Genomic DNA, 54,425 nt, shown 5'->3' with positions numbered 1-54,425 from the left:
AAGCCGCGGTCGAGGCCGGTCAGGAGGAAGATCGCGCCGACGCCCCGCTGCTGTGGATCTGGGCTGCGGGGACATGCGCGGAGGCCGCCGGGCTGGTCGCGCGCAGGGTGGCCGCGCGGATGCCCGATATCCGCATCGCGATGACGGTGCGCGGCGCGGAAGATCCGCCGGACGGCCTGCCCGAAGAGGTCTATTTCCGGCCCACGCCCGAGGATCGTCCCGCGTCCGTCCGTCTGGTGCTGGATGCGTGGCGCCCCGATCTCGTGCTCATCATGGACGACACGCTGCCCGCAGCGCTGATCGCGGAGACGCAGAAACGCGGCATCGCCAGCGTTCTGGCCGATGCGAAACTCGGCGGTCAGGATGGGCTGCGCCTCGATGACGTCTCGCTCACGCTGCTGGGCCGGATCGACCGCATCTACCTGCGCGACGAGGCGAGCCTCGAACGGGTGGGCGACCGGCTGAACGGGCCGGTCATCGTGGTCAATGACGGAGCGCTCGGCGAGCCGCCGCAGCCGCTTTACGGCTCCGAGGCAGAGCGCGCCTCGATGGCCGAGTCGATGGGCGCGCGCCCGGTCTGGCTGGCCGCTGCCGTGCCCGAGGCCGAGGTCGGCCCGGTGACGGCCGCGCATCGCTACGCCCAGCGCCACACGCATCGGCTGCTGCTTCTGCTTGCGCCGGACGACGAATCCCAAGGCGAGGCCCTTGCCGCTCAGCTGACCGCCGAGGGCTGGTCGGTCGCGCGCCGGTCGCTCGAGGGCGAACCGGAACTGACGACCGAGATTTTCATTGCCGACGACGCGATGGAATACGGGCTTTGGTATCGGCTGGCCGCGCTCAGCTATATGGGCGGCACCTTGTCGGGGACGGCGCAGGCACCACGCTCCCCGGTAGAGGCGGCGGCGCTTGGCTCGGCGATCCTGCACGGCCCGAAACTTGCGCCTTTCCGCGAAGATTACCTGCGGCTCGAGGCGGCGAAAGCCTGCCGCGGCGTCGTGGTGCCAGAGGATCTGCCCGAAGTGGTCGCGGACCTGATCGCGCCGGAACGCTCTGCGCAGCTGGCCCATAACGCCTGGGCGGTGACTTCGGGCGGCGCGGGCGCGGTGGAGACCATCGCCCGCGACCTGGCCGAGATCCTGTCGGGCACCCAGCCCGCACGGGTGGCGTGATGGGCGCGCCCGGCTTCTGGTTCAACGCCCCCGCCGCGCCGGGCCTGCGGGCGCGTCTGCTGTCGCCGCTCGGCGCGATTTACGCGGCGATGACGAAGCGGCGTGTGGCGCAGCCGGGGCTGCGGCTCGACGTGCCGGTGATCTCGGTCGGCAACATCAACGCGGGCGGGACCGGCAAGACGCCGACGGTGATCTGGCTGGTGCAGCGGCTGGCCGCGCGCGGTGTGACCGCCCATGTGGTCACGCGCGGCTATGGCGGATCGCTTGAAGGGCCGGTGCAGGTCGATGAGCGCAGTCACCGCGCCGAGGAAACCGGGGACGAGCCGCTGCTGCTGTCCGCCTTCGCGCCGGTCTGGGTCGCACGCGACCGGGCCGCCGGGGCGCAGGCGGCGGTCGCGGCCGGAGCGCAGGTAATCGTACTCGACGATGCCCATCAGAACCCTGCCTTGCACAAAGACCTCTCCATCGTGGTGGTCGACGCGCATAAGGGCTTCGGCAACGGGCGCTGCCTGCCTGCCGGGCCGCTGCGCGAACCGATCGAGGCCGGAATGACCCGCGCAGACTTTCTGCTGTCGATCGGGCCGGAAGCTGCGCAGGCTGAATTCGCTAATTTCTGGAGTTCCAGAATTTCGAAACCGCATCTGACGGGACAGCTCGCTCCGCTTCAGACGGGCATGGATTGGGAGGGCCTTCCCGTCCTCGCCTTCGCAGGCATCGGCCATCCCGAGAAGTTCTTCGCCACCCTGCGCGATCTCGGAGCGGAGCTGCTGCGCGGCGAGGCGCTGGAAGATCACCAGCCATTCACGACCCGCCTATTGCAGCGCATCGAGGCGGAGGCCGACGCGCTCGGCGCGCAGATGGTGACGACCGAGAAAGACGCGGTCCGGCTGCCGGAAAGCTTCCGCCCGAAGGTGCTCGCCCTGCCGGTGCGGCTCGAGATCGACGACCCCACAGCGCTCGACGCAGCGCTCGACCGGCTCGGGATATGAAAAAGGCCGGCCCCGCAGGACCGGCCTTCTCAACATCTGCCGCCGAGCTCAGTTGGCTTTCTGCGCCAGCTCGTCGTCGAGGATTTTCTTGAAGTCGTCCCAAACCATGTTGGAATGCTTCTCGCCGTCGATGATGAAGGTCGGCGTCGCGTCGATCTTGTCGTCGCCCGCGTTCTTCTGGAAGGTCGCGACCATCCGCTCGGCGCGCTTCTCGTCGTTCATGCAGGCGGTGACCTGATCGTTGCTCAGCCCGGCCTGCAGGCCGATCTTGCGCAGGTTGTCCGCGATGGTCTGCGGTTTGCCGTCGCCGATCCAGTCCTTCTGCTTGTTATAGATCATGTCCGCGATCGCGTAATATTTCGGATCGCCACCGCATTGCGCGATCAGACCGGCCCAGACGCCGTATTTGTCGAAATAGACTTCGCGCTGGATGAACTTCACCTTGCCGGTGTCGATGTAGTTCTTCTTGAGCTGCGGGTACTCGACCTTGTGCCATTCGGCGCAGTGCGGGCAGGTGTAGGAGGCATATTCGATCACGGTGACCGGCGCGTCTTCCTGACCCAGAATCACGTCGGGCAGGGTCTCGACGTCTTTGTTCGCCGTGGCTTCCTGCGCTTGGGCCGCAGTGATCAGGCTCGCCTCGCTGTGTTGGCTGGCATACCAGCCGCCCGTCGCGAGGAGCCCCATGACAGCCGCGCCGCCGAGGATCGAAAGAGTTTTGCTCATCTATCTGCCTTTCTTGTGTGCAGCCCGCTCTGCGGACTTCGCTAGAACGTTTCTTGCCAGTTCTTCCAGTGCCGATTTGAGATCGGCATCGCCACAATCGGCCACCTGCGCTTTCGCCGCTTCGGCGACGTGGGGGTCCGGCTTGCGGGGTTCGGGTTTCGGTTTCGGTGCGAATTGCGCCTGACCTTCGGCAAAGCCGGTCGGCGCGGTCTGCGTCAGCGAGATGCGCGAGATCGCGTTATAGCCGTAGCAGGCATTCACCTTGTCGCGGATTTGCGGCAACTGCATCTGCAGCATCGGCGCCGCCGCCCCGGTCGTAAGTAGGGTAAGGGTCGCGCCGAAGCCGCCTTTCGTGTAGCCGATCTTCACCGGGCGGCATTGCGCGGCCGTCTCAGGCCCGACCACTTCCGCCCAATGGGTCAGCAGGCGCGAGACCGCAAAACCACGCGCTTCACCCGCGGCGCGGATACGGTTGCGCAGCAGCCCGCCCGCGGCTTCAAAGCCACGCATCCGCCGGGCAGGCGTCTTTTGCGGGTCGCTTTTCTTCATTCGTGGGCGGTTCCTCTTGATCCATCCCATTCTAGGAAGCACATCGGGCCGGGCCAACCGGTCGGCAAGAGGGGAGCATAAACATTGCGTGACGGTAAAGGGGCAATCGGCGAAACCCTGCTCACTTGGTACGATAGCCATGCCCGCGTCATGCCATGGCGCGTATCGCCTATGGATCGTGCAGAGGGGGAACGGCCCGATCCCTATCGCGTCTGGCTCTCCGAGGTGATGCTGCAGCAGACCACGGTCGCCGCCGTGCGCGACTATTTCCGCCGCTTCACCGAGCGCTGGCCCGATGTCGGCGCATTGGCGGCGGCCGAGGATGGCGACGTGATGGCCGAATGGGCCGGGCTGGGCTATTACGCCCGCGCCCGCAACCTGCTGAAATGCGCGCGTGTCGTGGCGGGTGAACTGGACGGGCGCTTCCCCGAAACGGCGGCAGAGCTGCAAAAGCTGCCCGGCATCGGCCCCTACACCTCCGCCGCGATCGCCGCCATCGCCTATGACGAGCCCGTCGCCGTGGTCGACGGCAACGTCGAGCGCGTCGTCTCGCGCCTCTTCTCGGTCGACACGCCGCTGCCCGGCGCGAAGACGGAGCTGACCGAATTGACGGCGCAGATCACGCCAGAGGATCGGCCCGGAGATTTCGCGCAGGCGATGATGGATCTGGGCGCGACGATCTGCACGCCGCGCAATCCGGCCTGCGGGATATGCCCGCTCATTGATGCCTGCACCGCCCGCGCCGCCGGCATTGCCGAGACGCTGCCACGCAAGGCTCCAAAAAAGGAAAAGCCCACCCGCCGTGGCTTCGCCTATGTCGCGATGAACGGCGAGGGCGACGTGCTGCTGGAGCGCCGCCCCGACAAGGGGCTTCTGGGCGGCACGCTGGGTTTTCCCGGCTCGGATTGGTCCGAGACGCCGACACCCGCCCCGCCGATGCAGGCCGACTGGATGCTCTCCCCGGTCGAGGTGCGCCACACCTTCACCCATTTCCACCTGATCCTGCAGGTCCACGTCACCCGCACGGAGGCCCGCGCCATGACCCCGCGCGCCGATTTCCGGCCCGGCGATCTGCCCACGCTGATGCGCAAGGTCTGGGATGCCGCCCAAAGCGCCGAATGGCCGCAACCCGAGTGATTGTATCGGGTTAGCGTTCGGCTAGTATGACCGCGCCCGCATCGCTCACGAGGCTCCGATGTCCAGCCGCGACGAAATCCGCCGCCCCTCTCACGCCCTGCCCTTCTGGCTGTCGCTCGGCACCGTGCCGCTGGCGGGGATCGAGGCGTGGTTCGGCGGTTGGACCCTGATCCTGCTGCCCGCCTATGCGTGGTGGCTGACGACCGTGCTCGACCAGCTGCTGGGGCGCAACGAGGATCAGCCCGACACCGAGACGCCCGAGGCGGATCTTTTCTGGTATCGCGCGATCACGCTGATCTGGTTCCCGATTCAGGCGGCCGTGATCTTCGGCACGATCTGGTGGGTGACCCATACGAGCCATCTGAACGGCTTCGAGATCGTCGCCCTGATGTTCGGCGTGGGCGTGATCTCGGGCACGATCGGCATCGTCTACGCCCACGAATTGCTGCACCAGAAGAGCAAGCTGGAACGCTGGCTGGGCGATCTGCTGCTGGCGAGCGTCCTCTACTCCCATTTCCGGACCGAGCATCTGCTGGTCCATCACCTCTGGGTCGGCACGCCGCGCGATGCGGTCTCGGCGCGCTATAACGAAGGGTTTCACCGCTTCTTCTGGCGCGTGATTTTCGAGTGCCCCCGCTCCGCCTGGAAGGCCGAGAAACTGAAGCTGCGCCGCGCGGGCCGCCCGGTCTGGCACCGTTCCAACCCGTTCTGGCGCTATGGCGCATTGCAGGCGCTGGCTCTGATCGTGGCGGCGCTACTGGGTGGCTGGATGGGGCTCGGCCTGTTCCTGCTGCAGGCGCTCTTCGCGGTCTGGCAGTTGGAGCTGACTAACTATGTCGAGCATTATGGCCTGACGCGGCGCTACAAGGGCGAGGGGCGCTATGAGCATGTCCTGCCCCGCCATAGCTGGAACGCCGATCACACCGCCTCGAACTGGCTGCTGATCAATCTGCAGCGCCATTCGGATCACCATTACAAACCCGACCGCCGCTTCCCGCTTCTGCAGACCTACGATGCCGAGGAAGCCCCGCAGCTGCCCTTCGGCTATCCCGGCATGACGGCGCTGGCGATGATCCCGCCGCTCTGGCGGCGCCGGATGAACCCGCGCGTGCGGGCGTGGCGGCGGAAATACTACCCGGATGTCGAGGACTGGACGCCTTATAACAAGGGCACGACGCCGCTGCCGCGCGGCTCTTTCTGAGAGGCACGGGGGCTTCGCGCCCCCGGACCCCCGCGGGATATTTGGATCGAGAAGAAGAGGCTCCTTCCTCTTGGCAAAAATATCCCCGCCGGAGGCTCCCGCAGATGCCGCCAGCACAGGCGTCAGGTCACGACGCGCATCGTCAGGTTGATCCGCCCGCCCTTCGGCATCAGCGGCGAGGTGCCGGGCTTCACGCGGTCGATCCCGTGATAGAGCAGCCGCGCCTCGCCCCCCATCACCATCACATCGCCAGAGCGCAGCCAGATGCTTTCGGTCTTGCCACCGCGCGTCTTGTTCCCGATGCGAAACAGCCCGTCATCGCCCAGCGAGACCGAGACCACGGGCTGATCGAAATCCTGCTCGTCGCGGTCCTGATGCATCCCCATCTTCGCGCCTTCGCCGTAGAAGTTGATGAGACAGCATTCGGGGGCGCGGGGCGTGCCCGCGACCGCCTCCCAGATATCGAGGATCGGCTGCGGGATTTCGGGCCAGGGCTGACCGTCGGGATGCGTCTCGGAATAGCGGTAGCCGCGCCGGTCGGAGATCCAGCCAAACCGCCCGGCCGACGTCATGCGCACCGACATCGGCTTGCCGTAGGGGGTCATCGGCGAGAACAGCGGCGCCTGCGCCACGACACCGCGCAGCGTCTCGATCAGCGCCTTCTGTTCGTCGAGGTCCAGCCAGCCGGGATAATGCCGGAAGCCGCGAATCTCCTGCGGATCGGGCCGAGATGTTGCGTGTTTCCGGTTTTCTGTCATTTTCTCACCCTCTTCCTCGGGGGAGCCTTCTTGCAGCCCGATTTTCCCCTCCTTATATACGCTTCGAAGCCGACGGCGGCTCACACCGCTAGATAGCAGAGCATGAAACCGAAACCCAAGGGATAGGGGCCGGGGGCCTGAATGGACCCGTTCCCCGTCATATCGCCAAGAGAGGTAACATCATGGGTAAAGTCATTGGTATCGACCTCGGGACTACGAACTCCTGCGTCGCCATCATGGATGGCGCACAGCCCCGAGTGATTGAAAACTCCGAAGGGGCGCGCACCACCCCCTCGATCGTCGCCTATACGGACGACGAACGTCTGGTCGGCCAGCCGGCGAAACGTCAGGCGGTCACCAACCCCTCGAACACCGTTTTCGCTGTTAAGCGTCTGATCGGTCGCCGCACCACCGATGCGGAAGTCGAGAAGGACAAGAAACTCGTTCCCTATTCCATCGTCGACGGCGGCAATGGCGACGCATGGGTCGAAGTGAAGGGCGACAAGTACTCCCCCGCACAGGTTTCGGCCGTGATTCTTCAGAAGATGAAGGAAACCGCCGAGAGCTATCTGGGTGAGGAAGTCACGCAGGCCGTCATTACCGTGCCCGCCTACTTCAACGACGCTCAGCGTCAGGCCACGAAAGACGCCGGCAAGATCGCCGGTCTCGAGGTGCTGCGCATCATCAACGAGCCGACCGCGGCTGCGCTGGCCTATGGCCTCGACAAGAAAGAATCGAAAACCATCGCGGTCTATGACCTTGGCGGCGGTACCTTCGACATCACCATCCTCGAGATCGACGACGGTCTCTTCGAAGTGAAATCGACCAACGGCGACACGTTCCTCGGCGGTGAAGACTTCGACATGCGCATCGTCAACTACCTCGCTGACGAGTTCAAAAAAGAGCATGGCGTCGACCTGACCAAGGACAAGATGGCGCTGCAGCGTCTGAAGGAAGCTGCCGAGAAAGCGAAAATCGAGCTGTCGAGCTCGAGCCAGACCGAGATCAACCAGCCCTTCATCTCGATGGGCAAGGACGGCACGCCGCTGCACATGGTCATGAAACTGACCCGTGCGAAGCTGGAAAGCCTCGTGAGCGACCTGATCAAGGCCTCGCTGAAGCCCTGCGCCGCCGCGCTCAAGGATGCGGGCGTCTCCAAGGACGAAATCGACGAAGTCGTCCTCGTCGGCGGTATGACCCGTATGCCGAAAGTCGTGGAAGAAGTGACCGGCTTCTTCGGCAAAGAGCCCCATAAGGGTGTGAACCCGGATGAGGTCGTGGCGCTCGGTGCGGCCATTCAGGCCGGCGTTCTGCAAGGTGACGTGAAAGACGTCGTCCTGCTCGACGTGACCCCGCTGTCGCTCGGCATCGAGACGCTGGGTGGCGTGTTCACCCGCCTGATCGATCGCAACACGACGATCCCGACGAAGAAGAGCCAGGTGTTCTCCACCGCGGAAGACAACCAGAACGCAGTGACGATCCGGGTCTTCCAGGGTGAGCGCGAGATGGCTGCCGACAACAAGATGCTCGGCATGTTCAACCTCGAGGACATCCCGCCGGCCCCGCGCGGCATGCCGCAGATCGAAGTGACCTTCGACATCGACGCCAACGGCATCGTGTCCGTTTCGGCGAAGGACAAGGGCACCGGCAAGGAGCAGAAGATCACGATCCAGGCGTCCGGCGGTCTGACCGACGACGAGATCGAGAAAATGGTTCAGGACGCCGAGGCGAATGCCGACGCGGACAAGTCCCGCAAGGAACTGGTCGAAACCAAGAACCAGGGCGAATCGCTCCTGCACTCGACCCGCAAGTCGCTCGAAGATCACGGCGACAAGGTCGATGCCTCGACCGTCGAAGCGATCGAACTGGCGGCCAACGCGCTTGAGGAAGCCCTCAAGACCGAGGAAGTCGGCAAGATCAAAGGCGCGATCCAGAACCTGACGGATGCGGCGATGAAACTCGGCGAGGCCATCTACAAGGCCGAGCAGGAGAAAGCCGGTCAGGGCGAGAGCTCCAACGACGAAGACAGCCCGCGCGATGTCGATGAAGATATCGTCGACGCTGACTTCGAAGATCTGGGCGAGGACGAGCGCAAGTAATTGCGCATGGAATGTCGGGCGGGCCTGCCTTTTCTAAGGGCGGGCCCGCCTGCGTTCCGCCAAGGGGGTAACCAATGGCAAAACGCGACTATTACGACGTTCTGGGAACTGCCAAAGGCGCCTCGGCCGAAGAGATCAAGAAAGCCTATCGCAAGAAGGCGAAAGAGCTTCATCCCGATCGCAATTCCGACAATCCCGATGCCGAGGCCCAGTTCAAGGAAGTGAACGAGGCTTATGACGTCCTCAAGGACGCCGAGAAGAAAGCCGCTTATGACCGGTTCGGTCATGCGGCGTTCGAAGGCGGCATGGGCGGCGGGCGTCCGGGCGGCGGCTATGGCGGCGCGGGCGGTCAGGGCGACTTCGCCTCGGCCTTCTCCGACGTCTTCGAAGACTTGTTCGGTGATTTCATGGGCGGCGGCAGAGCCGGTCCCGGCGGCGGGCGTTCGCGCGCACAGCGGGGCTCCGATCTGCGCTACAACATGCGCGTCACGCTCGAAGAGGCGTATCGCGGCACCCACAAGACGATCAACGTGCCAAGCTCGGCCGCCTGTACCGAGTGTAACGGCTCCGGTGCGGAAGGCGGCTCCGAGCCGCAGACCTGTCCGACCTGTTCGGGTCTGGGCAAGGTGCGCGCGCAGAACGGCTTCTTCACGGTCGAGCGGACCTGCCCGACCTGTGGTGGCCAGGGTCAGGTGGTGAAGAACCCCTGCAAGGTCTGCCATGGTGCAGGCCGCGTGGAGGTCGATCGCCAGCTTCAGGTCAACATCCCTCCGGGGGTCGAGACCGGCACCCGCATCCGTCACGCCGGCGAAGGCGAGGCGGGGCTGCGCGGTGGTCCGTCGGGCGATCTCTATATCTTCATCGAGGTCCAGCCGCACGCGATCTTCGAACGCGAAGGCACCGATCTGCATTGCCGCGTGCCGGTGAGCATGGCGACCGCAGCCCTTGGCGGCGAGGTCGAGGTCCCGACGATAGATGGCGGCCGAAGCCGTGTGAAAATCCCGGCCGGCAGCCAATCGGGGCGGCAGATGCGCCTGCGTGGCAAGGGTATGCCCGCGCTGCGCGGCGGCGGGTCTGGCGACATGTTCATCGAACTGGCCGTCGAAACCCCGGTGAACCTGACCGCAAGGCAGAAGGAAATCCTCAAGGAGTTCCAGGGGATCGAGGCCGAGAACAACCCGGAAGGCGCGAGTTTCTTCAAGAAAGTCAAAAGCTTCTGGGATGGCATGACCCAGTGATCATTTCGAAAAGGCGCCTTCGGGCGCCTTTTTTCTTGTCCGGCTCGCAACCGATTAAGGCTTTCTTCAATCCGAATCGTTCATGGTCTGTTTCATGGACCAGATGCCCCGTCATATGCAGGAGCCTCCGCTGCCGTTGTTCAACGGCGGCACCGCGATCCGTCCGCCGCCGGGCGCGTCGAAGCCGTCCTATCTGTTCGATCATCGGCAACGGCTGCGCACACGGTTCATGGAAGGCGGCGCGCAGGCCCTGCCCGATTATGAACTGCTCGAACTGGTGCTGTTTCGCGCGATCCCCCGGCAGGACGTCAAACCCCTCGCCCGTCGCCTGATCGAAACCTTCGGCGATTTCGGGCGGGTGGTCTCTGCCCCGCCTCACCGCCTGCGCCAAGTGACCGGCGTGGGCGAGGCCGTGGTGATCGAGCTGAAGCTGGTGGAGGCTTCGGCGCAAAGGCTCGCACGCTCGAAGGTGATGCATCGCCCGGTGCTCAGCTCGTGGCAGGCGCTCGTCGACTACTGTCACATGGCGATGTCCCATGCCGAGACGGAGCAGTTTCGCCTGCTGCTGCTGGACCGGAAGAACGCGCTGATTGCGGATGAAGAACAGGGCCGCGGCACGGTGGATCATGTTCCCGTCTATCCGCGCGAGGTGATGAAGCGCGCGCTGGAGGCCAATGCCTCGGCGCTGATTCTGGTGCATAACCACCCCTCGGGCGACCCGACCCCGTCAGAGGCGGATATCGCCCTCACGCGGCAGATCGACGAGGCGGCGAAGCTCTTCGGCATCGTGCTGCACGATCACCTGATCCTCGGTAAGGACTGCGAGATCAGCCTGCGGTCGGAGGGTTACTTCTGAGCGGTCAGGCCCTGGGACTCGAACCCATCAAGCGGAAGAACCACCGTGCCGCCATCGGACGGACAGGCGGGCAGATCGAGGGTGATCGGCATCGCTGCGGTCCCGGTGCCATGCATCCGCATCAACCGGCCGCCGACCGACTTGCCGCAATCTTCGGAGGACAGCGTCGCCTCGAGTTGCAGCTTGAGCGCGGTAAGCGTCTTCGGCGCGGTGTAGATTTCGATGCGCTTGCCATCTGCGGAGGTAAAGCTTTGCATATAGCCGCCCAGCGAAGTGTCCGGCGTGCGCGGCTTGGTCACGTCGAGATGGCCCGCATCGTCGAACTGCGCGCCGTTCTCATAGGCGTTCAGATGCAACGGACTTTGTCCATCGGTCACCCAGATCGCGCGGTTGATCTTATCGAGCCCCGACGCCGCGGCTTCGACCTGCGCAATCGTCGATCCACCGGCGCTGACTTCCAGCGAGGTCATGGGCGCGAGCAACGGCAGGATAGCCGAGAAAGCCCCCGCCTTGTCGGTCTGCCCGGCGATCGAGAGCGACGCGTCGCGGATCGCCAGTTTCGTATCGGGGTGGCACGGCGCGCTCAGCTCAAGCTTGGTCAGCCCATCGCCTGCGGGGGTGACCGACAGGATGGCGTGCCCGCAATCGGCAGCGCCGGTTTTCAACGGCATCGGTTGCGGAAGCGAAGAGGTGAACCGGTCGCCCGATGTGCGCACCGTCGCAGGCACGATGCCGACACCGGGATCCGTCGCGAAATGATAGACAGGCGGATTGCGAAGAACGGTTTTCGAAATGAGCTGAACCCGCGGTTCCTCGCGCGGCTCGACCCGGTTTCCCCAACTGTCGCGAGCGACCGAGCTCGCGACCAAAGACGCGCCAAGTTGCGGACGCGGACCCACGCTTTGCATCACATGACCCGTCGCGGCAGCGAGCAGGAACGTCGCTCCGATCATGGATATCTTGCGAATGGTGCGCATCGCCGCCTCGGACTGGGGTCTGTGTTAGAAAACTGCTTAAGCAATTCCTAATGACCGAAAGCGGCGAAGCTGCGGCGCGATTTGGGAAATCATGCACCCCATGCATGCTTGGGGTGGGGTGGACCTGCCAAGAGAGTCAATGACTCCAACAAGATATGGAAAAGGCGGCCGAAGCCGCCTCACCTTTGCCACATTCGCGTCAGAGTTGTGTCAAACTAATTGCCCGTGGCAATGCTTGAACTTCTTGCCCGACCCGCAGGGGCAAGGATCGTTGCGTGACGGATCGCCCCAGGTCGCCGGGTTGGTCTCGTCGAAGCCCGGCAGCGGTTCGCCCGCCACCTCGACCTCGGGCGCCGCCTCGGCCGGGGCTTCCGCCGACGCCTCGGCGGGTGCGGGCTGCTGCTGTTGCGCCTGCATCATCTGCGCCTGCTCTTCTTCGGTGAGCGGACGGATGCGGGCCAGCTGCTGCGTCACTTCCGAGCGCAGGCTGTCGAGCATGATCTCGAACAGCTGGAAGCCCTCGGTCTTGAATTCCGACAGCGGATCGCGCTGCGCATAGCCGCGGAAACCGATGGTCTGGCGCAGCTGATCGAGCGTGACCAGATGCTCGCGCCATTTCGCGTCGATGATCTGCAGCAGGACCTGCTTTTCGATCATCTGCATCGTGTCTGCGCCGAAGGCCTCGGCCTTCTCGGCCATCAGCGTATCGGTCGCTTCCTCGAGACGCTCGGTGACGACTTCCTGATCGACGCCCTCTTCCTCGGCCCATTCCGCAAGCGGCACGTCGAGGTTCAGCTGTTCGATCACCTCTTGGTGCATGCCTTCGACATCCCATTGATCGGCATAGGATTTCGGCGGCATGAAGCGGTCCACGAGGTCCTCGATCACCTGAACGCGCATGTCGCGGGTGATCTCGCCGACCTCTTCGGTTTCCATGATTTCGCGACGCTGCGAGAAGACCGCTTTCCGCTGGTCGTTCATCACGTCATCGAATTTCAGAAGCTGCTTACGGATGTCGAAGTTGCGCCCCTCGACCTTCGCCTGCGCGCGCTCGAGCGACTTGTTCACCCACGGGTGGACGATCGCCTCGCCCTCTTTCATGCCCAGCTTGGAGAGAACCGAATCGAGCTTGTCGGAGCCGAAGATCCGCATCAGGTCGTCTTCCAGCGAGAGGAAGAACAGCGAGCGGCCCGGGTCGCCCTGACGGCCCGAACGACCGCGCAGCTGGTTGTCGATGCGGCGGCTTTCGTGGCGCTCGGTCGCGAGAACGAACAGGCCGCCCGCTTCCAGAACCTTCGCCTTTTCCTCGGCGGTCGCCGCGTCGATCCGCTTGCGGACCTCTTCGGGATCGGCGTCGGGATTCGCGGCGAGTTCTTCCTGAACGCGCATCTCGATATTGCCGCCGAGCTGAATGTCGGTCCCGCGGCCAGCCATGTTGGTCGCGATGGTCACGGCGCCCAGACGGCCGGCCTCGGCGACGATGGTCGCTTCCTGCTCGTGCTGGCGGGCGTTCAGGACGTTGTGCTTGATGCCGGCCTTCTTGAGCATATCCGAGAGCATCTCGGACTTCTCGATCGAGGTGGTGCCGACGAGCATCGGCTGGCCCTTCTCGTTGGCTTTCTTGATCGCCTCGACCACGGCGTCGTATTTTTCCTGCGCGGTGCGGTAGACGCGGTCATGTTCGTCTTTCCGCGCGATCGGACGGTTGGTCGGAATCTCGACCACGCCCAGCGAATAGATCTCGGCGAATTCCTCGGCCTCGGTAGCCGCGGTGCCGGTCATGCCGCCGAGCTTGTCGTAGAGGCGGAAGTAGTTCTGGAAGGTGACCGAGGCCAGCGTCACGTTCTCGGGCTGAATGTCGACGCCTTCCTTGGCTTCGATCGCCTGATGCAGGCCTTCCGAGAGGCGACGGCCCTTCATCATGCGGCCGGTGAATTCGTCGATCAGCACGACCTCGCCCGATTGCACGACGTAGTTCTGATCCTTGAAGAACAGCTTGTGGGCGCGCAGGGCCTGGTTGACGTGGTGCACGATGGTCGTGCTTTCCGGATCGTAGAGCGACTGACCCTCGGGGAGCACGCCCGCCTCCAGCAGGAGGTTCTCGAGGAAGTCGTTGCCCTCTTCGGTGAAGGTCGCGGTGCGGGCCTTCTCGTCGATGGTGTAATGCTCTTCGCTCAGGCTCGGGATGAACTTGTCGAGCGTGATATACAGCTCCGAGCGGTCGTCGGACGGGCCCGAAATGATCAGCGGCGTGCGTGCCTCGTCGATCAGAATCGAGTCGACCTCGTCGATGATCGCGTAGAAATGGCCGCGCTGCATCATCTGGTCGACCGAGGTTTTCATGTTGTCGCGCAGATAATCGAAGCCAAGCTCGTTATTCGTCGAATAGGTGATGTCGGCGGCGTAGGCCTGTTTCTTCTCGGGCTCGGCCTGGAAGGGCACGACGACGCCGGTGGTCAGACCCAGCGCGCCATAGACCTTGCTCATCCATTCCGCGTCACGCCGCGCGAGATAGTCGTTCACGGTGACGACATGCACGCCTTTGCCGGCGAGAGCGTTCAGATAGGCCGGGAAGGTCGCGACGAGGGTTTTCCCTTCGCCCGTCTTCATCTCGGCGATATTGCCCTGATGCAGGAAGATGCCGCCGACGAGCTGCACGTCGAAAGCCCGCAGGCCGAGTGCACGCTTCGCGGCTTCGCGACAGTTGGCGAAGGCTTCGGGCAGGATCTTGTCGAGGCTCTCGCCGTCTTCCTGCACGCGGCGCTGGAAGTCGCGCGTCTTCTCGATGATCTGTTCGTCGGAGAGGGCTGCGAACTGCTCCTCCAGCGCGTTGATCTTGGCCACCAGCGGGCGCACCGATTTCACCTTACGATCATTCGACGTGCCGAAGACCTTCTTCGCGAGTGTTCCGATGCCGAGCATGTAATCTCCGAGGGTAGCTGACCAGATCGTTATTCCCTGTGCCTTGTCGCATAGGGTTTGCTTGCCTAGAAGAGCTAGCGAAACAAGGCCGAAATGGCTCTTACAGGCCCTAGGCGATGTAAGGGGCGGCTGCCAGACTGTCAACGCCGCCGAAAGACGCGGCAGAAAGGAAGTGGCAAGGATGCCGAATCTGACGAAACTGTTCGCGAGCGTCGCGATCTGCGCAATGACTGCCGGGATCGCACAGGCCGATGACGCGAAAGCGCCTGCCGCCGCTGCGGATGCCGCGAAATCGGAAGCCGCCGCCAAGCCGCGCACCGACCTGAGCGCCGACACCGTGGTCGCCACCGTGAACGGTCAGGATATCACGCTGGGCATGATGCAAACGGTACGCGACGGCCTTCCCGCGCAATACCAGCAGCTGCCCGATGACAAGCTGTTCCAAGGCGTCCTGGAGCAGCTGATTCAGCAGACCGCGCTTGCCCAGCTCGAAGAAAAGCGCATCACCCAGCGCGACAAGATCGCTCTCGAAGTGCAGAAACGCGCGTATCTCTCCGGTGCGATGCTGAACTACACCGCTGACAAGGCCGTGACCGACGACGCCGTGCAGAAGGCCTATGACGCGAAATACGCCAAGGCCAAGCCGACCAAGGAATATCACGCGGCCCATATCATCGTTAAAACCAAGGCAGAGGCCGAGAAGATCAAGAAAGAGATCGACAACGGCGGCGACTTCGCGGAACTGGCGAAGAAGAACTCGACCGATGGTGCGGCGGCGAATGGCGGCGATCTGGGCTGGTTCAAGCTCGACGCGATGGTCAAGCCCTTCGCGGATGAGGTCGCAGGCATGAAGGACGGCGAAGTCGCCGGTCCGATCCAGACCCAGTACGGCTGGCATGTCGTGAAGCTGCTCGGCACGAAGATGGTCGACGCGCCGAAACTGGCCGATGTGCGCAAGAAGCTGGTTGGCGATATTCGCCAAGAGGCTGTCCAAAAACGCGTAAAGGCTGTTGTGGGCGAAGCCAAAATCGACAAGATGACCGACGGGATTGATCCGAGCGTTCTGAAAGATCAGTCCATCTTGGGTAGCAACTGATCGATCAAAAGGCGGGCGCGATGGCGAAGAAAAAGTTGAAGGACACCAAGGAGCTGAAGGCCAAGGTCAAGAAGCTCCGCGCCAAGGTCAAGGCGCTGAAGTCCGACCTTTCCGCCGCGCCCGCCCCTGCCGCTTCTGCGGCGCAGACAGAGGCGAAATCGGTGACGATTTCGCCGCTCGCCCCCGCGAAATTTCCCGATCTTCCGGAAATCGCGGGGGTCGAATTCGCCTCCGCCGCGGCGGGGGTCAAATATGCCGGACGCACCGATGTGATGCTCGCGCGGATCGCGCCGGGATCGTCGGTCGCTGGCGTTTTCACCACCTCGTCCACCCGCGCGGCCTGCGTTCTCGACTGTCAGGAAAAGCTCGCGATGCGCGCGCCTGCCGAGACGGGTGCCGCGATCATCGTCAACTCGGGCAACGCCAACGCCTTCACCGGGAAAAGCGGTCAGGAGAGCGTCGACAAGGTGACCGGTGCGGTGGCTCAGGCGCTCGACATGCCGATCAGCCGCGTGTTTTCGTCCTCCACCGGCGTCATTGGCGAGCCGCTTCCCCATGACAAGATCGTCGCGGTGATCGACAGCCTGACGCAGCGCCTCTCCCCTGCCGGGATCGAGGATGCCGCGCGCGCGATCATGACGACCGACACCTATCCCAAAGGCGCCTTTGCCGAAGTTCAGGGCGAAGGCGGCAAGATCAAGATCGCCGGGATCGCGAAGGGCTCGGGGATGATCGCGCCGAATATGGCGACGATGCTGGTCTATATCTTCACCGATGCGAAAATCACGCCGGCGCGGCTGCAGAAGATGCTGTCGCGGCAGGTCGATGACACGTTCAACGCGATCACCGTGGACAGCGACACCTCGACCTCGGATGCGCTGATCGTCGCGGCGACCGGGAAATCCGACGCTGCCGAGATCGCCGATCTGCGCTCGGAGCCTGCGAAGGCGTTCGAAGCCGGGCTGCGCGAGGTGATGATGGATCTCGCGCATCAGGTCGTCAAAGACGGCGAAGGGGCCACCAAATTCGTCGAGATCCGCGTGACGCGGGCACGCTCGAACGAGGACGCGCATAAGATCGCGATGTCGATCGCGAACTCGCCGCTGGTGAAGACCGCGATTGCGGGCGAGGACGCGAATTGGGGGCGCGTGGTCGCGGCTGTCGGTAAATCCGGAGCCGAGGCCGATCGCGACAAGCTGAAGATTTCCTTCGGGGACATGGTCGTGGCCGAGAAGGGCTGGCGGGTGCCGGATTACTCCGAGGAGGCCGCGAGCGCCTATATGAAGAATGATGAACTCGTGATCGGCGTCGATCTCGGGCTTGGTCGCGCCTCGAAATCGGTCTGGACCTGCGATCTGACCCACCGCTACATCGACATTAACGCGGATTATCGTTCGTGAAGATGGTTCTGGTCTCCGCCGTCGCCCTGATCGACGCCGACGGGCGCGTGCTTCTGGCACAGCGCCCCGAGGGCAAGTCGATGGCAGGCCTGTGGGAGTTTCCCGGTGGCAAGGTCGAGGCGGGCGAAACGCCCGAGGCCGCGCTGATCCGCGAGTTGGACGAGGAGCTTGGCATCCAGACCCATCAGAGCTGCCTCGCGCCGCTGACCTTCGCCAGCCACGCCTATGACGACTTTCACCTGCTGATGCCGCTGTTCGCCTGCCGGAAGTGGGAGGGGATCGTCAGCCCGCAAGAGGGGCAGACCCTCGCCTGGGCGCGGGCGCGCGACTTGCGCGACTACGAGATGCCGCCGGCAGACATCCCCCTGATCCCGATCCTGCGCGATTGGCTCTAACTGGGGTTGGTCTCTGGCTGGGGTTGCCGCGCGATTAACCTTCGTGACCTTTTCTCCCAACTCTCGCGTCTTACGCGATGGGCAGACCGTTTCCATTTGCCGTTCCTTAACGCCTTGCGCTTCTAATGAGCGCTCAAGGGAGGAACCTCATGCTCAGAACCATTCAGATCGGCAGCAGCGTCTTCGTTCAGGGAGCTTACGAACGGACGCTGGATTGCGGGCGTATCCTCGTACGTGTCGGCGATGCGCTCTTTGCCGGGCATCCCGTCAATCGCTGACGCAGCCGAATGACAGCCACAGATGCAAAACGGGGGCCCGAAGGCCCCCGTTTCTATATTCGTAACTCGGTCCCGAAGGATCAGAGCGTCCGCTCGACCTCTTCGCGCTCGAAGATCTCGATGACATCGCCGGGGCGGATATCGTCGTATCTCTCGAAGGCCATGCCGCACTCCTGACCGGAGGGCACTTCCTTGACCTCGTCCTTGAAGCGCTTGAGCGTCTTCAGCGTGCCTTCGTGGATCACCACGTTGTCGCGCAGCAGGCGGACGCCAGCCGAACGACGGGCCACGCCCTCGGTGACGATACAACCCGCGACCTTGCCGACGCCGGTGACCTTGAACACTTCCTTGATCTCGGCGTAGCCGATGAAGTGCTCGCGGATCTCGGCCGACAGGAGGCCCGAAGCGGCGGCTTTGATGTCGTCCACCAGATCGTAGATGATCGAGTAGTAGCGGATCTCGACGCCCTTCTGGTTCGCAGCGTTGCGCGCAGGCGCATTGGCACGAACGTTGAAGCCGATGACCGGTGCGTTGGACGCCTCGGCCAGCGTGATGTCGGATTCGGTAATTGCACCGACGCCCGAATGCAGCACGCGCACGCGCACCTCTTCGTTGCCGACCTTCTCGAGCGCCTGAACGATCGCTTCCGCCGAGCCCTGCACGTCGGCCTTCACCAGCACGGGCAGTTCTGTGACGCTTTCGTCGGCCTTGGCCTTCGCCATCAGCTGTTCCAGCGTCGTCGCGGCGCCGGCAGCGGCGCGTTTGTCCTTGGCGGCCTGCTCGCGGTATTCGGCGATCTCGCGGGCCTGCGCCTCGGTCTCGACGACGTTGAGAACGTCGCCAGCCTCGGGCGTGCCGTTGATGCCGAGCACCTCGACCGGAACCGACGGACCGGCCTCATCGACGCGGTCGCCCTTGTCGTTGATCAGCGCGCGGACCTTACCCCACTGCTCGCCGACGACGAAGATGTCGCCTTTGCGCAGCGTGCCGTTCTGCACCAGAACCGTCGCGACCGGACCACGGCCCACGTCGAGCTTGGCTTCGATCACCGCACCTTGCGCGGCGCGATCGGGGTTCGCCTTGAGTTCGAGCAGTTCGGCCTGAAGCGCGATGGCTTCGAGCAGCTGATCGAGACCCTTGCCGGTCTTGGCCGACGCTTCCACATCCTGCACGTCACCCGACATCTCTTCGACGACGACTTCGTGCTGCAGAAGCTCGGTGCGGACCTTCTGGGCGTTCGCATCGGGCTTGTCGCATTTGTTGATCGCAACGATCATCGGAACGCCAGCAGCCTTCGAGTGATTGATCGCTTCGATGGTCTGCGGCATCACCGAGTCATCGGCCGCCACGACGAGCACCACGATATCGGTGACATTGGCACCGCGTGCGCGCATCGAGGTAAAGGCCGCGTGGCCGGGCGTGTCCAGGAAGGACAGGGTCGCCCCGCTCTCGGTCTGCACCTGATAGGCGCCGATATGCTGCGTGATCCCGCCAGCCTCGCCGGAGACGACGTTCGCCTTGCGGATCGCGTCGAGCAGCGAGGTCTTGCCGTGGTCGACGTGACCCATGATCGTGACGATCGGCGGACGCGGCTGAAGATCTTCTTCCTTGTCGTCGACCTGATCGATGACCTGTTCGACATCCGCATCCGAGACGCGCACGGAGCGGTGACCGAATTCCTCGATCACGAGTTCCGCGGTATCGGCGTCGAGCGTCTGGTTCGCGGTGACCATCATGCCCATCTTCATGAGCGTTTTGACCACATCCGCTGCGCGCTCCGCCATACGGTTGGCGAGTTCCGACACGATGATCGTCTCGGGAAGCTGCACTTCGCGCGACTGCTTTTCAGCACGCTGCGAGCCGCCCATCGCCTTCTGACGGGCCTTCTCCTGCTTGCGCTTCATCGCAGCAAGCGAGCGCTGGCGGCCTTCGCCACCCGAAAGCGCATCGCTCAGCGAGAGCTTGCCCGAACGGCGGTTGCCGCGGTCATTGCCCTTGTTGTTGCGATCGTTGCGCGTGTCACGCTCACGATCCGTCTTACGCGGACCCGAAGCGGACACACCCTTGGTCTCGGCGCGGGCGGCAGCAACCTCCACGGCAGCCTGATCGACCGGTGCATCTTTCTTCGGTCCGCCCTTGCGGATCTCTTCTTTCTTCTTGTCGCGAAGTTCGGCCTCGCGCTTTTTGCGCTCGTCCTCTTCAGCCTTGGCCTTCAGGGCCGCTTCGCGTTCACGCTCCTCGCGCTCCTTGGCCTCAGCCTCGGCGCGACGACGCTCGCGCTCTTCTTCGCGGGCTTTTTCCTCGGCCTCGCGGGCGGCGGCCTCTTCGACCTCACGCGCCTTCGCGGCCTGAAGCGCCTTCAGGCGACGCTCCATCTCGGCGTCGGAAATCCCGGCGGGGCGCTTCGACGGATCGCCAAGGGAAGGCTTGTTGCCCCCTCCCTTACCAGCGCCTGCCGCCGGTTTGTTCAGCACCCGCTTCTTGCCTTTCGTCTCGACCACGACGTTCTTCGTGCGCCCGTGCGAGAAGCTTTGCTTCACCTGCCCGGGGCGCCCGCCGCCCAGTCCGAGAGTCTTTTTGCCGTCCGTATCGCTCATGCCGTCTTCGTATCCTTCATGGCGGTCTTGCCGCCGTCCTGCTTGCGTACGCCCGCAAGCCTCGATGCGTCTTCAATTACGCGCCGGGTGAGGCCACCGGCTGCAAGCGCGCCGTGTATCGCACGATCGCGGCCGAATGCCAAACCCAATTCCTGAGAGGTGAGGCAGCCGAACCAGCGCCCGCCTTCGGGCGTCCAAAGCTTACCCTTGCCCCTGTCCGAGCCGTCGCTTGCCTGTAGCAGCACTTTCGCGCGCCCCTCGGCCAGCCAGCCCTTGACCTTTTCGAAGCCGACAACCGCTTTGCCGGCCTTCCGCTCCAGAGAAATAAGCTCCACAACGCGAGAGGCAAGGGCCTGTTCCACCAATTCCACCAGATTTTCTGGGGTTTTGGCCGCCTGCTTCGCTGCGCGGGCGAACAATCCCTTTTTCATCGCCGTCTCGATGACGCCGCGTTCGGAGGTGACCCAGATTCCGCGGCCGGGCAGTTTGCCTGCCACGTCCGGGTAGATCATCCCATCGGGTCCGAGCACGAAGCGGACAAGCCCCGCCTTCGGCTGAACATCGCCGGTGACGATGCAGCGCCGTTCGGGGTCGTCGTTGGTTTTCGGCTTTCCGCCGCGACTCATCTAAGCTCCTCTCCGGTCGGGACCGAGGCTTACGCCTCGGCCTCCTCCTCGGTTTCCTCTTCGCCTTCGTCTTCCGCGTCGCTTTCCAGCTCGGACGGGTCGACCCAGCCCAGCTGAATACGTGCGGTCATGATCAGGTTCTGCGCCTCTTCGAGGCTCACGTCGAATTTCTCTAGCAGACCGTCATCCTTAACGCGCTGACCGTCGACCGTGGTCCAGCCACCGGCCAGTTCCCAGTCGGCGCAGGTCGCGAAATCTTCCAGCGTCTTGACGTCGTCTTTCGCGAGCGCCTCGATCATCTGCGGGGTCAGGCCTTCGAAGTCGAACAGCGACTGCTCGACGCCCATTTCCTTCGCCGCTTCCAGCGCCTTGCGGTTCTGCTCTTCGATCACGTCGCGGGCACGGGCCTGCAGTTCGCCTGCGGTGTCCTCGTCCACGCCTTCGATCGACAGAAGTTCGTCCATCTCGACATAGGCCACTTCCTCAAGCGAGGTGAAGCCTTCCGCCACGAGGAGCTGCGCGAAGAACTCGTCGAGGTCCAGCGCGTCGACGAACAGCTTGGTGCGCTCGGCGAACTCGGCCTGACGGCGCGCCGATTCCTCGGCTTCGGTCAGGATGTCGATGTCGAGACCGGTCAGCTGCGAGGCCAGACGCACGTTCTGACCGCGACGACCGATGGCGAGCGACAGTTGCTCGTCGGGGACCACGACTTCGATCTTCTGCGCTTCCTCGTCGATCACCACTTTCGACACTTCGGCCGGCTGCAGCGCGTTCACGAGGAAGGTCGCCTGATCTTCGTTCCACGGAATGATGTCGATCTTCTCGCCCTGAAGCTCGCCGACAACGGCCTGCACGCGCGAACCGCGCATACCGACACAGGCGCCGACCGGGTCGATCGAGTTGTCATAGGAAATGACGCCGATCTTCGCGCGCGAACCGGGATCGCGGGCCACGGCCTTGATCTCGATGATGCCGTCGTAGATTTCCGGCACTTCCATCTTGAACAGCTCGGCCATGAATTCCGGCGCGGTGCGGCTGAGGAAGATCTGCGGGCCACGGGTCTCGCGGCGCACGTCTTTCACATAGGCACGGATGCGGTCATTCGGGCGATAGCTCTCGCGGCCGATCTTCTCGTTGCGGCGCAGGATCGCTTCGCCACGGCCCACATCGACGATGATGTTGCCGTATTCCTCGCGCTTGACGGTGCCGTTGATGATCGTGCCGACGCGGTCCTTGAACTCTTCGTACTGGCGATCACGCTCGGCTTCGCGGACCTTCTGCAGGATGACCTGCTTGGCCGATTGCGCGGCGATGCGGCCCAGATCGACCGGCGGCACCTCGTCGACGATCTGATCGCCGACCGAGGGGTTTTCGAGATACTGCTTCGCCTGCTCGACGGTCAGCTCGGCCTGATAGTTCTCCAGCTCTTCGTCTTCGACGACGGTGCGGACGCGGGTGAAGGTCGCCTTGCCGGTCTTGCGATCGATCGAGACACGGATGTCCATCTCCGCGCCGTAACGCGACTTCGCTGCGCGCGCGAGGCTCTCTTCCATCGCCTGGATCACCAGATCCGGGTCGATCATCTTTTCGCGCGCCACCGCCTCGGCGGTCTGCAGAAGCTCAAGCTGGTTGGCTGCCGTGATGGCCATCTCAGTTCTCCTCCTCGGGGGAATCGTCAATCTCGTCAAATTCAGCTTCGTCGACGCTTTCGGTCGCCTTCTTCTGGCGCAGCATCTCGTCGATCAGCTCATCGGTCAGCACCAGCTTCGCATCCGCGAGCCAGTCGAACTGGAGGCCGATCACGACGTCTTCGCCGCTCTCGTCCAGCTCGATCAGGACTTCCGACCCTTCGGTGCCGCGCAGGATACCCTTGAAGCGCTTGCGCCCGTCGATCTGCTCGGAGGTCTCGATCTTCGCCTCGTAGCCTTCCCAGATGTCGAAATCCTTGAAGCGCGTCAGCGGACGGTCGATGCCGGGCGACGACACTTCCAGCGTATATTTGTCCTCGATCGGGTCTTCCACATCGAGAGCCGCGGACACGGCGGTCGAGATCGCGGCGCAATCGTCCACGACGATACCGCCATCGGGACGGTCTGCCATGATCTGAAGCGTGGCCGTCTTGCCGCCCTGCAGCCGCAGCCGCACGAGTTCGAAGCCCAGCCCCTCGATCACGGGGGTCACGATCTCGGCCAGACGCCGGTCGATGGCGGTCTTGGCGATCAGGTCGGTCATGTCTCTCTTTCCGATCCTACAAAAACAAAAAACGGGCCGTTGCGGCCCGTCACACGTTTCCGGTGGGCGTCAGGTTTGGACCCCGGCGCGCCGCTGTTGATGGCGATATAGTCCTGTATCGCAGATTCCGCAAGGGGAATCAGCCGCGCGCGCCTGCCCCGGGATTGTCGCGCCAGACCCGGAAGTTCAGCGCGCCCGCCAATGTCAGCCAAACGAGATAGGGAAAGACCAGCAATCCGGCCAACATATCGAGCCGCAGGAAGGCCAGCATCATCGCCGCGACGGCGACCCAGAGGCAGATCAGGACAAGCAGCCCGAGCCACAGCCGATGCGCCCCGAAGAAGACCGGCGTCCAGAGCGTGTTCAGCGCGATCTGCACCGCGAAGAGGGCGAGCGCGATCTGGCTGCCCGCCTCGGGGACGATGCGCGCCGCAGCATAGGCGACCGAGACGTAGAGATAGGTCCAGGCGACCGGGAAAACCCAGTTGGGCGGCGTGAAGCCGGGCTTCTTCAACCCGACATACCACTCGCCCGGCTTGAAGATGATGCCCGTCGCAGCGGCGGCCACGGAGGCCACGAGAAACAGCAGGAAATAGGTAAGCGTCATGGCGGCCTCGATCGAAATCTTTCGCTAGATCAGGATCTAAGCTCATCCATCGCGCGGACAAGCCCGGCGGTGATCCCCGGCTCGGAAAGCGCATGCCCCGCCATCGGCACCAGCTGCAGCTTCGCCATCGCCCAGCCCTGCGCCAGCCGATAGGCCGAGGTCGGTGGGCAGATCATATCGAGCCGCCCCTGCACGATGGTCGTCGGGATATGCTCGATCTTGTGACGGTCGCGCAGGATCTGTTCGTCCTCTTCGAGGAAGGCCGCGTTCTGGAAATAGTGGTTCTCGAGCCGGGCGAAGGCGCGCGCGTAATCGGGCGAGGCTTCGCCGGGCGGGCCGTCATAGCGCACCGAGGCCAGCGCGTTTTCCCACATCGCCCAGTGCCGCGCATAGCGCGCCTCGGCCATGTAGTCGCCCGAGAACAGCCGCTTGTGATAGGCCCCGATCAGATCGTGCTGCTCGTCTTCCGGAATCGGACGCCGGAAATTCGCCCAGAGGTCGGGATAGAAATTCCCCGCACCGCCGCCATAGAACCAGTTGAGCTCGGCCTGCGTCGCAAGGAAGACGCCACGCAGAATCAGATTCGTCGCCCGGTCGGGATGCGCCTGCGCGTAAAGCAGCGCCAGCGTCGCCCCCCAGCTCCCCCCGAAGACCATCCAGCTGTCGATACCGAGGGTCCGGCGGATCTGCTCCATATCCGCGATCAGATGCCACGTCGTGTTATCCGCGACGCTGGCATGCGGGCGCGACAGCCCGCAGCCGCGCTGATCGAACAGGATGACCCGGTAATGCTGCGGATCGAAGAATCGCCGCATCGTGGGCGAACAGCCGCCCCCCGGCCCACCATGGCACACCACGACCGGCTGCCCCTCGGGATGACCCGATTGCTCGACGTAAAGGATATGGCCATCGCCCACGTCGATCCGGCGCTGATCGAAGGGCTCGATCGGCGGATAAAGATGGGCGCCCGATGCGCGCTTTTGCCCTGCAGTTCTGTCCATGTCTGGACTATATAGAGCAAAAGGCGCGCCCGCCATGGGCTGCCCTAAAATCAATGCGAGGAGAGCAATGGCAGATCCGGCAAACAGCATCGACCCGTCCGAAGTCGCCAAATTCGAGGCGATGGCCGCCGAATGGTGGGACCCGAACGGCAAGTTCAAACCGCTGCATATGCTCAACCCGTGCCGGCTCGATTACATCACCACGCAGATCGCCACGCAGTTCGGCCGCGACCTGAAAGCGCCGCGCCCGTTCGAAGGGCTGCGCCTGCTGGATATCGGTTGCGGCGGCGGGCTTCTGTCCGAACCGATGGCGCGACTTGGCGCCACGGTCGTGGGCGCGGATGCGGCGGAAGGGAATATCCCCGTGGCGCGGCTGCATGCCGAACAGTCGGGGCTCGAGATCGACTACCGCCACTGCGCGGCGGAAGATCTGGCCACGAACGGCGAGCAGTTCGATGTCGTCCTCGCGCTGGAGATCATCGAACATGTCGCCGACCCGCAGGGCTTCGTGAACACGATCCAGAGTCTGATGAAACCGGGCGGGCTGATGATCTGCTCGACGCTGAACCGCAATCCGAAAAGCTACATGGTCGCGATCATCGGGGCCGAGCGGGTGATGCGCTGGCTGCCCGTGGGCACGCATGAATGGTCGAAATTCGTCACGCCCGATGAGCTTTACGAGCTGTCGCGCAACGCAGGCCTCGACCCGGTCGACCGCCGCGGCATGGTGTTCAATCCGCTGAGCTGGACCTGGTCGCTCTCGGCGCGCGATCTTTCGGTGAATTACGCCATCGCAGCGGTGAAGCGGTAAGGGGCGCTGCCCCTCTGCCTTCGGCATTCACCCCGGGATATTTCCGCCAACACGAAGAGAGGCGATTTTCGCCTTGGGTCAAATATCCCGGGGGAATCTCCACAGGAGATGGGGGCAGCGCCCCCTCTTACTTTTTCTTCGGACGGAAGGCTTTGATCCGGGCCGGGTCGGTCTCGATATAGCCCGCGCCGATCAGGTCGAGGCAATAGGGCACGGCGGCGAAAACCGCATCGAGGCAGGTCGCGATGGCCGAGGGCTTGCCCGGCACCATGATGATCAGCGATTTGCCCGCGATCCCCGCCGACTGGCGCGACAGGATGGCGGTCGGCACTTCGAGAAGCGACGCGCGGCGCATTTCTTCGCCGAAGCCCGCCAGCTCCTTCTCGATCACGTCGAAGCAGCCCTCGGGCGTCTCGTCGCGGGGCGCGGGGCCGGTGCCGCCGGTGATCAGGATCAGATCGGCTTCGGCCGCGACCAGTTCGCGGAGTTTCGCCGCGACCGACTCGCGCCCATCGGGAATGATGTGGCGTTCGATCTCGAGCGGCGAGGTGACCACGCCGCGCAGATAATCCTCGCAGCCCGGACCGCCCTTGTCCTCGTATTCGCCGCGCGACGCGCGATCGGAGACGGTGACGATGGCGGCCTTGGGCTGCGAATAGCTCATTTCTTCACGCGCGCGTTGCGGGTCGCGATCAGCTTCAGGCGCAGCGCGTTGAGCTGGATGAAGCCCGCCGCGTCTTTCTGATCGTAGGCACCTGCGTCTTCCTCGAAGGTCACATGGGCCTCGGAATAGAGCGAGTAATCCGACCAGCGCGCCACGGTGCGGGCCGCGCCCTTGAAGAGCATCAGCTTCACCGTGCCGGTGACGTATTCCTGCGTCTTGTCGATCAGCGCCTGCAGCGCCTCGCGCTCGGGCGAGAACCAGAAGCCGTTATAGATCAGCTCGGCATAGCGCGGCATGATCGAGTCCTTCAGGTGGCCCGCGCCGCTATCGAGCGTGATCTGCTCGATGCCACGGTGAGCCTCCAGCAGGATCGTGCCGCCGGGGGTCTCGTAGACGCCGCGCGACTTCATGCCGACGAAGCGGTTCTCGACGAAATCGAGACGACCGATGCCGTGGGTCTTGCCGTATTCGTTGAGCTTGGTGAGGATCGTCGCCGGGCTCATCGCCTCGCCGTTGATCGAGACTGCGTCGCCCTTCTCGAACCCGATCTCGATATATTCGGGCTCGTTCGGAGCCTGCGTGATCGGATCGTCGGTGCGCTGGTAGACGTAATCGGGCGCCATGTCGGCCGGATCTTCCAGCACCTTGCCCTCGGACGAGGTGTGCAGAAGGTTCGCATCGACCGAGAACGGCGCTTCGCCGCGCTTGTCCTTGGCGATCGGGATCTGGTTCGCCTCGGCGAATTCCAGCAGCTTGGTACGCGAGGACAGGTCCCATTCCCGCCACGGCGCGATCACCTTGATCGACGGGTCGAGCGCATAGGCGGACAGCTCGAAGCGGACCTGATCGTTGCCTTTGCCGGTCGCGCCATGCGCCACCGCATCGGCGCCGTGCTGATGCGCGATCTCGACGAGATGCTTGGAGATCAGCGGGCGCGCGATCGAGGTGCCCAGCAGATACAGCCCCTCATAGACCGCATTGGCGCGGAACATCGGGAAGACGAAATCGCGGACGAATTCCTCGCGCGCGTCGAGAATGTGGATATTCTCCGGCTTGATGCCGAGCATCTCGGCCTTGCGGCGCGCCGGTTCCAGCTCCTCACCCTGACCGAGATCGGCGGTGTAGGTGATGACCTCGCAGCCGTATTCGGTCTGCAGCCATTTCAGGATGATCGAGGTATCGAGGCCGCCCGAATAGGCAAGCACGACTTTCTTGGGCGCGGACATGCGGCATCTCCCGGTTTTCTTGTTCCGCGACGGAATAGAAGCTTTTTTTCCAATGAACAAGGGCCGCCCCGAAGGACGGCCCTTTCGAAAGCGCTCTGCGCGAGATCAGCTCTCGGTGGACGGGTCCACGAGCGGATCGGTCGTGGTGTCCCCGCTCGAGGCGAGATCGCCATCGACGGTCGTCCCGTCGCCGGTCGTTCCGTCACCGCTCGCCACATCGCCCTCCGCAGGTGCCTCTGCCGTCGCGGTTTCCGGCGGGGGCAGATCGAGCAGCTCGTGCAGATAAGCGAGCGCCTCGGGCGAAAGTTCGCGCCCGTTCGATGCGGCGAGAAGCGCGTCGTTTTCTTCCGTAGCGGCATTGGCGATCTCTGCTTCCATATCGGTGACCGCCTGCTGGGCAGCGGCCAGATCGGCCTCATAGGTCGTCGCTGCAGCCTTCTCGTCCTCCAGCGTCGTGACCGCTTCGTCATAGCCCTCGGCTTCGGGATCGAGCGCGTCGATATCGGCTTGGATCGCGTCCACGCTGCGGACATCCTGCGCTTCCAGCGCCGCGACAGCGTCCTGCGCGTCCGTCAGGTTCTGCTGGGCCTCAGCCGCGGCCAGCACCGTGTCGCGATAGGTCGCGATCCGGCCCACCTGGCTGTTCGGCGAAGCGTTGGCGAGCGCGGTCGCGCTGGCATGGGCCGCGTTCAGGCCCTTCAGCTCGGAAGCCAAGGCGCCGTGATTGCGCAGTTCACCCTCGCTCACGCTCGGTTTGCCGTTCGGGCGCGGCGACTCGTTCACCGCGAATTCGGTCGGAGTGGTCGAGCGCGTCTTGGTCGCGGTGGTCCCGCGCGACGCCGTTTTCACAGTGGCACGGTTGGTGTGCTGCTTCTTCTGCAGCTTGCCGGAGAAGAGATTGTCGAGGAATTTCGCAGGGCCGCCGCCATGGGTTGCCGCTTTGCCGGAATTGCCCGGGCTCGTCGGACGCCCGGCCGATGCGGATTTGCCTGCCGCGCCGGACTTGCCGCCCGCGTTGCCGCCGCCATGGCCACCGCCATTACCGCCGCCGTTGCCACCACCGTTTCCACCGCCATTGCCGCCGCCGTTGCCGTTCTTGGCAAATGCGGCATCCGCGCCGGTGAAATGGCTGGTCGCCACCGGGGCGACGACGAAGCTTGCCGCGACAAGGGCGACGATCGAAGTTTTTCTCAGGCTCATACGGCCCTCCTCTTTTAATGCTCGCGACATGGCTTCAGCACGATTAGTCCCGAAAGTGGGCAGAAAAACGGCAGACTTTGCAAAATGCGCAGAGTTTCGCTCAATGCGCCGCCCCATCGGCGCGGACTTGCTCTTTTTCGCCCCTATCACACGGAGAATTCAACGAAGGCGCGCCGAACGTGCTTTGACTGCGGTGAGTTCCAACCCCAACGGTGAATTATTAAATGACATTCTTTGGGGGCAAAGTGATGAATGTATTGGGAGTTTTCGGACACTCGTTTCGGCAGGTCTTTGGAAATTGGGGGCAGACCCTTCGGATCTCGGCGCTTCTTCTCTTGATCACGATCATCGGGCAGCAATGGCTTATCGAGAGCGTGATGCAGGCCGGAGCATCGCAACACCAGAGTGTCGAAAATTCACTGTTCATTTTGGTTTTCAACACATTCATCCTGCCGATCCCGATGATCATCGCGGCAGTGAACTGGCACAGGTTCATCCTTCTCGGCGAGCGCGTCGGCTGGCTGCCGCGGATTCATCTGCGCCGGGACGTCAGCTATTTCTGGCGTGGCATAGTGATCACGCTCTGTGCCATGGCGATCATGGTTCTGGGAGCCGCGATTGTTTTTCTTTTCGCCCTCGCGGCGCAGGAAATCATTCCGAACCAGGCCGCTGAAAGCGTTCTACTTGCCGTGGTGGGGCTGGCATTCTTGATTGCCCTGTATGCCTTCATGCTCCGTCTCGGAGTATCCCTGCCCGGGGCCGCGATCGGCGGCGCCACGATCCGCGACAGTTGGCGCGCGACTCGCGGCCAGTGGCGTGGCTTCACCTTACTCACTCTGCTGGCATGTCTCGTGGTACTCCCTTTCGTTGCGGTGAACATGCTTTCGATGCTGGCGCCACATGATCTCGCGGATGATATGGTCGTGGTCGCGCTCAAGCTGCTTTTCGCTGTGCCCACCGTGATGCTGCTGCTGTCGATCCTAACGACGCTCTACGGTCATTTTGTCGAGCAACGCGCCCTCGTCTGAGCTTGCCAAAGCGGGCGGCGCGCGTCACATCTGGCGGTATGAGTGAGTTCGCCCTTTCCGCCCAAGCCGCCACCCGCGCGCTGCGTACGCTCTTCGAGCCGACGCCGCTGCAACTCAATGCCCATCTGTCGAAACGTTTCGACGCCGAGGTCTGGCTCAAGCGCGAGGACCTGACGCCGGTGCGCTCCTACAAGATCCGCGGCGCCTTCACCGCGATGCGCAAATTGCGCGAGCGCGATCCGTCGGCGGCGCATTTCGTTTGCGCGAGCGCTGGCAACCACGCGCAGGGCGTGGCCTTCGCCTGTCGGCATTTCGGGGTGAAGGGGACGATCTTCATGCCGGTGACCACGCCGCAGCAGAAGATCGACAAGACAAAGACCTTTGGCGGCGATGCGGTCGAGATCGTTCTCACGGGCGATTATTTCGACGACACGCTGGCTTCGGCGCAGGAGTTTTGCCGCGAGGCCGGGGCGCATTTCCTCGCGCCTTTCGACGATCCGGATGTGATCGAGGGGCAGGCATCGGTCGGGGTGGAGATCCTCGACCAGTTGGGCGGCGCGCCGGATATGGTCATCCTACCCGTGGGCGGCGGCGGTTTGGCCGCGGGCGTCACCGGCTATCTGCGCGCGACCGCCCCCGACACGGAATTTCGCTTCGTCGAGCCTTTGGGCGGCGCGAGCCTGACCGCTGCGGTCAAGGCGCATGAGCCCGTGACGATCTCGCAGGTGAACAGTTTCGTCGATGGAGCCGCGGTTGCCCGGATCGGCGCGCGCCCCTTCGCGGAGCTTGGTTGGGTCACGCCCGAGCAGGTTCATCTCGCACCGGAGGATCGCATCTGTATCACGATGCTTGAGATGCTGAACGTCGAGGGCGTCGTGCTGGAGCCCGCCGGCGCGATGTCGATCGACATCCTGCCCGAACTGGCAGAGACGATCCGCGGCAAACGCGTAGTCTGCGTGACTTCGGGCGGCAATTTCGATTTCGAGCGGCTGCCGGAAGTGCGCGAACGCGCCCAGCGCTATTCCGGCTTGAAGAAGTATTTCATCCTCCGCCTGCCGCAGCGCCCCGGCGCCCTGAAGGATTTCCTTCAGATGCTTGGCCCTGACGACGATATCGCACGCTTCGAGTATCTGAAGAAATCGGCGCGGAATTTCGGCTCGGTCCTGATCGGGATCGAAACGAAACGCGCCGAGAACTTCACAGAACTCTTCGCGAAGCTCGACGCCGAGGGCTTCGTCTGGCGCGACATCACCGAAGACGAAACCTTGGCTGAGTTTCTTATCTGAGGCCTTCAGTTCGATAGAACGGCCTCCAGACGGACGAAACAAACCGGTCCTTCACCGCTTTTAGACTGTGGAGCCTTTTCTACTTCCTCGGCTCCTGCGCTCACGGCCCGCGATAGGCACGCCCGTTACCAAAGTATGGCCGCACCCGCGCCCAACGGGTGCAACTTCGTGCAGTATCTTCTCGGCGCAGCTCAATCTGCTCCGCACCTCGCCCTATGCCGCCGGAGTGAACTCCGATAGCCGCCCCATGAACTGCGTCTTGGACAGGCTATAAGTCTCGCGGATCGCGCCCAGATCGACCTCCACGGCGCGTCCGGCAGCGGCCATTCGTTCTCCCTGCTGACAGGCTCCGCCGAAATCGCGGAACCCGAGATTCCAGGCGGACCCTTTCAAGAAGTGCAAATCCTCTTCGACCCGGTCGGGACGTCCGCCAAGCCCCATCACCACGGCCTCGACCTCGTCGAGAAACAGGTCCACGACCTCGGCAAAGCCATCGGCGCCAATTTCCGAGCGCAATTCCTGCACCCGTTCCCAATCAATCATTACGCCCTCCAGGCCACTCGATCCGACTCCACCCGAGACTGACCGTAGCGCCGCACCCTTTCGATTTTCTTAACGTCTGATCCGGAGTGGTTTTCACCGAATCTTAGGGAGTTTGCGGTTTCGTGAGGGAAGAGGTTTCGGATGATGCAGATGGTGCAAAGACAAGAGGCCCCCGCAGATGCGGGCCGACGACCGTTGGCGGGCGCTGCGCGGCACGTTCTCGTCGTGGACGACAGCCGCATGCAGCGCCGCATCCTCTCGGCGCAGCTGTCCCGCTCCGGCTATCAGGTGAGCGAGGCTGAAAGCGCAGAAGAGGCGATCGCGATCTGTGCCCAATGCGAGCCCGATATCGTGATCTCGGACTGGATGATGGCGGGGATGAGCGGCCCTGAATTCTGCCGCGTCTTTCGGGGCCTACCGCGGCGAAGCTACGGGTATTTCATCCTTCTGACCTCCAAGGCCGAAAAGACGGACGTCACGCGCGGATTGGAAAGCGGCGCCGATGATTTCCTGTCGAAACCGGTCAATGGCGCGGAGCTTCGGGCGCGCCTGAGCGCGGGCGCCCGCATCCTGACCATGCAGGAAGAGTTGAGCGAGAAGAACCGCCTGTTACGCGAGGCGCAGGAGGTGATCGACCGCGACCTGCAAGAGGCGCGGAAACTGCAGCAAAGCCTCGTGCGGACACGACACGCGCGGTTCGAGGCGGCGGATGTCTCGCTGCTCTTGCGCCCCGCAGGCCATGTCGGCGGCGACCTCGTCGGGTTCTTTCCGATCAATGAACGCCGGGTGGGCCTATACGGCATCGACGTCTCGGGGCATGGCATCACCTCGGCCCTGATGATGGCGCGGATCGCGGGCTATTTCTCTGGCACCACCCCCAGCCAGAACCTCGCGATTTACCGCAACGCACAGGGCGAATTGCGCGGACGACGCCCGGCGGAGCTCGCGCAGCGCCTCAACGATCTCGTGCTGAGCGAGATGAGTACCGAGAGCTATTTCACCCTTATCTATGCCGATGTCGACCTGCGCACCGGAAAGGCGGAATTGGTTCAGGCGGGCCACCCCTACCCGGTCCTGCAACGGCGCAACGGCACGGTGGAGTTTTTCGGCGAGGGCGGGCTGCCGATCGGCCTGATCGAGGGCGCAGAATACGAGACGCTTACGGTTCAACTGACCCCGGGCGACCGGCTGGTTCTGGTCTCGGATGGGATTACCGAAGCCAGCGACCGCAGCGGCGAGATGATCGATCAAACCCGGCTGGCCCGGATGCTTCGCAAGTTTTCCCAGATGCCGGGGCCCGGGCTTCTGGATGCGCTCTATTGGGCCACCGAGGAATTCGCGGAGGGCGAGATCGGGGACGATGTCTCGGCTGGCGTTCTGGAATTTCACGGCCCCGGCAGCACCGAGCGACGTTCGGAGCTTGGCTCAGACAGCAGAGACCACCGCCCCGGAGAGACTTGAGAGGAGAACGCACCAGCTCAGCTACATCAGAGGCGAACGAAACGCCCGCGCCTTTTCAGCGACGGACGAACCGTTCGAAAAACGCGCGCTCGCCTTCATTCGCGAGCAGTTCGAGCGCTTCTTCGGGATCGGCCCAATGCGCCGTATGATGCGGCTCCGGCGGCAGACCGCGCTTCAGCACCGGGCGCGCGAGCCAGACGGAGCAGAGCTTTTCCGCCCAGAACTCATACTCGGGCATATAGGTGAATCGCCGATAGGCCCCGAGACGGCGCAGCCCCGTAATCGCCCAGCCGGTTTCCTCGAAGACCTCGCGATGCAGCGCCTCGATCGGCCCCTCGCCCGGATCGATCCCGCCGCCGGGCAATTGAAACTCCGGTATGGGATGCGCCTGATGGGTCAGCAGCACCCGCCCGTCGCGGATCAGGATCGCATAGGCACCGGGGCGCAAACGATACTGCTGACCGGATTTCACCCGCTCTCCGAACCTCGCGATCATGTGCTCTCCCTTGGGTCTGCGGTTGCCGCGCCTATATTGGGGCTGTATGGCAGGCTCCGCGCTGCCCGAAAACCCCTCTGAGCCCCTCAGGAGCACCATGTCCAAGCTATCCCAAATCGCATGGGACGATACAGTTCTGCCGTTTCAGCTCGACCGCTCTGACATCCGCGGCCGGGTTGCCCGCCTCGACGGCGTGCTCGACACCGTCCTGTCGCAACATGATTACCCCCGCGCGGTCGAAATGCTGGTGGCCGAAGCCGCCCTTCTGACCGCGCTGATCGGCCAGACCGTCAAGCTGCGCTGGAAACTGTCGCTGCAAATCCGCGGCAACGGCCCGATCCGCATCATCGCCACCGATTACTACGCCCCCGAGAAGGAGGGCGCGCCGGCCCGCATCCGGGCATGGGCAAGCTTCGATGACGAGAAGCTCGATCCCAAGGCCGACCCGTTCGAACAGATCGGGCAAGGCTATTTCGCGATCCTGATCGACCAGGGCAAAGGCACGACCCCCTATCAGGGCATCACGCCGCTGTCCGAAGGCTCGCTGCGCGCCTGCGCCGAGGCCTATTTCGCGCAGTCCGAACAGCTGCCCACGCGGTTCTCGCTGTCCTTCGGGCGCTCGATCCTGCCGGGTCAGGGCGAAAGCTGGCGTGCGGGCGGCGTGATGCTGCAGCATATGCCGCCGGCCTCGCCCTTCGCCGCCCAGGAAGGCTCGGGCGATCAGGGCCTGCTGACCGCCGACGACATTCTCGACGGCGAGGAAGGCGAGAACTGGGCGCGCGCCAATATCCTGCTCGACACGGTCGAGGATATGGAGCTGATCGGCCCGACCGTGCAGCCGACCGAGTTGCTGGTGCGCCTGTTCCACGAAGAGCGGCCGCGCGTCTTCGATCCGCAGCGGGTGGAGTTCGGCTGCACCTGTTCGGCAGATCGCGTGCGTCAGTCGCTCTCGATCTACTCGGCGCGCGACATTGCGCATATGACCACCGATGAGGGCACGGTCACCGCGGACTGCCAGTTCTGCGGCGCGCATTACATTTTCGATCCGCTGACGCTCGGCTTCGAAGCGCAGAAGAACCCCGACGGATCGCTGCGCGAAGCGGGGGACGAGGGATCGAATGAGTGATCCTCTCGCCCCGGTTCTCGACGCCTTGGCGCGACCGGGGCGGCCCTCTTCGGATTACGATCTGAACCCGGAAGTGATCCTGCCCGAGGACCGCAAGCTGCGGCCCGCGGGCGTTCTCGTCGCCTTCGACACGTTCGGGCCGGAGCCGCGCCTGCATCTGACGAAGCGCAGCTCGCATCTGCGCCATCACCCCGGCCAGATCGCCTTTCCCGGCGGCAAGGTCGATCCCGATGACGAAGGTCCGGTCGGCGCGGCGCTGCGCGAGGCGCAGGAAGAGATCGGCCTGCCCCACGCCCATGTCGAGGTGCTGGGCACGCTCGATCCGCATGAGACCGTGACTTCCTTTCTGGTGACGCCGGTGCTGGCGCGTATCCACACGCCTTTCGAGGTGATCCCCGAGGCGGGCGAGGTGGCCGAGGCGTTCACCGTGCCGCTCTCGCATATCACGCCCGGGAATTTCCGCGTCGAATCGCGCCGCTGGCGCGGCTCCCGGCGCAGCTATTTCGTGGCGCCCTACGGGCCCTATTACATCTGGGGCGCCACCGCGCGTATATTGCGCTCATTGGCGGACCGGATGGCGGAATGAGACTGACCGGAGACTGGATCGAGGCAGAGCCGACCCAACGCGTGCTGAAGATGCTCGAAGAGGGCGGGCATCAGGCGCTTCTGGTGGGCGGCTGCGTGCGCAACAGCGCCTTGGGCGCGCCGGTCAACGATATCGACATCGCCAGCGATGCACGCCCCGAGCGGGTGATCGAACTTGCGAAGGCGGCCGGGTTGAAGCCGGTGCCGACCGGGGTCGATCACGGCACGGTCACGGTCGTCGCGGAGGGGCATCCGCATGAGGTCACCACCTTCCGCCGCGATGTGGAGACGCATGGGCGGCACGCCACCGTCGCATTTTCCGACGATATCGCGGAGGATGCGGCGCGGCGCGATTTCACGATGAACGCGCTCTATGCCCGCTCGGACGGCACGGTTCTCGATCCGCTCGGCACGGGGCTGGAGGATCTGGCGGCGCATCACGTGCGCTTCGTCGGCGACGCCGAAGAGCGGATCCGCGAGGACTACCTGCGCATCCTGCGCTTCTTCCGCTTTACCGCCTGGTACGGGCACGATCTCGACCCTGAAGGGTTGGCCGCCTGCGCCGAGAATATCGCCGGAATAGAGACGCTTTCGCGCGAACGCCTCGGTGGCGAGATGCGCAAATTGCTGGCCGCGCCCGATCCGGTTCACGCGGTGGCGGCGATGGCGCAATGCGGGGTTCTCACGGCCGTGCTGCCCGGCGCGGATGCGACCGCGCTCGGACCGCTCGTCCATCTCGAAGATCGCCCCGCCGATCCGATCCGCAGGTTGGCGGCGATTGGCGGCGAAGACGTGGCCGAGCGGCTGCGCCTGTCGAAGAAGGACACAAGGCAGCTTGAGGCCTTGCGCGCCTCGCTGTCCGACGGTGATGACGCGGCGGTCCTTGGCTATCGGCTCGGGGCCGAGACCGGGGCCGATGCGCTTCTTCTGCGTCATGCGCTGATGGGGCAGGAAATGCCGGACGGCTGGCAAAACAGGGTCTATTTCGGCGCAAAACAGCAATTTCCGGTGCAAGCGCAGGACCTGATGCCCCGCTATGAAGGCAAGACGCTGGGAGATATGCTGAAGACGCTCGAGGCGCGCTGGATCGCCTCCGGATTCACGCTGACGCGCGAGGATCTGCTCGCCGCGCTTTGATCCGCGCCGCAACCGCCTATATCGGGAGAGGAAAGAGAGACTCATGTTCGATCCCTTCTCCCCCGCCGAAGGCGCCCCGCCGCGCCAGCTCGGTGCCTTCTTCCGCTGGTGCCTCAAGGGCAGCTGGGGCGCGATTGCCGTGGCCAGCTTTGGGACGACCATCGCCGGCGTGATGGAGGTGGTCTCGGCCTGGCTTCTGGGTCAGGTGATCGACGCGGCGCTGAACAGCGAACGCGCCGCGGTGATCGGGGCCAATCTCGGGCTTCTCGTTCTGTTCGTCGCGTTCTTCCTGCTGATCCGCCCCCTGACTTTCGGCATCAGCTCCGCCACCAACAACCTGCTGATCAGCCCCAACGTCATGCCCTTGGTGCTCTCGCGGCTGCATCGCTGGACGATGGGCCAGTCGGTCACCTTCTTCGACAACGACTTCGCCGGGCGCATCGCGCAAAAGCAAATGCAGACCGCGCGCGCCGTCACCGATACGGTCACCGAGATCATCAATACCGGCCTCTTCGCGCTGGCCTCGATCATCGGCTCGCTGATCGTTCTGGCCCAGATCGACCGCTGGGGGGCGGTGGGCCTCGTGTTCTGGACCTTCGGGCTCTACCTGATCGTGCGCGCCTTCCTGCCCCATATCCGCGGACGCTCGCGCGAGCGGGCTTCGGCGCGGGCGATGGTGACGGGGCAGGTCGTCGACACGGTCACCAATATCAAGACGGTGAAGCTGTTCGCCCATGCCGAGCACGAGGATCGTGCGGCGCTGGAGGCAATGCAGAAGTTCCGCGAGAAGACCTATTCCTTCGGCATGATCCAAAGCCTCTATCGGGTGGTGCAGATGGCCTATGCCGGGCTCGTTCCGGTGATGCTGGTGGGCGGCGCGATCTGGCTCTGGTCGCAGGGCGAGGCGACCGCGGGGGCCATCGCCACCTCGGGCGCCATCGCGATCCGGCTGTCGCAGATGTCGGGCTGGGTGAGTCAGGCGCTGATGTCGGTCTGGACCCATATCGGCGAGGCCGAGGACGGGATGCGGACGCTTGCCCATATGCATGACCTGACCGACGCGCCCGACGCACGCACGCTGCGCAACGTCGAAGGCGAGATCCAGTTCGACAATGTCGATTTCGCCTATGGACGCCGCAGCGGCGGAATTGCGGATATCAATCTGACCATCGCGGATGGCGAGCGGATCGGGATCGTCGGAGCCTCGGGCGCGGGGAAATCGACGCTCGTGGCGCTGCTGCTGAGGCTCTACGACCCCGAAAAAGGGTCTATTCTGATCGACGGGCAGGATATTCGCGAGGTCACGCAGGAAAGCCTGCGCCGCAACATCGCGATGGTCACGCAGGAGACCGCGATGTTCAATCGCTCGGCGCGGGAGAACATCCTTTACGGCAAGCCCGACGCCACGGACGAGGAGATGATCGCGGCGGCCAAGCAGGCTGAAGCCGACGACTTCATCCGCGGCCTCGCCGATCACGAAGGCAATTGCGGCTATGACGCCAAGCTGGGCGAGCGCGGAGTGAAGCTGTCGGGCGGGCAGCGCCAGCGGATCGCCCTTGCCCGCGCCTTCCTGAAAAACGCGCCGATCCTTGTGCTGGACGAGGCGACCTCGGCGCTCGACTCGGAAGTCGAGGCGCAGATCCAAACCGCGCTTCACCGGGTCATGGCGGGCAAGACCGTGCTGGCGATCGCCCACCGCCTCAGCACCATCGCCGAGATGGACCGGATCGTCGTGCTGGAAGAGGGCCGGATCGTCGAGCAGGGCAGCCATGACGAGCTTCTGGCGATGAACGGGCTCTACGCGCGCTACTGGGTGCGTCAGTCCGGCGGCTTCCTGACCTGCGACGACGCGGAGGATGCGGCGGAATAGGGTCTTTTCTGACCCGCGCCGCGCAGCTAGAGAAGGCGCATGACCTACGAAATCGAGCGACTGTCCCTGCATGCCGACGGCGTGACCCATGGCCCCGAGGGGACCGTGCATGTCGCCATGGCGCTTCCCGGTGAAGTGGTCGAGGGCGAGGTGATCGACGGCCGCATCGCGCAGCCGAAGATCGTGACGCCATCGCCCGACCGCGTCAAAGCGCCCTGCCCGCATTACCGTTCCTGCGGGGCCTGTTCGATGCAGCACGCGTCGGAGGCGTTCACCGCCGAGTGGAAGATGGACGTGGTGCGTCAGGCACTGGCCGCGCGCAACCTGCCCCAGCCGGAGATGAGCATCGCTACCTCGCCGCTGAATTCCCGCCGGCGAGCGACGCTTTCGGGACGGCGCACCAAGAAGGGCACGCTGGTCGGGTTTCACGCCCGCGCCTCGGACACGGTCGTCGAGATTCCGAACTGCCTGATCCTGCGGCCCGAGCTGCTGGCCGCGATCCCGATGCTGCACGAGGCGACCGCGATCGCAGGCTCGCGCAAAGGCGAAATCGCCTTCACCCTGACCCTGTCGGAGGCCGGGCTGGAACTGGCGGCACAGGGCGGAAAAGACCCTGATACGGCCCAATTCGAGGCTTTGTCGGGTCTGGCGCGCAGCCACGATCTCGCCCGGCTCAGCTGGAACGGGCAGGTCATCGCGGGCCGCCGCCCGGCGATCCAGCAATTCGGCAAGGCCAAGGTTGTGCCGCCGCCGGGCGCGTTTCTGCAAGCGACCCATCACGGCGAAGCGGTGCTGACCGCCTTCGCCAAGGCGGCGATTGGCAATGCGAAAAAGGTGGCCGATCTGTTCGCAGGCTGCGGCACCTTCTCGCTGCCGCTGGCCGAACTGGCCGAGGTCCACGCGGTCGAGGGGGTCGCGGCGATGACCGAGGCGCTCGATCAGGGCTGGCGCCAGTCGCAGGGCCTGCACCGGGTCTCCACCGAGGCGCGCGACCTGTTCCGCCGTCCGCTTCTGCCCGACGAACTGGCGAAGTTCGACGCGGTGGTGATCGACCCGCCGCGGGCCGGCGCGCAGGCGCAGATCGCCGAGATCGCGGCGTCGAAGCTCAAGCGGCTGGTCCATGTCTCCTGCAACCTGGTCACCTTCGCGCGCGACGCGGAGACGCTGATCGCGGCGGGCTTCACGCTCGACAAGCTGCTGGTGGTGGATCAGTTCCGGTTTTCCGCTCATGTGGAGCTTGCGGCCCTTTTCACCCGCTAGATGCGAGGCCGGAAATCGGATAGAAAGGCTGCAAAACAGCAGTCTCCGAATACAGGCCGAACATGAACCGTCGAACCCTCCTCTTGGGCGGATGCGCCCTTGCTACGCTGACCGCCTGTGGCGATTCCAGCAAATTCAAATCCTATAACGGCCCCGCCGTGACCCAGATCCAGATCTTCAAGTCGCAGCGGATGATGTATCTGCTGCATGGCGACGAGGTGCTGGAGAAGTACAAGATCGGCCTTGGCGGCGATCCGGTCGGCCCGAAGCAGTTCGAGGGCGACGGCAAGACGCCGGAAGGGCTCTATTACATCAACCGGCGCAATCCGAATTCGGCCTATTACCTGTCGATCGGCATCAGCTATCCGAACCCGCAGCAGGTGGCCTTCGCGGAGTCGCAGGGCAAGAAGGCGGGCGGCGATATCTTCATCCATGGCCGCGACGGGAAGAACAAAGGCAAGGGTCGCGACTGGACCGCGGGCTGCATCGCGGTGAAGGACAAGGAAATCCGCGACATCTACGCGATGGTCCGCGACGGCACGCCGATCTTCATCTTCCCCTGATCGCAGCATCCCCGGAAATGACAAAGGGCCCCACGCGGGGCCCTTTTTGATTGCGACGGTCTCTCGGCTCAGTTGCCGGTGACCATCGTCCACCAGATCTTGCCGGAGGGCTCCTGATACCACGAGAAGCCCATCTGCGTCGCCGCCGGGTTCAGGATCACGTCGCGCGTATCGGCGACCTTCATCCAGGCTGCGAGGGTCTCCATTTCGGTCTCGTAGGTCTCGGAGATATTCTCGCCAAGCACCTGCCCCGGATAGCCGGCACGCTGCGCCCGGGTCAGCGGCGAGGAGCCGTCGGACCCCCAGTGCCACGGGCGGTTCTGCACGGCCATGTCCTTGGAATGGGCCAGCGCCGCCGTGGTCAGCGCGTCGTTCAGCACCAGCGGCGCGGCACCGCGCGCCGAACGCAGGCTGTTCACCGATTCCAGCACGCGCTGCGGGATCACCGAGCGATCGCTCGCAGTGATGTTATAGACTTTCGGCAGCGGCAGGCCATCGGGCCCGAGCTTGGGCTGCGTGTCGGTCGGCTGGCAAGCCGCCAGAGCCACAATCGCGGAGCAAGCAAATACGGTAGCGCGCAACATTTTTGGCCAGTCCCTCGTTAAACCGTCAATCTGCATTACACGCTTGTCCCCAGCCGCGCAAACCCCTCTGACGCTTTGCAGGCACATCCTCGCCAGTTTGATTTGCCGCCGCCCCGCGATCACATTATATTTATCGCAATTGACCCCGTCGCGAACCCGGAGCCTGAGATGTCCAACACGCGCAAGCCTTTTGATCGCCGCGCCTTTCTCGGCGCCGCCGCCTGCCTTGGTGCGGGGCTCGCGCTGCCCGCCCGGGCGCAAACGCCCGATTACGGTCAGGAGCAGTTCGAGACGAGCGCCTTCACCAACCAGCGCCGCAATATCTCGAGCTTCCAGAACCGCGACTGGCAGCCCTATTTCTCGAACCTCCGCAACGGGGCGATCCTTGTGGATACCCATTCGCGGGCGCTGCATTACTGGTCGGCGGATCAGTCGATCTACCGCCTCTATCCGACCTCTGTGCCGGTGTCGGAAGAACTCACGCGGCGCGGCCGCACCGAGGTGATCCGCAAGGTCGAAGGGCCGAGCTGGGCGCCGACGCCCTCGATGAAGAAGCGCAATCCGGAATGGCCCGATTACGTCCCGCCGGGCCCCGATAACCCGCTGGGCACCCATGCGCTCTATCTGTCGTGGCGCTATTACCGCATCCACGGCACGCATGACACGCGCAAGATCGGCCGCAAAAGCTCGAACGGCTGCATCGGTCTTTACAACGAACATATCCAGGAGCTGTTCGGTTTCGCGAAGATCGGCACGCAGGTTCTGCTGATCTGAGCCGCACTGCGCGTCGCACAAAGAAAGACCCCCGGCACCGCATAGGTCCGGGGGTTTCAATTTACGCGGCTGCGGTCAGTCGTGCTCGCCGCTGTCGTGCTCGTGGTCGGATCCGTCGCCCGAGCCATCGCCAGAACCGTCAGACAAGCCGTCGAGCTTGCCGTGGGCGCTTCGCACCATGACTCCAAGCATCTCGTCTTCGCCGGGCGTGTCGACGGATTGCTCAAGGTTTTCCTCGTGATTTTGCGAATAAATCACGTCGTCCTCGGTCGCCCAAGGATTTGCATGACCGGCCCAGGAAGCGCCAGCATAGAGAGCCGCCAAGGCGACCAGTCCCATAGTCTTGATCATTCTCATTCCTTTCTGCTCTGCGCGTCCCGGTCGTTGCCGGTCCGCAGGGTGCGCCTTCACGGCGATCCCTCGCCCCCGCGTCAGAACATATAGGAAGAAAGATTCACAAATCTGTGAGGGAGGTCGTCGCAGATCGAGACAGTTTTATCAGGCGATCCAACCGGCGAGGTTTTCTCCGACCACCTCCATCAGCGCCTTAATGTGCAGGTCGTCGTCGTTGAGGCAGGGGACATAGGAGAATTTCTCACCGCCTGCGTGCTCGAACGCCTCGCGGATTTCGCCGTTGATCTCTTCGAGCGTCTCGATGCAATCCGCGCTGAAGGCGGGCGAGATCACCGCGATGTTCTTCTTGCCCTGCTTCGCCAGCTCCGCGACATGCTCGACCGTGTAGGGCTTGAGCCATTCTTCGGTGCCGAAGACCGACTGGAAAGTCGTGTCGATCCCGTCCTTGTCCCAGCCGAGCCGTTCACGCAGCAGGCGCGAGGTCTTCTGGCACTGGCAATGGTAGGGGTCGCCTTCCATCAGATAGCGCTTGGGCATCCCGTGATAGGAAGCGACCAGCACATCGGGCTTTTCGTCGAGCGTGGCATAGACCCGCTCCACCGATTGCGCGAGCGCGTCGATATAGGAGGGCTTGTCGAAATATTCCGGGGCGACGCGCGCGGCGGGCTGGCGCTTTTGCTTCATCAGCGCGCGGAAGAACTGATCGTTCGCGGTGGCCGAGGTGGCGCCCGCATATTGCGGATAGAGCGGCAGGAACAGGATCTTCTCGCAGCCCTGCGCGACCATCCTGTCAACGACCGACTGGGTCGAGGGATTGCCGTAGCGCATGCAGTAATCGACGACGACCTCCTGACCGTAGCGCGCCGAGACCGCATCGCGCAGCTTCGCGACCTGCTGCTTGGTGATCGTCATCAGGGGGCTCTCGCCCGCCTCATTGTTCCAGATCGTCTTGTAGTTCGCGCCCGAGGTGAAAGGCCGCTTCGACAGGATGATGAGTTGCAGCAACGGCTGCCATTTCCATGTCGGATAGTCGATCACGCGCCGGTCCGAGAGGAACTCGTTCAGATAGCGACGCATCGACCAGTAATCGGTGTTGTCCGGGGTTCCGAGATTGGCGACGAGCAGACCGATCTTCGCTTCCTTGACGGGCGGGTGATCGGCGGGGGCATGGGCAAGGCGCGGATTTGCGGCGTTGGTCATCGTGTCACTGTCCTGTCGTCATTAATCGCGGAACTCCAACCCGACTTAACGGGTTTCCCGATCTGTGCCAATGCGGCTCTATTCAACCGGGACAGGATCACTTACGGTCTTCACATGGCAATGGATGACATGACCGGGAAAAAACCGGCCCCGCCCGCTCTCGACCCGTCGCGAGATGCGTTGTTCCTCGATTTCGACGGATGTCTGGTGGATATTGCGCCCCGCCCGGATGCGGTGATCGTGCCGCAGGATCTGCCGCGTTTGCTCGAACAGCTCTCGGAATCGCTCAACGGGGCGCTTGCGGTTGTCTCGGGGCGATCCCTGCACGAGCTGGAGCGTTTTCTCGACGGGTTCGATGGGTTTATGGTCGGCTCGCACGGCTCGGAAGCGCGCGGCATGGAGCCGCCGATGGCCGAGACCCCCCGACATCTGGGCGCGCTGAAAGAGGATATGGCCGGGTTCGCCAAGGACCACGATCTTATCTTCGAGGATAAAAGCCACGGCGCCGCGGTCCATTTCCGCTCCAATCCCGCCAAGCAGGGTCAGGTCGAAGCCTTCACCGAAGAGCTGACCGCGCGCTATGACGGCTTCACGATCCAGCCCGCGAAAATGGCGGTCGAAATCCGTCCCGAGGGGTTCTCGAAGGATGGCGCTCTGGCGATCCTGTCAGACCTCGTGCAGTTCGGCGGCCGCAATCCGGTCTATGCGGGCGACGACACGACCGACGAGCCCGCATTGGCCTGGGCCGAAGCGCATGGCGGCTTCGGCATCAAGGTCGGTGACGGAGAGAGCGTCGCGCGCTATCACCTTGCCGAGCCGATGGATGTGCGCGCCTGGCTCGCCGCTGCCGTGGCACGCTGAATGAGGAACGACGAATGGGCCGCCTGATCTGCATCTCGAACCGTATCCCCACCGGGGCCAATCCCTCGGGCGGGCTGGTGGTGGCGCTTGGCGATGTGCTGGAGGAGACCGGCGGCATCTGGATCGGCACCTCGGGCGAGATCGCCGACAAGCCCGCATCGGAACTGCGCGAGATCGAGGGCGGGCCGTTCAAGCGTTACTGCTTCGATCTGACCGAGGAAGAACAGGACAACTATTACGCGGGCTATTCGAATTCGGTGCTCTGGCCGCTGTTCCACGGCCGCGCCGATCTCATGGATATTCATCAGGAATATCTTGGCGTCTACAAGCAGGTGAACCGGCGGATCGCGAAGCTCGTGGCGCCATTCCTCAAGCCCGACGACCGGATCTGGGTGCAGGATTACCATCTGCTGCCGCTGGCCTACGAGCTGCGCCTGATGGGCGTGACCAATCCGATCGGCTTCTTCCTGCACACGCCCTTCCCCGGCCCGACTGCGATGCAGGCCCTGCCCAACGGGCGCGAGGTCTGCCAGTGGATCGCGAATTACGACCTCGTGGGCCTTCAGGCAGAGCGCGACGTGCGCGCCTGTCTCCACTCGATGATCGAGATCGCCGACGCCTCCAATCTGGGCGCGGGCTACGTGCATCTCTCGCCCCGCCAATGCCGGATCGCCGCGTTCCCGATTTCGATCGATGCGCGCGAGTTTCAGGAACTGGCGGAGACCGAGTTCGACAAACTGCCCGCCGGGATCGTGAAGGACCATCGCCGGCTGATGATCGGCGTCGACCGGCTGGATTATTCCAAAGGTGTGCCGCATCGTTTCCGCGCCTTCGGCGAGTTTCTCGAGCGGCACGAGGACTGGCATCGTTACGTCTCGCTCTTGCAGATCTCGCCGCCGACCCGCGAGGGCGTGCAAGCCTATGACGATATCCGCGAAGAGACCGAGCATCTCTCGGGCCGGATCAACGGCCAATTCGCCGACATCCAGTGGGTTCCGATCCGCTTCATCAACCGCGCAGTGCCGCGCGAAGTGCTGGCGGGGCTCTATCGCGCCTCGCATGTCGCGCTGGTGACGCCGCTGATGGACGGGATGAACCTCGTGGCGAAGGAATTCGTGGCCGCCCAGAACCCCGACGATCCCGGCGTTCTGATGCTGTCGCAATTCGCGGGCGCGGCCGAGCAGATGGATGCGGCGCTGATGGTGAACCCGCACGACCCCGAACAGGTCGCGACCTCGATGCTGACCGCGCTGATGATGTCGCGCGGCGAGCGGCGGGAACGCTATCGGTCGCTGATGACGGGGCTGACCACCTATGACGTGCATTGGTGGTCGAAGTCCTTCCTCGACGCGCTAGGCTGAGCCGGGCTTGTCGCCGCTCGGGCACTCGGTGGTGCCCAGCGCATCGGCGAGCCGCTGTGCCGCAGAACCCGGACGCAACGGTTTTTGCTGATCGGGATGCGGCTTCCAGCCGGTGAGCCAGACCATGTCGAAGGTCGCGCGCACCCGGCCATCGGGCTCCTGATAGGTCTCGACATACAGCCGCAGCGCCTCGGTCAGCACATCGCGGCGCAGGAAGCGGCGATCGCGCGCGGCGAGCGCATTGGTCTCGCCCATCGCGCGCAGATCCGACAGCAGCCGCAGCGGCGTCTCGTAAGTCACCTTGCGCGTCACAGCATCGGCCACTGGCAACGCCAGCCCCGCCCGCTGGATCAGCGCCCCGAGATCGCGAATTTCGCCCATCGGCACAATCCGCGGGCTCAAACCTCCGGTGATCGCGGCCTCGGCCTGGGCCAGCGCAGCGCGCAGCTCATTGAGCGTCTGGCCGCCGAACATCACGCCGATGAACAGCCCGTCGGGTTTCAGTGCGCGCGACGCCTGCACCAGCTGTCCGACCGGGTCATTCGCCCAATGCAGACAGAGCGCGTGGACCACCAGATCATGCGCGCCTTCCTCCAGATCGAGCACATCGGTATCTGCGACCACCTTCGCGTCGGGAAGAATTTCGCGCCACGGCTCGGGAAAAGCGGCGATCAGCGCGGGGGCCGTAAAGGTTCTGTTAACCTCTTGCAGCCTTTCCTCAAGTTCAGCCGCCGCGTCCTCGTGCAGAAACAGTTCGGGCGCACGGGCGGCGCGAAGTCTATGGCGCTTGAGCGCGGCGCGGTCGGTCAGAAGGGGCGGCGTATCCATGGCAGAAACCCTTAACGAGGTTCGAGGCCGGATGCTAGCGGCGGGACGTCTGGGATTGCGCGCGCTCTTCCCGCCGCGCTGCATCGCCTGCGGCGACGCGGTCGGCACAGATTTCGGCCTTTGCGGTGCCTGCTGGTCCGAGACCACCTTCGCACGCGGCACGGTGTGCGACGCCTGCGGCACACCCCTTCCGGGCGAAAGCGACACGGCCATTCTCTGCGACGATTGCCTCACCCATCCGAGGCCCTGGGCGCAGGGCCGCACGGTGATGCATTACGCGGGCACCGGGCGCGATCTGGTGCTGGCGCTGAAACATGGCGACCGGCTCGATCTGGTGCCGCCGCTATCGGATTGGATGGCGCGGACCGTGGAGCCGCTTCTGACGCCCGACACGCTGATCGCGCCGATCCCGTTGCACAGGCTGCGCTTGCTGCGACGGCGCTACAATCAGGCGGCGGAGCTGGCCCGCGCGCTAGCCCGACGCACCGGCCACGCCTATTGCGCCGATCTCTTCACCCGCGCCCGCCCGACGTCGAGCCAAAAGGGCAAAACTCGCGATGAGCGGCACACCAATCTCGACGGCGCGATCACCGTCACGCCGCGCCACGCCGCGCTGCTGCGCGGGCGCCCGCTCCTGATCGTCGATGACGTGATGACCTCGGGGGCCACGCTTTCCGCCGCGACGGAGGCGGCGTTGAGCGCAGGTGCAGAGCCGATCTGCACTGTGACACTGGCACGCGTTGCGAAGGCACCCTAAATCCCTATAGTCTCGCAGACCAAAGGGAATTGAGAATGAAACGCGTCGAAATCTACGTCACCAGAACCTGCCCCTTCTGCATCATGGCCAAGCGCCTGTTGGACAAGAAGGGCATCTCCTACGAGGAAACCGATGTCGGCCGCGAGCCGCAACTGCGCGCCGCGATGACCCAGCGCGCGAATGGCCGCCGGACCGTCCCGCAGATCTTCATCGGCGACGAGCCGATCGGCGGCTGCGACGAGCTGCATGCGCTCGAACATTCGGGCAAGCTCGATCAGATGCTGGCGAGCTGACGCGATGAAGGCGGCGCTCGTTCAGCTTTCGGTCACGGATGATCCGGCACAGAACCTGCCGGTCACGCTCGACTTCATCCGCGATGCCGCGTCGAAAGGCGCGCAGCTGATCGCGACGCCGGAATGCACCAATCTGATCTCGTCGGATCGCTCCCATCAGAACGCGGTCCTGCAGCATGAACATCACGACCCGACGCTGGAGGCGCTTTGCAACGAGGCAGAGCGCCTCGGCGTCTATATCCTGATCGGCTCGCTCTGCCTGAAATCCGGAGACGATGCGCGCTTCGCCAATCGCTCCTTCCTGATCGGGCGCAAGGGCAATATCAAAGCTCGCTACGACAAGATCCACATGTTCGACGTGGACGTGTCGGAGACCGAACGCTACCGCGAATCCGAGGCCTATCGCCCCGGGCGCGAGGCGGTTCTGGGCGCGACGAAATACGCCCAGCTCGGCCTGTCGGTCTGCTACGACCTGCGCTTCCCGCATCTTTACCGGACGCTGGCGCAGGCCGGGGCGCAGGTGCTGACGATCCCGGCGGCGTTCAACGACACGACCGGGGCCGCCCATTGGGAGGTTCTGGTGCGTGCCCGCGCGATCGAGAATACCTGCTTCGTGCTGGCGCCCGCGCAATGCGGCACCCATGCCGCGCATGGCGGTCGGCCGCGCCGGACCTGGGGCCATTCGCTGGCGGTCGATCCGTGGGGCAAGGTGCTGGCCGATGGCGGCACCGAGCCCGGCGTGACGCACGTCGACCTCGATCTCGATCAGGTGGACTCGGTGCGCTCGCGCCTGCGTTCCCTGTTCCATGACCGGAGCTTCGACGCGCCGTGAGCACCCCGCCCGAGAACGATCCGCTCGCCGCGACGCTGTTCGCCGAGGTCTTCATGGCCGATCAGCTGGCGCGCAACGTGGTGAGCCGTGCCCTGCCGAAGGGCATGGAAATCTCGCATTTCTCGGTGCTCAACCTGCTGGCCCATATCAACGAAGAGCGCACGCCCGCCCAACTGGCCGAGGCGCTGCATGTGACCCGCGGTGCAATGACCAACACGCTCGCCAAGCTGGAATGGGCGGGGCATGTGCATATCCGGCCCGACTGGGACGACGCGCGGCGCAAATGGGTGTCGCTCTCGCCTTCCGGTCGGCGGGCGCGCGATGCGGCACTGGCCTCTCTGATGCCTATCATCGGGGGGATCGTGCGCGATCTCGGCCCCGATAAGGTCCGCGCCACCCTGCCGGTTCTGCGCGAATTGCGCGCCCGTCTCGGCCAGACCTGAACGCGGCAGGGGCGCTGCCCCTCTGGCCTGCGGCCATTCACCCCGGGATATTTCCGCCAAGCCGAAATCCGGCTCTTTTCTCTTGTTCAAATGTCCCCCGGGGGGCGCGGAGGGGCAGAGCCCCCTTTTCATCATCGGCACAAACGAAAAGACCCCGCCGTTTCGCACGGCGGGGCAAGGCGCGTGCCGAGGAGCGGCCCTCGGCACCGGCGGTAACTTCTAATTCTTGAGAGAGGGTTGAGCCTCAGTTCATCTCGGCGCGGATCTGCTGGCGCAGCAGGTCGATCGGGACCTGTTTGCCATCGCGCTTGAACGTCCAGTAGGTCCAGCCATTGCAGCTCGGCGCACCTTCGAGATGGGCACCGACCTGATGGATCGAGCCTTTCACGTCGTCGCCGATCAGCGTGCCATCGGCGCGGACCTTGGCCTTGTGGCGACCGTTGAGCGAGTAGAGCTCTTCGCCCGGGCGCAGCATCCCGCGCTCGACTAGCTGGCCGAAGGGCACACGCGGCTCGGCGCGTTTCGAGGTGGAAACTTCCAGCGCTTCCTTGTCGAACTTGCGGATCTTGGCGAGGCGCTTCAGCGCGACTTCGCGATACGCTTCTTCGCGCTCGATACCGATGAAATCGCGGCCGAGCATCTTCGCCACGGCGCCGGTCGTGCCGGTGCCGAAGAACGGGTCGAGGATCACGTCGCCGGGATTGGTGGTGCCGACGAGGATACGGTGCAGCAGCGCCTCGGGCTTTTGGGTCGGGTGGGCTTTCTCGCCGTTCGCATCCTTCAGACGCTCGCCGCCATTGCAGATCGGGATCACCCAGTCAGAGCGCATCTGCACCCCTTCATTGAGCGATTTCAGCGCCTCGTAGTTGAAGGTGTATTTCGCGCCTTCGGATTTCGACGCCCAGATCAGCGTCTCATGCGCGTTGGTCAGGCGCTTGCCGCGGAAGTTCGGCATCGGGTTCGACTTGCGCCACACGACGTCGTTGAGAATCCAGAAGCCCTGATTCTGCAGCTCTGCGCCCATGCGGAACACGTTGTGATAGGAGCCGATCACCCACATCGCGCCATTCGGCTTGAGAATGCGGCGTGCAGCCTTCAGCCATTCACGGGTGAAATTGTCGTAATGCGCGAAGGAGCCGAACTGGTCCCACGCGTCATCGACCGCGTCGACCTTGGAATTATCGGGGCGGTGCAGGTCACCGCGCAACTGTAGATTGTAGGGCGGATCGGCGAAGATCAGGTCCACGCTGTCCTCGGGCAGCGAGTTCATCATCTCGATGCAATCACCATCAAGAATTTCGTTCAGGGGCAGTGCATTGCGCACCACCGGAGCTTTCGTCTTTGCCATTTTTAGCCTCTTAACTGCCCGCCTCAGGGCCCAATATCTGGGAGCCGGCTTTGTGCCGATCTATGGCTATAAAAATGAGTCAAAGGCGATTCATCGTCAATTTCTTTTTTGAATCAAGGAGTTACATTATTCGCTTGGCACAAGATATTGTGGACCGGCTTGAAGCTTCGTCTATGAACGGGGGTGACCCCTAAATCTAGAAGCGCCTGCAGATGATCCTTGGTCGGGTAGCCCGCATTCCGCTCCCAGCCGTAGCCCGGATACTGTTGCGCCAAATCCACCATGAGCAAATCGCGGGCCTCTTTCGCGAGGATCGAGGCCGCCGCGATCGACAAGGAGCGGGCATCGCCCTTCACGACCGGCTCGCTGGACAACTTCAGGTCGCGCGGCACGCGGTTGCCGTCGACAAGCACATGGTCGGCGGTGCGGGCCAGCCCTTCGACCGCGCGGCACATCGCGAGATGCGAGGCGTGGTAGATATTGAGTTCGTCGATCTCCTCGACGCTGGCATGGGCCACGCAGAACTCGGCGCAGTCCATGATCTGCGCGGCCAGATCGGCACGGCGCTTCGCGGTGAGCTTCTTCGAGTCGTTGAGCCCTTCGGGAATGCGGGCGGGATCGAGAATGACCGCCGCTGCCGTCACCGGACCGCAAAGCGGACCGCGGCCCACCTCATCCACGCCTGCAACGATTGTCAGGCCGCGCGCGAAGGCGGCTTCTTCGAAAGAGAAATCGGGGTTCTGTGCCATGACTTCGCAATGCCCCGGAACGGCAGGTCTGTTCAATGAAAAAGCGGGGACCCGAGGGCCCCCGCACTGCTCGACGACGCTCTTATGGCGTCTGCCGCATCACTCAACGCCGGCTGAGACGAAACCCGCGATCCTCTAGGCAGTTGCTGCCATAGACTTTCTCGACGCCGTGACGGCCGGTCTTCATCGTGAAGGCGCAATTGGCGGGCAGGCGGCGCTCGGTACGGCGATCGAGGCAGGAGGCGGAGACCACCTCACCCCAGCCGCGGCGGGTCTTCACGCGCTGCACGCATTGCGCGGGCAGGCGGATGCGGTCGCGGCTGTAGCGATCGCGGTACCGGTCGTGGTCGCGGTCGTAACGCTCCTGCGCGCGCTGGCGGCGGGCCTCGGCTTCGCGGCGCTCGCGCTCGCGGCGTTCACGTTCCAGACGACGCTGCCGGTCCTGCCAGCTCTCATAGCGCGGCTGCGCCTTCTTCGCCTTGTGATCCTTCTTGTTCATCCCGTCGAGGATCAGCGCGGCGGCACCGACCCCAAGCAGAATGCTCAGCGCCTGACGGTCCTTCTTGCCCAGCGCGGCGGCGGGCGTCGCGCTGATCGCAACGGAGCCCAGCGCGAGGGCAATGGCGGTGATGGCGGCGGTGGCCTTGGTCTTGAGGCTCATGGCTTCGGTCCTTTCACTCGGCAGCCCGAAGGCCGCATGACGTCGATGAACCGAGATTGGGCCGAGGGGCGAAAGTCAGGCAATAACGCCCCCCTGCTATCGGATAACAGACGGGCCAACCCCCTTTGGCTATTGAATAACACGGGCATTGCGCGCAGCGTGTTCCACATGAAACACGCAGTCCTCATATTGGCGTTTCTCGCCTCTGCCTCGGCCGCGCAGGCCGAGTGCTATGCCGATTACAAGGCCAAGCGCGACAACCCGTTGCAACTGCAATACGGGGTGGCGCAGGTCTCGGACTCGGCCTGTTCGAAACAGGCGGCGGCGCGCGAATTGGCGCCGAAGCTGAAAGCCGATGGGTGGACCTTGCTGACGGTTCTCTCCACATTCGGCGCGGAAGGCTTGGAGCAAAGGAAGGCCAGTGCCGGACAATATTTCCTCCGTTACTGACAGTCTGCGATTGGGCTCGCGCGCAGTCGTGGGCGGCATCGTCGCCGTGGTCGCGATTCTCGCCGTGGCCGCGGTGCTGCTGTTTGCGAACCTGCCGAATGCGGATGCGTTCAATGCGCGGGTCGAGCAAATCTTCGTGCAGAACGACAACCTGACCTCGCAGGCCGAGATCAAGCTGCTGGAGGTGCTGGCGCAGTCGGGCACCGCGTTCTCGGACGTGCTGGCGAATTACCGGGTGATCATCTTCATTCTGCTGATCTTCGCCGCGGCATTGCTAATCGCGACGATCGTATTTTTGCTGCTGCTGATCGCGCTGAACAAGCGCATGACCGAGATTCGCCGCGCCGGGATCGAGGTGCAGTCCTTACGCATCCTGCGGGGCGAAAATGCGGTGATGCTCAACGATATGGGCTTCACGCTGACCCCGGCCGCGATCGAGACGCTGTCGGTGCTGGCCGAGGCGCGGATGGATGACGACATCCTCACCGGCGCGCAGATCGAGGCGATGATCTCGGGCCGCGACGAGGCCGATTGCGACGAGGCGGCGGGGGCCACGCGGATCAAACGGCTGCGCGACAGCCTCGGAAATCAGCTGGTCAGCGAGCTTCTGGTCCGCAACATTTCCCGCAAAGGCTATGCACTTAGCGTGGCCAAGGATGCGATCCGAGTCGACTGATCCGGTTGCGCCACTGTCACATGCGCCCTATATCGCAGGGTCTGTTGACCCGAGGGAGAGCCATGTCCGACACGCCCTTCTACCTGATCGACGAGGCGCGCCTGCGCGAGAACATGCGCAAGATCGAGCGTCTGCGCGAGCGCTCCGGCGCGAAAGCCCTGCTGGCGCTGAAATGTTTCGCGACCTGGTCGGCCTTCGACATCATGAAGCCCTATATGGATGGCACGACCTCCAGCTCGCTATTCGAGCTGCATCTGGGGCGTGAAAAATTCGGCAAGGAAACCCATGCCTATTCGGTCGCCTGGGCGGACGGTGAGATCGACGAAGCCATCGGTTATGCCGACAAGATCATTTTCAACTCGCTGAGCCAGCTGGATCGCTTCGGCGAGAAGGCCGCGCATATCGAGCGTGGCCTGCGCCTGAACCCGCGGTTTTCGACCTCTGGCTTCGATCTCGCGGACCCGGCGCGGCCGTTTTCGCGTCTCGGCGAATGGGATGCCGAGCGGCTGGAGGCGGCGATGGACCGCATCTCGGGCGTGATGATCCACTACAATTGCGAGAACGCCGATTTCGCGCTGTTCGACCATCAGCTTTCGCGGATCGAAGCAGAGTTCGGCGACATCCTAAAGCGTCTGAAGTGGGTCAGCCTCGGCGGCGGCATCCATTTCACCGGCGACGATTACCCGCTCGACGCGCTCGCCGACCGGCTGAAGAAATTCTCCGAGGATTTCGACGTGCAGGTCTATCTCGAGCCCGGCGAGGCCTCGATCACGCAGACCGCCTCGCTCGAGGTGACGGTGCTCGACATTCTCGATAACGGCAAGAAGATCGCCATCGTCGACAGCAGCATCGAGGCGCATATGCTCGACCTGCTGATCTATCGCGAGACCGCCAAACTGCCGCAGCAGGGCGAGTTTGAATACCAGATCGCGGGCAAGACCTGCCTCGCGGGCGATATCTTCGGCGAGGCGCGGTTCGACAAACCGCTCAAAATCGGCGACCGTATCTCGATTGCCGATGCCGCCGGTTACACGATGGTCAAGAAGAACTGGTTCAACGGCGTGGCGATGCCCGCCATCGCCATCCGCCGCGAAGATGGGAACATCGACCGGATTCGCGACTTCACCTATGAGGATTATCGCGCCTCATTGTCCTGAGGGCCCACAAGAGCCCCCTTCCCCTGTCCGCAGAAAAAGGAGACAGCCGAAGTGAAAAAGAACGTGCTCATCATCGGAGCGGGCGGCGTCGCCCAGGTCGTGGCGCATAAATGCGCGCAGAATAACGACATCCTTGGCGATCTGCATATCGCCTCGCGCACCAAATCGAAATGCGATGCCATCATCGACAGCGTGCGCGAAAAGGGCGCGATGAAGGTGGACGGCACGTTCGAGGCGCATGAGGTGGATGCGACCGATTCCGAGGCCGTCGCCGCTCTGATCCGCGAGACCGGCTCCGAGATCGTCATAAACGTGGGCACTGCCTTCGTGAACATGCATGTCCTCGACGGCTGCATCGCGACGGGCGCCGCCTATATCGACACCGCGATCCATGAAGAGCCCGACAAGATCTGCGAAACCCCGCCGTGGTATGCCAATTACGAGTGGAAGAAGCGCGATCTGTGCACCGAGCATGGCGTGACCGCGATCCTCGGCGCAGGCTTCGATCCGGGCGTGGTCAACGCCTATGCGCGCTTCGCCATCGATCAGATGGACGAGGTCAAGTCGATCGACATCGTCGACATCAACGCAGGCTCGCACGGCAAGTATTTCGCAACCAATTTCGATCCCGAGATCAACTTCCGCGAATTCACCGGTGTGGTCTATTACTGGGAAGACCAGCAGTGGAAAGAGACGAGCATGTTCGCCTCGGGCCACAAATGGGATTTGCCCGTCGTCGGCCCGTCGCAGGCCTATCAGTCGGGCCATGACGAGGTGCATTCGCTCGCCACCAACTATCCGCAGGCCGATGTGCGCTTCTGGATGGGCTTCGGCGATCACTACATCAACGTCTTCACCGTGCTGAAGAACCTCGGCCTTCTCTCCGAACAGCCGGTGAAAACCGCGGAAGGCCTGGAAGTCGTGCCTCTGAAAGTGGTGAAGGCCGTGCTGCCCGATCCGTCGAGCCTCGCGCCGAACTATACCGGCA

General features: G+C 63.9%; 55 protein-coding genes (2 of these 55 only partly in view). 32 read left to right on the top strand and 23 right to left on the bottom strand.

What is annotated here, in order from left to right:
- Both AC2TZ7_RS03625 and lpxK read left to right on the top strand, forming a co-directional pair.
- Nucleotides 1-1,169: the 3' portion of a 3-deoxy-D-manno-octulosonic acid transferase gene (locus AC2TZ7_RS03625; protein WP_098409643.1), read on the top strand. 70 nt of this gene lie to the left of the window's left edge; the window shows 1,169 of its 1,239 coding nt (coding positions 71-1,239); the start codon falls outside the window, past its left edge; its stop codon occupies nt 1,167-1,169.
- On the top strand, nt 1,169-2,158 hold the full coding sequence (gene lpxK, locus AC2TZ7_RS03620) for a tetraacyldisaccharide 4'-kinase (protein ID WP_489865924.1): 990 nt from the start codon (nt 1,169-1,171) through the stop codon (nt 2,156-2,158). Before AC2TZ7_RS03625 ends, lpxK begins: the two co-directional genes overlap by 1 nt.
- Before the next feature lie 48 nt (nt 2,159-2,206).
- On the opposite strand, the gene AC2TZ7_RS03615 is transcribed toward lpxK, so the two are convergent.
- Nucleotides 2,207-2,884, bottom strand: coding sequence for a DsbA family protein (locus tag AC2TZ7_RS03615; RefSeq protein ID WP_098409641.1), 678 nt, complete (start codon nt 2,882-2,884; stop codon nt 2,207-2,209).
- On the bottom strand, nt 2,885-3,433 hold the full coding sequence (locus AC2TZ7_RS03610; protein WP_489865923.1) for a DUF721 domain-containing protein: 549 nt from the start codon (nt 3,431-3,433) through the stop codon (nt 2,885-2,887). It lies immediately after the preceding gene.
- 84 nt (nt 3,434-3,517) lie between these two features.
- On the opposite strand from AC2TZ7_RS03610, the gene mutY reads away from it, so the two are divergent.
- Together mutY and AC2TZ7_RS03600 are read left to right on the top strand one after the other, a co-directional pair.
- Nucleotides 3,518-4,570 (top strand): A/G-specific adenine glycosylase, encoded by a 1,053-nt coding sequence (mutY, locus tag AC2TZ7_RS03605; protein WP_489865922.1) that lies wholly within the window; start codon nt 3,518-3,520, stop codon nt 4,568-4,570.
- Nucleotides 4,571-4,628: 58 nt separating this feature from the next.
- A complete protein-coding gene (locus AC2TZ7_RS03600; RefSeq protein ID WP_489865921.1) occupies nt 4,629-5,771 on the top strand; it encodes an alkane 1-monooxygenase in 1,143 nt (380 codons plus the stop codon).
- Between the two features lie 122 nt (nt 5,772-5,893).
- Here AC2TZ7_RS03600 and AC2TZ7_RS03595 read toward each other — a convergent pair whose 3' ends face one another.
- Nucleotides 5,894-6,529 carry an alpha-ketoglutarate-dependent dioxygenase AlkB family protein gene (locus AC2TZ7_RS03595; protein ID WP_489865920.1) on the bottom strand — a complete coding sequence of 212 codons (636 nt, stop codon included), beginning with the start codon at nt 6,527-6,529 and terminating at the stop codon, nt 5,894-5,896.
- Between the two features lie 182 nt (nt 6,530-6,711).
- Here AC2TZ7_RS03595 and dnaK point away from each other — a divergent pair, with 182 nt between their 5' ends.
- The 3 genes from dnaK to radC all read left to right on the top strand — a co-directional run bounded on the left by dnaK (nt 6,712) and on the right by radC (nt 10,722).
- Complete coding sequence (gene dnaK, locus AC2TZ7_RS03590; protein WP_489865919.1) at nt 6,712-8,628, top strand: molecular chaperone DnaK; 1,917 nt, start codon at nt 6,712-6,714, stop codon at nt 8,626-8,628.
- A gap of 74 nt (nt 8,629-8,702) precedes the next feature.
- Nucleotides 8,703-9,866 carry a molecular chaperone DnaJ gene (gene dnaJ, locus AC2TZ7_RS03585; RefSeq protein ID WP_078541605.1) on the top strand — a complete coding sequence of 388 codons (1,164 nt, stop codon included), beginning with the start codon at nt 8,703-8,705 and terminating at the stop codon, nt 9,864-9,866.
- A gap of 94 nt (nt 9,867-9,960) precedes the next feature.
- Nucleotides 9,961-10,722 (top strand): RadC family protein, encoded by a 762-nt coding sequence (radC, locus tag AC2TZ7_RS03580; protein WP_489865918.1) that lies wholly within the window; start codon nt 9,961-9,963, stop codon nt 10,720-10,722.
- On the opposite strand, the gene AC2TZ7_RS03575 is transcribed toward radC, so the two are convergent.
- Together AC2TZ7_RS03575 and secA are read right to left on the bottom strand one after the other, a co-directional pair.
- Nucleotides 10,713-11,675, bottom strand: a complete 963-nt coding sequence (locus AC2TZ7_RS03575) for a hypothetical protein (RefSeq protein ID WP_489865917.1) — start codon at nt 11,673-11,675, stop codon at nt 10,713-10,715. The genes radC and AC2TZ7_RS03575 overlap by 10 nt on opposite strands.
- A 234-nt stretch (nt 11,676-11,909) precedes the next feature.
- Entirely contained in the window at nt 11,910-14,621 is a 2,712-nt protein-coding gene (gene secA, locus AC2TZ7_RS03570) for a preprotein translocase subunit SecA (protein ID WP_489865916.1), read from the bottom strand.
- A 181-nt stretch (nt 14,622-14,802) separates the two neighbouring features.
- Here secA and AC2TZ7_RS03565 point away from each other — a divergent pair, with 181 nt between their 5' ends.
- The 4 genes from AC2TZ7_RS03565 (at nt 14,803) to AC2TZ7_RS03550 (ending at nt 17,790) form a co-directional block, all read left to right on the top strand.
- Nucleotides 14,803-15,717 (top strand): peptidylprolyl isomerase, encoded by a 915-nt coding sequence (locus tag AC2TZ7_RS03565; protein WP_489865915.1) that lies wholly within the window; start codon nt 14,803-14,805, stop codon nt 15,715-15,717.
- A gap of 20 nt (nt 15,718-15,737) precedes the next feature.
- On the top strand, nt 15,738-17,117 hold the full coding sequence (gene argJ, locus AC2TZ7_RS03560; RefSeq protein WP_489865914.1) for a bifunctional glutamate N-acetyltransferase/amino-acid acetyltransferase ArgJ: 1,380 nt from the start codon (nt 15,738-15,740) through the stop codon (nt 17,115-17,117).
- A complete protein-coding gene (gene mutT / locus AC2TZ7_RS03555) occupies nt 17,114-17,512 on the top strand; it encodes an 8-oxo-dGTP diphosphatase MutT (RefSeq protein ID WP_078522238.1) in 399 nt (132 codons plus the stop codon). Before argJ ends, mutT begins: the two co-directional genes overlap by 4 nt.
- A gap of 149 nt (nt 17,513-17,661) precedes the next feature.
- The gene (locus tag AC2TZ7_RS03550) at nt 17,662-17,790 is read left to right on the top strand and encodes a hypothetical protein (RefSeq protein ID WP_489865913.1); all 129 of its coding nucleotides are present in this window, start codon (nt 17,662-17,664) and stop codon (nt 17,788-17,790) included.
- An 80-nt stretch (nt 17,791-17,870) separates the two neighbouring features.
- On the opposite strand, the gene infB is transcribed toward AC2TZ7_RS03550, so the two are convergent.
- The 6 genes from infB to pip form a co-directional block, all read right to left on the bottom strand.
- Complete coding sequence (infB, locus tag AC2TZ7_RS03545) at nt 17,871-20,387, bottom strand: translation initiation factor IF-2 (protein WP_489865912.1); 2,517 nt, start codon at nt 20,385-20,387, stop codon at nt 17,871-17,873.
- Nucleotides 20,384-21,013: an RNA-binding protein gene (locus AC2TZ7_RS03540; RefSeq protein WP_098409630.1), complete on the bottom strand. Its 630-nt coding sequence runs from the start codon at nt 21,011-21,013 to the stop codon at nt 20,384-20,386. The genes infB and AC2TZ7_RS03540 overlap by 4 nt, the downstream gene beginning before the upstream one ends.
- 29 nt (nt 21,014-21,042) lie before the next feature.
- Nucleotides 21,043-22,662 carry a transcription termination factor NusA gene (gene nusA / locus AC2TZ7_RS03535; protein WP_098409629.1) on the bottom strand — a complete coding sequence of 540 codons (1,620 nt, stop codon included), beginning with the start codon at nt 22,660-22,662 and terminating at the stop codon, nt 21,043-21,045.
- A 1-nt stretch (nt 22,663) separates the two neighbouring features.
- Nucleotides 22,664-23,245 carry a ribosome maturation factor RimP gene (rimP, locus tag AC2TZ7_RS03530; RefSeq protein ID WP_489865911.1) on the bottom strand — a complete coding sequence of 194 codons (582 nt, stop codon included), beginning with the start codon at nt 23,243-23,245 and terminating at the stop codon, nt 22,664-22,666.
- Nucleotides 23,246-23,384: 139 nt separating this feature from the next.
- Nucleotides 23,385-23,852, bottom strand: a complete 468-nt coding sequence (gene tspO / locus AC2TZ7_RS03525) for a tryptophan-rich sensory protein TspO (RefSeq protein WP_489865910.1) — start codon at nt 23,850-23,852, stop codon at nt 23,385-23,387.
- Nucleotides 23,853-23,881: 29 nt separating this feature from the next.
- Nucleotides 23,882-24,853, bottom strand: coding sequence for a prolyl aminopeptidase (gene pip / locus AC2TZ7_RS03520; protein ID WP_098409626.1), 972 nt, complete (start codon nt 24,851-24,853; stop codon nt 23,882-23,884).
- A gap of 67 nt (nt 24,854-24,920) precedes the next feature.
- Between pip and ubiG the strand changes: the two genes are divergently transcribed.
- On the top strand, nt 24,921-25,664 hold the full coding sequence (gene ubiG, locus AC2TZ7_RS03515; RefSeq protein ID WP_489865909.1) for a bifunctional 2-polyprenyl-6-hydroxyphenol methylase/3-demethylubiquinol 3-O-methyltransferase UbiG: 744 nt from the start codon (nt 24,921-24,923) through the stop codon (nt 25,662-25,664).
- A 127-nt stretch (nt 25,665-25,791) separates the two neighbouring features.
- Here ubiG and mog read toward each other — a convergent pair whose 3' ends face one another.
- From mog to AC2TZ7_RS03500, 3 genes are all read right to left on the bottom strand, one after another.
- Nucleotides 25,792-26,328, bottom strand: coding sequence for a molybdopterin adenylyltransferase (mog, locus tag AC2TZ7_RS03510; RefSeq protein WP_489865908.1), 537 nt, complete (start codon nt 26,326-26,328; stop codon nt 25,792-25,794).
- Nucleotides 26,325-27,554 (bottom strand): argininosuccinate synthase, encoded by a 1,230-nt coding sequence (locus AC2TZ7_RS03505; protein WP_098409623.1) that lies wholly within the window; start codon nt 27,552-27,554, stop codon nt 26,325-26,327. Before AC2TZ7_RS03505 ends, mog begins: the two co-directional genes overlap by 4 nt.
- Before the next feature lie 105 nt (nt 27,555-27,659).
- Entirely contained in the window at nt 27,660-28,754 is a 1,095-nt protein-coding gene (locus AC2TZ7_RS03500) for a hypothetical protein (protein WP_489865907.1), read from the bottom strand.
- 335 nt (nt 28,755-29,089) lie between these two features.
- Between AC2TZ7_RS03500 and AC2TZ7_RS03495 the strand changes: the two genes are divergently transcribed.
- Both AC2TZ7_RS03495 and ilvA read left to right on the top strand, forming a co-directional pair.
- Nucleotides 29,090-29,782, top strand: a complete 693-nt coding sequence (locus AC2TZ7_RS03495; protein ID WP_489865906.1) for a hypothetical protein — start codon at nt 29,090-29,092, stop codon at nt 29,780-29,782.
- A 38-nt stretch (nt 29,783-29,820) separates the two neighbouring features.
- Nucleotides 29,821-31,068 (top strand): threonine ammonia-lyase IlvA, encoded by a 1,248-nt coding sequence (ilvA, locus tag AC2TZ7_RS03490; RefSeq protein WP_489865905.1) that lies wholly within the window; start codon nt 29,821-29,823, stop codon nt 31,066-31,068.
- Between the two features lie 213 nt (nt 31,069-31,281).
- On the opposite strand, the gene AC2TZ7_RS03485 is transcribed toward ilvA, so the two are convergent.
- Nucleotides 31,282-31,611 (bottom strand): Hpt domain-containing protein, encoded by a 330-nt coding sequence (locus AC2TZ7_RS03485; RefSeq protein ID WP_078570693.1) that lies wholly within the window; start codon nt 31,609-31,611, stop codon nt 31,282-31,284.
- A gap of 141 nt (nt 31,612-31,752) precedes the next feature.
- On the opposite strand from AC2TZ7_RS03485, the gene AC2TZ7_RS03480 reads away from it, so the two are divergent.
- A complete protein-coding gene (locus AC2TZ7_RS03480) occupies nt 31,753-33,072 on the top strand; it encodes a PP2C family protein-serine/threonine phosphatase (RefSeq protein WP_489865904.1) in 1,320 nt (439 codons plus the stop codon).
- 55 nt (nt 33,073-33,127) lie between these two features.
- Here AC2TZ7_RS03480 and AC2TZ7_RS03475 read toward each other — a convergent pair whose 3' ends face one another.
- Complete coding sequence (locus AC2TZ7_RS03475; protein WP_489865903.1) at nt 33,128-33,568, bottom strand: NUDIX domain-containing protein; 441 nt, start codon at nt 33,566-33,568, stop codon at nt 33,128-33,130.
- Between the two features lie 97 nt (nt 33,569-33,665).
- Here AC2TZ7_RS03475 and hslO point away from each other — a divergent pair, with 97 nt between their 5' ends.
- The 6 genes from hslO (at nt 33,666) to AC2TZ7_RS03445 (ending at nt 40,109) form a co-directional block, all read left to right on the top strand.
- Nucleotides 33,666-34,694, top strand: a complete 1,029-nt coding sequence (gene hslO, locus AC2TZ7_RS03470) for an Hsp33 family molecular chaperone HslO (RefSeq protein WP_078570691.1) — start codon at nt 33,666-33,668, stop codon at nt 34,692-34,694.
- Nucleotides 34,687-35,280 (top strand): CoA pyrophosphatase, encoded by a 594-nt coding sequence (locus tag AC2TZ7_RS03465; protein ID WP_472158669.1) that lies wholly within the window; start codon nt 34,687-34,689, stop codon nt 35,278-35,280. The genes hslO and AC2TZ7_RS03465 overlap by 8 nt, the downstream gene beginning before the upstream one ends.
- Nucleotides 35,277-36,416 carry a CCA tRNA nucleotidyltransferase gene (locus AC2TZ7_RS03460; RefSeq protein WP_489865902.1) on the top strand — a complete coding sequence of 380 codons (1,140 nt, stop codon included), beginning with the start codon at nt 35,277-35,279 and terminating at the stop codon, nt 36,414-36,416. Before AC2TZ7_RS03465 ends, AC2TZ7_RS03460 begins: the two co-directional genes overlap by 4 nt.
- Nucleotides 36,417-36,459: 43 nt before the next feature.
- On the top strand, nt 36,460-38,286 hold the full coding sequence (locus tag AC2TZ7_RS03455; protein WP_489865901.1) for an ABC transporter ATP-binding protein: 1,827 nt from the start codon (nt 36,460-36,462) through the stop codon (nt 38,284-38,286).
- A 39-nt stretch (nt 38,287-38,325) separates the two neighbouring features.
- Nucleotides 38,326-39,546, top strand: coding sequence for a class I SAM-dependent RNA methyltransferase (locus AC2TZ7_RS03450; RefSeq protein ID WP_489865900.1), 1,221 nt, complete (start codon nt 38,326-38,328; stop codon nt 39,544-39,546).
- Nucleotides 39,547-39,608: 62 nt separating this feature from the next.
- On the top strand, nt 39,609-40,109 hold the full coding sequence (locus tag AC2TZ7_RS03445; RefSeq protein ID WP_489865899.1) for a L,D-transpeptidase family protein: 501 nt from the start codon (nt 39,609-39,611) through the stop codon (nt 40,107-40,109).
- Between the two features lie 68 nt (nt 40,110-40,177).
- On the opposite strand, the gene dalA is transcribed toward AC2TZ7_RS03445, so the two are convergent.
- Nucleotides 40,178-40,693: a divisome-associated lipoprotein DalA gene (gene dalA / locus AC2TZ7_RS03440; RefSeq protein ID WP_098409614.1), complete on the bottom strand. Its 516-nt coding sequence runs from the start codon at nt 40,691-40,693 to the stop codon at nt 40,178-40,180.
- Nucleotides 40,694-40,861: 168 nt separating this feature from the next.
- On the opposite strand from dalA, the gene AC2TZ7_RS03435 reads away from it, so the two are divergent.
- On the top strand, nt 40,862-41,467 hold the full coding sequence (locus AC2TZ7_RS03435) for a L,D-transpeptidase (RefSeq protein ID WP_489865898.1): 606 nt from the start codon (nt 40,862-40,864) through the stop codon (nt 41,465-41,467).
- Nucleotides 41,468-41,542: 75 nt separating this feature from the next.
- On the opposite strand, the gene AC2TZ7_RS03430 is transcribed toward AC2TZ7_RS03435, so the two are convergent.
- The gene (locus tag AC2TZ7_RS03430) at nt 41,543-41,818 is read right to left on the bottom strand and encodes a hypothetical protein (protein ID WP_489865897.1); all 276 of its coding nucleotides are present in this window, start codon (nt 41,816-41,818) and stop codon (nt 41,543-41,545) included.
- Between the two features lie 147 nt (nt 41,819-41,965).
- Nucleotides 41,966-43,021 carry a ferrochelatase gene (gene hemH / locus AC2TZ7_RS03425; RefSeq protein WP_489865896.1) on the bottom strand — a complete coding sequence of 352 codons (1,056 nt, stop codon included), beginning with the start codon at nt 43,019-43,021 and terminating at the stop codon, nt 41,966-41,968.
- Nucleotides 43,022-43,135: 114 nt separating this feature from the next.
- Between hemH and otsB the strand changes: the two genes are divergently transcribed.
- Both otsB and AC2TZ7_RS03415 read left to right on the top strand, forming a co-directional pair.
- On the top strand, nt 43,136-43,882 hold the full coding sequence (gene otsB, locus AC2TZ7_RS03420; RefSeq protein ID WP_489865895.1) for a trehalose-phosphatase: 747 nt from the start codon (nt 43,136-43,138) through the stop codon (nt 43,880-43,882).
- A gap of 14 nt (nt 43,883-43,896) precedes the next feature.
- Nucleotides 43,897-45,243 (top strand): alpha,alpha-trehalose-phosphate synthase (UDP-forming), encoded by a 1,347-nt coding sequence (locus tag AC2TZ7_RS03415; protein WP_489865894.1) that lies wholly within the window; start codon nt 43,897-43,899, stop codon nt 45,241-45,243.
- On the opposite strand, the gene AC2TZ7_RS03410 is transcribed toward AC2TZ7_RS03415, so the two are convergent.
- Entirely contained in the window at nt 45,235-46,071 is an 837-nt protein-coding gene (locus AC2TZ7_RS03410) for a methyltransferase domain-containing protein (RefSeq protein ID WP_489865893.1), read from the bottom strand. The genes AC2TZ7_RS03415 and AC2TZ7_RS03410 overlap by 9 nt on opposite strands.
- On the opposite strand from AC2TZ7_RS03410, the gene AC2TZ7_RS03405 reads away from it, so the two are divergent.
- Genes AC2TZ7_RS03405 through AC2TZ7_RS03390 form a run of 4 tightly spaced genes read left to right on the top strand, consistent with a single transcriptional unit; the run spans nt 46,070 to nt 48,396 of the window.
- On the top strand, nt 46,070-46,828 hold the full coding sequence (locus tag AC2TZ7_RS03405) for a double zinc ribbon domain-containing protein (protein ID WP_489865892.1): 759 nt from the start codon (nt 46,070-46,072) through the stop codon (nt 46,826-46,828). The two genes, AC2TZ7_RS03410 and AC2TZ7_RS03405, sit on opposite strands and share 2 nt — an antisense overlap.
- A gap of 35 nt (nt 46,829-46,863) precedes the next feature.
- A complete protein-coding gene (gene grxC / locus AC2TZ7_RS03400; RefSeq protein ID WP_078550954.1) occupies nt 46,864-47,121 on the top strand; it encodes a glutaredoxin 3 in 258 nt (85 codons plus the stop codon).
- A 4-nt stretch (nt 47,122-47,125) separates the two neighbouring features.
- A complete protein-coding gene (locus AC2TZ7_RS03395; RefSeq protein ID WP_489865891.1) occupies nt 47,126-47,953 on the top strand; it encodes a carbon-nitrogen hydrolase family protein in 828 nt (275 codons plus the stop codon).
- A 53-nt stretch (nt 47,954-48,006) separates the two neighbouring features.
- On the top strand, nt 48,007-48,396 hold the full coding sequence (locus AC2TZ7_RS03390) for a MarR family winged helix-turn-helix transcriptional regulator (protein WP_489866781.1): 390 nt from the start codon (nt 48,007-48,009) through the stop codon (nt 48,394-48,396).
- A gap of 244 nt (nt 48,397-48,640) precedes the next feature.
- On the opposite strand, the gene AC2TZ7_RS03385 is transcribed toward AC2TZ7_RS03390, so the two are convergent.
- The 3 genes from AC2TZ7_RS03385 to AC2TZ7_RS03375 all read right to left on the bottom strand — a co-directional run bounded on the left by AC2TZ7_RS03385 (nt 48,641) and on the right by AC2TZ7_RS03375 (nt 51,154).
- Nucleotides 48,641-49,744 (bottom strand): site-specific DNA-methyltransferase, encoded by a 1,104-nt coding sequence (locus tag AC2TZ7_RS03385; RefSeq protein ID WP_098409599.1) that lies wholly within the window; start codon nt 49,742-49,744, stop codon nt 48,641-48,643.
- A 113-nt stretch (nt 49,745-49,857) separates the two neighbouring features.
- A complete protein-coding gene (gene rnhB / locus AC2TZ7_RS03380) occupies nt 49,858-50,493 on the bottom strand; it encodes a ribonuclease HII (protein ID WP_098409598.1) in 636 nt (211 codons plus the stop codon).
- A gap of 103 nt (nt 50,494-50,596) precedes the next feature.
- Entirely contained in the window at nt 50,597-51,154 is a 558-nt protein-coding gene (locus tag AC2TZ7_RS03375) for a hypothetical protein (protein ID WP_489865890.1), read from the bottom strand.
- 168 nt (nt 51,155-51,322) lie between these two features.
- On the opposite strand from AC2TZ7_RS03375, the gene AC2TZ7_RS03370 reads away from it, so the two are divergent.
- The 4 genes from AC2TZ7_RS03370 to AC2TZ7_RS03355 form a co-directional block, all read left to right on the top strand.
- Nucleotides 51,323-51,604 carry a hypothetical protein gene (locus tag AC2TZ7_RS03370; protein WP_098412385.1) on the top strand — a complete coding sequence of 94 codons (282 nt, stop codon included), beginning with the start codon at nt 51,323-51,325 and terminating at the stop codon, nt 51,602-51,604.
- Nucleotides 51,576-52,280 (top strand): helix-turn-helix domain-containing protein, encoded by a 705-nt coding sequence (locus AC2TZ7_RS03365; protein ID WP_098409595.1) that lies wholly within the window; start codon nt 51,576-51,578, stop codon nt 52,278-52,280. Before AC2TZ7_RS03370 ends, AC2TZ7_RS03365 begins: the two co-directional genes overlap by 29 nt.
- 62 nt (nt 52,281-52,342) lie before the next feature.
- Nucleotides 52,343-53,437: a carboxynorspermidine decarboxylase gene (gene nspC / locus AC2TZ7_RS03360; protein ID WP_489865889.1), complete on the top strand. Its 1,095-nt coding sequence runs from the start codon at nt 52,343-52,345 to the stop codon at nt 53,435-53,437.
- Nucleotides 53,438-53,488: 51 nt separating this feature from the next.
- Nucleotides 53,489-54,425, top strand: partial view of a saccharopine dehydrogenase family protein gene (locus tag AC2TZ7_RS03355; protein ID WP_489865888.1) — the 5' portion only. 311 nt of this gene lie beyond the right edge of the window; 937 of the gene's 1,248 nt are visible here — the first part of the coding sequence; its start codon is at nt 53,489-53,491; its stop codon lies beyond the right edge, outside the window.

This window comes from Thioclava sp. ISO4, from assembly GCF_058105145.1.
This window is presented reverse-complemented; position numbering and strand designations above follow the sequence as displayed.

What these genes read in the sequence shown, in the direction of transcription:
- nspC (WP_489865889.1), top strand. Translation starts at nt 52,343, where the DNA reads ATGTCCGACACGCCCTTCTACCTGATCGACGAGGCGCGCCTGCGCGAG.
- otsB (WP_489865895.1), top strand. Translation starts at nt 43,136, where the DNA reads ATGGCAATGGATGACATGACCGGGAAAAAACCGGCCCCGCCCGCTCTC.
- AC2TZ7_RS03410 (WP_489865893.1), bottom strand. Translation starts at nt 46,071, where the DNA reads ATGGATACGCCGCCCCTTCTGACCGACCGCGCCGCGCTCAAGCGCCAT.
- AC2TZ7_RS03405 (WP_489865892.1), top strand. Translation starts at nt 46,070, where the DNA reads ATGGCAGAAACCCTTAACGAGGTTCGAGGCCGGATGCTAGCGGCGGGA.
- AC2TZ7_RS03610 (WP_489865923.1), bottom strand. Translation starts at nt 3,433, where the DNA reads ATGAAGAAAAGCGACCCGCAAAAGACGCCTGCCCGGCGGATGCGTGGC.
- hslO (WP_078570691.1), top strand. Translation starts at nt 33,666, where the DNA reads ATGTCCAAGCTATCCCAAATCGCATGGGACGATACAGTTCTGCCGTTT.
- rnhB (WP_098409598.1), bottom strand. Translation starts at nt 50,493, where the DNA reads ATGGCACAGAACCCCGATTTCTCTTTCGAAGAAGCCGCCTTCGCGCGC.
- mog (WP_489865908.1), bottom strand. Translation starts at nt 26,328, where the DNA reads ATGAGCTATTCGCAGCCCAAGGCCGCCATCGTCACCGTCTCCGATCGC.
- AC2TZ7_RS03385 (WP_098409599.1), bottom strand. Translation starts at nt 49,744, where the DNA reads ATGGCAAAGACGAAAGCTCCGGTGGTGCGCAATGCACTGCCCCTGAAC.
- AC2TZ7_RS03500 (WP_489865907.1), bottom strand. Translation starts at nt 28,754, where the DNA reads ATGAGCCTGAGAAAAACTTCGATCGTCGCCCTTGTCGCGGCAAGCTTC.
- ubiG (WP_489865909.1), top strand. Translation starts at nt 24,921, where the DNA reads ATGGCAGATCCGGCAAACAGCATCGACCCGTCCGAAGTCGCCAAATTC.
- nusA (WP_098409629.1), bottom strand. Translation starts at nt 22,662, where the DNA reads ATGGCCATCACGGCAGCCAACCAGCTTGAGCTTCTGCAGACCGCCGAG.
- grxC (WP_078550954.1), top strand. Translation starts at nt 46,864, where the DNA reads ATGAAACGCGTCGAAATCTACGTCACCAGAACCTGCCCCTTCTGCATC.
- AC2TZ7_RS03445 (WP_489865899.1), top strand. Translation starts at nt 39,609, where the DNA reads ATGAACCGTCGAACCCTCCTCTTGGGCGGATGCGCCCTTGCTACGCTG.
- AC2TZ7_RS03395 (WP_489865891.1), top strand. Translation starts at nt 47,126, where the DNA reads ATGAAGGCGGCGCTCGTTCAGCTTTCGGTCACGGATGATCCGGCACAG.
- AC2TZ7_RS03390 (WP_489866781.1), top strand. Translation starts at nt 48,007, where the DNA reads ATGGCCGATCAGCTGGCGCGCAACGTGGTGAGCCGTGCCCTGCCGAAG.
- AC2TZ7_RS03435 (WP_489865898.1), top strand. Translation starts at nt 40,862, where the DNA reads ATGTCCAACACGCGCAAGCCTTTTGATCGCCGCGCCTTTCTCGGCGCC.
- AC2TZ7_RS03430 (WP_489865897.1), bottom strand. Translation starts at nt 41,818, where the DNA reads ATGATCAAGACTATGGGACTGGTCGCCTTGGCGGCTCTCTATGCTGGC.
- AC2TZ7_RS03550 (WP_489865913.1), top strand. Translation starts at nt 17,662, where the DNA reads ATGCTCAGAACCATTCAGATCGGCAGCAGCGTCTTCGTTCAGGGAGCT.
- AC2TZ7_RS03540 (WP_098409630.1), bottom strand. Translation starts at nt 21,013, where the DNA reads ATGAGTCGCGGCGGAAAGCCGAAAACCAACGACGACCCCGAACGGCGC.
- infB (WP_489865912.1), bottom strand. Translation starts at nt 20,387, where the DNA reads ATGAGCGATACGGACGGCAAAAAGACTCTCGGACTGGGCGGCGGGCGC.
- AC2TZ7_RS03505 (WP_098409623.1), bottom strand. Translation starts at nt 27,554, where the DNA reads ATGTCCGCGCCCAAGAAAGTCGTGCTTGCCTATTCGGGCGGCCTCGAT.
- AC2TZ7_RS03465 (WP_472158669.1), top strand. Translation starts at nt 34,687, where the DNA reads ATGAGTGATCCTCTCGCCCCGGTTCTCGACGCCTTGGCGCGACCGGGG.
- dnaK (WP_489865919.1), top strand. Translation starts at nt 6,712, where the DNA reads ATGGGTAAAGTCATTGGTATCGACCTCGGGACTACGAACTCCTGCGTC.
- dnaJ (WP_078541605.1), top strand. Translation starts at nt 8,703, where the DNA reads ATGGCAAAACGCGACTATTACGACGTTCTGGGAACTGCCAAAGGCGCC.
- hemH (WP_489865896.1), bottom strand. Translation starts at nt 43,021, where the DNA reads ATGACCAACGCCGCAAATCCGCGCCTTGCCCATGCCCCCGCCGATCAC.
- AC2TZ7_RS03415 (WP_489865894.1), top strand. Translation starts at nt 43,897, where the DNA reads ATGGGCCGCCTGATCTGCATCTCGAACCGTATCCCCACCGGGGCCAAT.
- AC2TZ7_RS03480 (WP_489865904.1), top strand. Translation starts at nt 31,753, where the DNA reads ATGATGCAGATGGTGCAAAGACAAGAGGCCCCCGCAGATGCGGGCCGA.
- AC2TZ7_RS03460 (WP_489865902.1), top strand. Translation starts at nt 35,277, where the DNA reads ATGAGACTGACCGGAGACTGGATCGAGGCAGAGCCGACCCAACGCGTG.
- ilvA (WP_489865905.1), top strand. Translation starts at nt 29,821, where the DNA reads ATGAGTGAGTTCGCCCTTTCCGCCCAAGCCGCCACCCGCGCGCTGCGT.
- AC2TZ7_RS03475 (WP_489865903.1), bottom strand. Translation starts at nt 33,568, where the DNA reads ATGATCGCGAGGTTCGGAGAGCGGGTGAAATCCGGTCAGCAGTATCGT.
- pip (WP_098409626.1), bottom strand. Translation starts at nt 24,853, where the DNA reads ATGGACAGAACTGCAGGGCAAAAGCGCGCATCGGGCGCCCATCTTTAT.
- argJ (WP_489865914.1), top strand. Translation starts at nt 15,738, where the DNA reads ATGGCGAAGAAAAAGTTGAAGGACACCAAGGAGCTGAAGGCCAAGGTC.
- rimP (WP_489865911.1), bottom strand. Translation starts at nt 23,245, where the DNA reads ATGACCGACCTGATCGCCAAGACCGCCATCGACCGGCGTCTGGCCGAG.
- AC2TZ7_RS03375 (WP_489865890.1), bottom strand. Translation starts at nt 51,154, where the DNA reads ATGAGCCTCAAGACCAAGGCCACCGCCGCCATCACCGCCATTGCCCTC.
- AC2TZ7_RS03565 (WP_489865915.1), top strand. Translation starts at nt 14,803, where the DNA reads ATGCCGAATCTGACGAAACTGTTCGCGAGCGTCGCGATCTGCGCAATG.
- AC2TZ7_RS03595 (WP_489865920.1), bottom strand. Translation starts at nt 6,529, where the DNA reads ATGACAGAAAACCGGAAACACGCAACATCTCGGCCCGATCCGCAGGAG.
- secA (WP_489865916.1), bottom strand. Translation starts at nt 14,621, where the DNA reads ATGCTCGGCATCGGAACACTCGCGAAGAAGGTCTTCGGCACGTCGAAT.
- tspO (WP_489865910.1), bottom strand. Translation starts at nt 23,852, where the DNA reads ATGACGCTTACCTATTTCCTGCTGTTTCTCGTGGCCTCCGTGGCCGCC.
- AC2TZ7_RS03450 (WP_489865900.1), top strand. Translation starts at nt 38,326, where the DNA reads ATGACCTACGAAATCGAGCGACTGTCCCTGCATGCCGACGGCGTGACC.
- lpxK (WP_489865924.1), top strand. Translation starts at nt 1,169, where the DNA reads ATGGGCGCGCCCGGCTTCTGGTTCAACGCCCCCGCCGCGCCGGGCCTG.
- dalA (WP_098409614.1), bottom strand. Translation starts at nt 40,693, where the DNA reads ATGTTGCGCGCTACCGTATTTGCTTGCTCCGCGATTGTGGCTCTGGCG.
- AC2TZ7_RS03485 (WP_078570693.1), bottom strand. Translation starts at nt 31,611, where the DNA reads ATGATTGATTGGGAACGGGTGCAGGAATTGCGCTCGGAAATTGGCGCC.
- AC2TZ7_RS03575 (WP_489865917.1), bottom strand. Translation starts at nt 11,675, where the DNA reads ATGATCGGAGCGACGTTCCTGCTCGCTGCCGCGACGGGTCATGTGATG.
- AC2TZ7_RS03615 (WP_098409641.1), bottom strand. Translation starts at nt 2,884, where the DNA reads ATGAGCAAAACTCTTTCGATCCTCGGCGGCGCGGCTGTCATGGGGCTC.
- radC (WP_489865918.1), top strand. Translation starts at nt 9,961, where the DNA reads ATGGACCAGATGCCCCGTCATATGCAGGAGCCTCCGCTGCCGTTGTTC.
- AC2TZ7_RS03455 (WP_489865901.1), top strand. Translation starts at nt 36,460, where the DNA reads ATGTTCGATCCCTTCTCCCCCGCCGAAGGCGCCCCGCCGCGCCAGCTC.
- AC2TZ7_RS03370 (WP_098412385.1), top strand. Translation starts at nt 51,323, where the DNA reads ATGAAACACGCAGTCCTCATATTGGCGTTTCTCGCCTCTGCCTCGGCC.
- AC2TZ7_RS03600 (WP_489865921.1), top strand. Translation starts at nt 4,629, where the DNA reads ATGTCCAGCCGCGACGAAATCCGCCGCCCCTCTCACGCCCTGCCCTTC.